Genomic DNA, 57,671 nt, shown 5'->3' on the forward strand with positions numbered 1-57,671 from the left:
TTGGGTTCATGAGGCGCTTACGATCGTCGAAACGGAAATCCAGAAACTCGGTAAGCAGACTCCAATGCTCGTCAGCCTTGCAACTGACCAGATCGGCGATGGTGATGAACGCTGGCGCGCTGGCTTTGCCGGCCACGGCGGCAGCCCGACTGGCGCGCAGACCTTGCGGATCGTCCCCGTAAAGCTCGTGATAATAGGCCTGACCGATGGTGTCGATCATCTTCAGGACGCCGCTCAGGGTCTGGTTACCCCAATGGCCGGGGTGTTGGCCAGTGCGCTGCGCCAGGCGCATGAGCCAGGTGATGTACTGCTTTTGCTCCCTGCGCGAATCACCGCTCAGCACAGCATCGACACCGCTGCCCCAGCTCAGCGCGCGCCCCAGAAACTCTGCCAGGCCCAGGTAACAGGTATTGCAGAACGTGGTGCGCGCGTCGCCGGCAGAAATATGGCCACCGAGCAGCACGTCCATGCGGTTCTGCTCGCGACCGGCGCTGGAAAAAGGCAGGTCCGGCTCGAAGGCTTGCGTGTACTGGTTGTCGATCACCAGCATCTCGACCCGCGGATCGTCGTACAGAAACAATGCCGAATAGGTGCGGTTTATATTGCCCATCACCGCCGGGGTCATGCCCGCATGACGGCGAGTGGCGACGCGCAGATTGAAGGTGCCGGGCGAGCGACAGGCAATACTCAATTGAGCAGCGCGCAAAAAAGCCAGCGTATAGGCGCTGTCCTTGCCGCCTCCGAAGGCCACCAGCACTTTGAAGCCGGATATTCGCTCGATCCCGCCAGCGGCGACAATCAACCGTTGAATCAGCAACTGTAATGCCGTGCGCTCAGCACGACTGAAATACCCCAACAAACGCTGCAGCACTTGTTGGTAGACGTAATTCATTGCCTGTTCGTGGATAGAACTCATTGTAGGTCACCTGCCCGTCGAACAAGACACGGCAACGTGCGGGCACAGCATCGAACATCAGCCTGACAATCAAATGTGTAGTCGAGCATGACTCATTCCCTGAGTAATAATTACCCAAGTATTATCAGCCCCTCCAAAATAATTACAATATACACTTTGCTTCGAAAACAGGAAAAATATCAATAAATGGCGAGCGAATTAAACAGCGTGTTTAAGCATTCCAGCCACCTGGACACTTCACGACTTATTCTGACGTCAAGTATATTCCACGCCCGACCGCTCTATGACAAGCTCGCGGAGAACACTGTTACTTTGAACAGACAATCGTGCTTTCATTCTGACCTGTAGGAAAGACAAAGTGCATAGCGCATGTTCTGACAGACTGATTAAACTTTAGTACTCATGGCGCCCGCGATGCAGTGCTTGGCAATGTCGGTGGAGTTGAGCCGGTATTTTCAATGAAACCATAAAGATAAAAGTGCCTGGTGCGGCATCGGCGAGGTAGAACACCACACAACCGACACTAAAGCACCTCGACCATCGCGAAACGTTCTAAGCATGCCTCGTCGACATCGAACTGCCTTGCCCTACGCTTGATCAATGCGCTCTGCATTAACGACGCACAAGGAGTTTTGAATCCAAAACAAGGAATGCACATCAATGGTCACGCCATCCGCCTCATTTGACGACCGTTCATCTCCTACCTACTCTAGCCTGTTTCCGGAAAACCTCGCGCATACCACCTCCTCGGGTGCACTGGATTCCAGTGACGGGCCACTCGCCTACCTGAGCGACCTGTATCAAAGAGCCATCAAGCTGGAAATCATGGCCGACAGCAAGGCCGTCAAGCTTGCTGTCCGACGTCCTGAGCTAGGCGATCTGCTGCTCGACGAAGTCAGCACCAACCAGACAGTCTCAGCGCTGAAACTGGTGATCGAAATACTTGCTCATCCCGCGCAGATGCTGGCCGGTAGTAGACCATTGCCAGAAGCCATCGCGGCATCGGGCAGTCATGCAACACTACCATTCCATCTGGCCTTCCAGCAAGTGCGGGCAGTGCTTGAGCAGAAAGACACCACGCTGTTCGATGTGCACAAGCTTGCGTCTTATGACTACCCCAACTTCTGCTACCAGAACTTTCGCCAGAAAGACCTGCGCGCGGCCATGTTGTCGGGCAGCGGTCTTGATCCAGCCCTGCAAACATTGCTGCTGGACAATGAGACTGCGGCGAAAGCCGATTTCTTCAAGACTGCCTACGGCATTGCAGGTAACGCAACCGAGGCTCTGGCGGCAATCAGCAATGTAGCCCTGTTTCGCCACCAGACCGGGCTTAGCGAACAGGACCTTTACGACCTGCTTGCCCTCAAGAGCACAGACGATGGAAAACAGACCGGCTTCATTACCACGGTAAAACGTTCCGGCCACCTCCCGGCCGCAACGCAAACAAATGTTGCGGCCAGTCAGGTGTACGGTGCCTCGTTTATCAACAACGCCAGCGGCCCGGCAATCGCCATTACAGTGCCCGCTGACAGCGCGCAAGGCCAGCAACTGACCAACGTCAGCGCCAGCCATTTCGACCGCCTGCACAAACTTATTCACTTGCAGCACTTTCTTGGCCTGCCGTTCGCCGATGTCGACACGCTGGTCATGTCTGCGTTGCGCGCCGAAGGTCAAACGTCGGCTTTCCATTTCACCGGCAACACGTTGCGAGCAATCGGCGTATTCCGCTACCTGCACCGTGAGTTCAAGGTAACCGCTGGGCAGTTTGCCACCTTGCTTGGCGCATTGCCGGTGTATTCGGTCGGTCAGTCCGTGCCCGTTCTGGATACCCTGCTGGGTGCGCAGGCTGCCAACGGCAACGACAGCAGCCAGACCCGACTGATATTCGATGACGCTGAGTTCGATCTGGATACCGACGCAGGCCACGCCACGCTGGCGCAGATGTGCTACTCACTGAAGATCGACGAACAGACCGCCAGAGACTTCATTGCAACTGCACAGCGATTCCAGCAACCCGCCGCAAAAGGCACCCCCGCAAAGCTGCCCAAACGATCACTGGCCTTGTTTTCTGCGTTGTATCGTCTGGTGTACCTGCCACGCCTGTTAAGGCTCACGCCACAGGCCGGGGCCGGCCTGATGTCGTTGCTGCTCAACGGCAACGACGACCTGCTCAAGCAACTGGCTGGCGCACCGACGCTTCTGGATAACGCAGATCAGCCGGACATCCTCGATGTGATCATGGCTGCGGTAAATCTCACCCAATGGGCGAGGCAGCAGAATATCGGTCTGGATTTATTGGCGCTGCTGTTGACACCCACGCCGAATGTCGAAGCGCAAGTGCTTCCGGCTCCGGCCGACTGGCTGGAATTGATCACGGAATCCGCAGACCGACTGGGCAAGTCATCGCTTGGCGAAGCAAGACTTGCGGCCGCTGCGCAGCAGGTTGCACTCAAGGACGACAAGAATACCTGGCTAAAGCTTTTCAACCCTTTGATTGACACAGATGGCTGGGTCAGGACGATCCCGGTAGTGCAGGGCCAGGACCGACTGGCGGCAATCAATGCTCAGGTTTCAATCTGTCTGACGGGCGCATTAGCGCAAAGTGACGCACTGGATGTAGACGCCTATTTAAAAACCGGTGAGGCCTTTGCCGCGTTGATCAATGGAGCGCTAATCGCTCAGGAAGATGTCATCAAGTCATTGAGTCTCGCGCTATCAGGCAATAGTCATCAGCCGGGGCGATCGGTATTGAGTGAACAGCACGTATTGCTGCTGTTGCGCTGGCTGGATATCAGTACCGCCACCTTGCTCAATGAAATAAAAAACAACGCAATTCAGGCGGGCAGCCAGAACACATTCAGCAAAAGTGCATTCGTCATGTGGGCAGAACTCAAGGGGCATGCCGAGCTGATCATGCGCTTCAACCTCAGCCCTGCCGGGCTGGCGCTGCTACTGGAACACCCTGAGCAAATGGCCCTGGACGAGTCAGGCTCAAGCCTTGACCTGTGCTACCAGCTTGCGTGCTACCGCGCCTGGGTCAACCGCGCTCAGGAGGCTGGTTATCAGGAATCCGATGTACTGGATTATCTGCAGGTCATCAACAGTGACGAAGACAAGTCGACCGGACTTGAAGCGGCAGAACGACTGGCAAAATTGATTGGCTGGAACGCCGAAGAAACGCTATGTGCCGTAGAGACTACATACGTCCCGGAGCCGAAGCCTGCGACAGAAGCGGCCGTCAAAGTTATCGTGAAACCGGATCGCAAGACATTTGCCGACTATCTCGCCAGCCTTGATAAGGATTCAAGAGCGCAGGTGATCGCGTATGGCGGGCTCACCTACATTGCAAGTAACTATTACTGGATTCCCGACGTCAACACGGCGTACGCCTCCCTGCAATCGATATTCATTCCGTTTCGTACGTTTTTAAAAGAAAACCCAGGGCCGCTGATCGTCAGCCCGAATGAGTTCACTGACGTCTATTTGCAAAGCAAAGAAAGAATCGAGTATCTGAAAAAAAGTGGCGACCTCTCAAAATTCAACTACCAGATTCTCGGCTTTACCGATGGCACGAGAACCGGGGACCCTCTGAACGGGCTGCACGGTCCGGCTCCCAAAGAAGAAACTGAGGCCAGACCGATTCAGAAGAGAGCCTACACTGTTGCCGATGTCGATCAGGTCTTGCGCTTACAGTTGCTTTGCCAGAAGACCGGGCTGTCATGCCTGTCGCTCATCGCATTGACTGCACTGGATGCAAAATCTTCCTACGGGCAGGTTCAGTCACTGGCCACGCTGCTGTATGCAAGTTGTAGCGAGACTGAACAGCACGATATCAATAGTCCGCTAAATGAGGCATGGCGAAATGCACTGGTGGGCTACCTCCTGGTCAACGTGCCCGGCAAGGCCGAATATAAGTTTTCTATCGCCGCCGATGCCGATGATCTTTCCAACCTGCTACTGACTGACGTGCAGGTTTCCAGTGAGGTCATGACCAGCCGGGTGGCGCATGCGACGGCCAGTTTGCAACATTACCTGAGCCGATTTTTCGCGCATCTGGAACCGGGCTATGACGCAGCGGCACGTAATGTCGTTGCTGGAGCGGACGATGAATGGCGTCGCTACTGCAATCAGTACACACGCTGGCGGAACTGGCATCAACAGGTCAACCACCCGGAAAACCTCATCCAGCCAGCCTCGCGGCCCGGCAAGAGCCAGCCATTCGTCGAGCTGGAAAATGAGCTGAATCAGGGCAAGCTGACCAACGAAATGGTTCAACTCGCGGTGGCCAATTACATCGGCAAGTTCGAGCAAGTCAGCAACCTGCAAGTGGTGAGCGGCTACCTCGATGGCTTTGACCCGGTAAGCGATACCTACCATTTCATCGGCAAGACCAACGTCGAACCGACTGAGTACTACTGGCGCTCTCTGGACATCAGCCAGCGCGATAACAAGGGGCAACTCAGCCCGTTGGCCTGGAGCGAATGGGAGAAAATCGGCTTGCCTCTCAGTGGGCAGATTGTCCAGACCTCCACAAAAGACGGGCAAACGCTGGACGTGATTCGCCCGATTATTATTGCCGGCCGCCCTTACGTGATATGGGTGGAACGTTCGACCACGCCGATACCCAGCGCGGACGAAACGAAGCAAACACCTACGAAGTTCAGAAAGGTCACTGTTCTTTACTGCTACAAGCAGATCGACGGTTTATGGAGCCCGGCTAACCAATTGATGTGCCTTGACGGCACGGAAAATGGCAAGCGACTGGCGGACAAGGACAACCCCTACCTGAAGGATGACAGCTACCTACCGGGCTTGATCGCGATTGTTGACAAGCACGGCGAGCGGGAGAATGATTCTTGGTTAATCGCATTGCTTTATGACGCAACGACAGAAGACAAAGCTGATAAAGAGAACCCTGTAACAGAGGAAAAGAAAAATACGTTAGGCACGAAAAATAAAGATTTTTTCGTCCAGGCTCGCGACTTGTTGTTGATCGATGAAAGAGCGATAGGCGAAGGGCATAAAAACGAAGATAACAACGAAAGCAAACTGCTTCCTGCACTTCATGCCGAGTATAAAGACCCTTGCAGAATTCAGCACGTGTATGCAGGCAGTATTATATCCAGTCAATCCTCCCTGCTTGCGTTTCAATTTCCTGACAGTGCTTTTACCCTGCCGTCGAGTACAGCCCCAACTAAAACAGAAAACCTCGTTTCCACAAAAAAAAAGCTAGAAACTTATTTAATAGCAAAGTTAGCCGCAAAGCAATCACCCGACATCCGAGGTGATAAACAAGCAAATGGACTGGAAAACTACATTACTGAAACACTCAACGCCGTCGGCATCTCATCACCCGCCATAGAACAGCGAAAGTTAGTTTTAGACTTACTACTCGAGCCATTTAATGGCAGTTCAAACAACGCAATCAACGAAAAGCACACATCAACATTCTCTGAGCTCTTCATACTAAACAGCACAATAAATACGCCTGAATATTTGATTAAACATATAAAGACTTTAAATTTCGACACCACAACAATCAACGGAAACCTGACTGTAAAACTAACCTTCACGCGGCAAATCCGCTTAGACAGACATTATGAATACGATATCACGTACCACCTCGTCACTTTCGTCTCCGCCAAGAAAAAACCGAGCAAGCTACTGGCCTATTTCAAAAGAACGCCTTACAACACTTTACACATTGCCTTCGAGGTTTTGCAGCAAATTCCACTGCCCGACAGTATATCGCCTGCCATGCAAAATGATGCCGCCTTTGCATCCATACAGCTAAAAGTGCTTACCAAAGCTGCGGTTGACGAGACGTTCGTAGAGCGGGTCAAAAAAAATGTGGTCGCCAATGGAAACGCTATTATCGAGGCAGACCTTGATGGGATTTCAGCTGGCACCTACCAGATCGCTTTGGTGGGGGTGGACAACTGGACAATCAATCAACTCCATGAAGTCAAAATAGTCTCCTCGCGAACATCCACTCAATGGGACTGCAAAGTCACCCGAAACCCGGAACAGGCTCTTTATCTAGAACTCAGTGGTATGCAAGACCTCCCTTTCACCACTATTCGGCTCAACACCCTGTTCGGCAAGCAATTGGTCAGTCGGGTCACTCAGTCGGTGGATCGAGTTTTTGCGTGGGACACCCAGATGCTTTTAGAGCCTGCCATCGCAACCGGAGCAGCTATCCCGGTGGACTTTCACGGGGCCAACGGACGCTACTTCCGCGAGCTATTTCTGCACCTCCCATTTCTGGTCGCCTCGCGTCTCAGCGAAGAAAAACAGTTCCAGGAAGCGTTACGCTGGTGTACTGAGCACCTGTTTGACCCGTACCGTATCGGGCAGGGCGAGCAAAACCAGCCAGCACTCTGGAGCACTCGCCCACTTGCCGAGACCAGCACAGGCACGTCGCAACTTGACGACTCTGTTGACCCGGCGACACGAGCCTTCACCTCGTCCCGTCATTATCGGCAGGCCGTGTTCCTTTTTTTGGTAGAGCATTGGCAGCGCGAGGGCGATCACTATTATCGACAACTGACGCGAGACAGCCTCACCCAGGCCTGGCTCAGCTATCAGCAGGCGCTCAAGCTGATCGGGCCGATTACTCAAACGTCGGGAGTGGACAACTGGACGGCACAGCCACTCAAAGACGTCACCGAAGGTGCATTCCGTAAACCGCTCAGCGCTCGTCTAACCGATCTGCGCAAGACGGTCGATCAACGCCTGTTCAACCTTCGTCACGGCTTGACACTTGACGGCAAAATCATGCCTACGCTGTCTCTCTATGCAACTGAGGATTCATTCGCGCAGACGTCAGGCAAAAGCAGCGGGTTACGCACCACCTTTAACATTGACGCCGCCCTGATACCGCCTTATCGCTTTCGTGCGCAGCTGTTTCAGGTACAGCAAGCTATCAACAGGCTGATTGAAATTGGCCGTCACTCCATACTGCTGATGGAAAGACAAGCAAACCTTGCGCTGGCGGTGCAATTGCAAGAGCAACAGATCAAGCTCGCCGATTTCACGGTCACACTCCAGACTGAAGCGCTGAACGCTGCACTGGCAGCCAGGCAGACACTGATCACCAGTACCCAATCGGCACAGCGAAGACATTCCTTTTATTTGAGTCAGTTCAACGAAGACCGGACCGCACTTGAATCTGCTGCCATGACGTACACGACCCTCTCGTCAACTATCAAATCCGCTGTCTCAGTACCCGAAGTCGTCGCAGGAGCACTTGGCGCGTTGCCTACCATCTTCGGTCTTGCAAATGGTGGGCACTCTTACACTGCCCCGGTGCGTGCCAGTATTGCTGTCGCTCATATCATGGGCCAGTCACTTGCCGAGCTATCAGCCAGGTTGACCACAGAAGCCGAATACGAGCGCAGATCGCGGGAATGGAACCTTGAAATCGATCTGGCTCAATATGAACAAGAGACCATCGAACATCAGATTGTCGAGCAGGACATCCTTATCAAGGCAGCAAAAACCAGCGTTGAAGAAGCCAGGGCTCAGCGTGTCGCATTGCAGGAGGCCTATTTCTCCATGACTAACGGCTTTATGATCCTTCCCACCTACAATTGGCTGGTTGCGCGACTGGCGACTGTCTACGCCCCCGCCTACGACGCGGTACTGTCAATGGCTCTTGCCCTCGAAGGTGCCTGGCGCTATGAGATGGGCGACTACGAGCGTCCGCAGTTCATTCGTACCAGCGGCTGGAATGACAACTTCCGCGGCATGCTGGCCGGAGAGTCGTTGCAACTGGATGTGCTGGAAATGGAGGCTGCCTACCTGCAGGGTTCCGAACGGCGAATGAACATTCGAAAAACGGTTTCGCTCAGATCCCAGGCAGGCATCACCGACGACAGTAAATGGCTTAAGATATTGCAGGAACTGGGCACCAAGCCTCTGATGTTTTCCTTGAAAGCAGCCGACTTTGACCGCAACTACCCAGGGCATTATCTGCGTCAGCTCAAGCATGTGTCGGTGTCATTCAAGTTGCAGTCCGGTGAACCGGACGGCTTGCAGAACCTCTGTGCCGTACTCACCCAGACAGGCAGCACCACGCTGGTCAAACCGGATATCGAAGCCGTCAGGCTTTTGTACGGGACACGCAAGTCCAACCCGTACCTCAAGACCAACCTGCGCGCGCAACAGCAGATTGCGCTGTCTTCCAGCCTCTCGGACGATGGCCGGGGTATAGGCAACGAAGGCTGGCTGTGCAATCTGATGTTCGACGATGGGCGCTATTTGCCTTTCGAAGGGACAGGCGCGATATCGAACTGGACGCTGGCATTTCCGGATGCAGACGTTGTGAAGCAGTTCATAGGCAAGGATAACAAAGCTGCGGTTACCGACATCCAGCTGCATATCGTCTACACCGTTGCGGATGGTGGCAGCCAGTTTGCTTCATCCATCAAGCAATTGTTGAAGGAGCAGGAAACACCAAAACCCTGAATGCAAAAGCCCTCCAGAACGGAGGGCTTTTTCACGACAGCAAAAATAATATCAGACCGCCTCGACTTCCAGCACTGCACGCCCACCAATCGGGCAGACATCCATGTAACGGTGCGCCTGCACCACGTGCTCGAACGGGAAGCTGCGCGTCTGCAAAGGCTTCAATACCTTATCGGCTGTCATCTGGTTGATGTCCTGCAAGGCACGCTGCAACGCCTGCTGATCCTGAGTGATGCCGAGTTCCGGCTTACCAGTGAAATTGCCCAGACAGTGCACGTAAAACTGGATGTTCTTCTGAAAGGCTGCGCAAGCCGGGAACGGCGTCTGATTGCCGCCTTGCAAGCCATACAGCACCAGGCTGCCGCGTGGCGCCAGCACGTCACCCATGATCGACATCTGCGGACCGCCCAAACCATCGAAAACCGCATCGACGCCACGGTTATCGGTGTATTTGTTGATCGCCATCAGCAAGTCCTGCTCTTCGGTGACGACCACCTTGTCGGCGCCCAGCGACAACAGATACTCACGCGCATCTTCAGTCTTGGTCGCAGCGATGACACGCACGCCCAGCGCCTTGCCCAACTGCACGAACGCAGGCCCGGAACAATGACTGGCATCGGTGACCAGAACGGTCTGCCCAGCCTTGATGCGCGCCAGATCGACGTAGGCAAAGTAGGCCACCAGGTACGGCGTGTAATGCACGCTGGCTTCGACCGGCGTCAGCACATCAGGGTAGCGGGTCAGCGCCAGACGCGGCATCACGATGGACTCGCCATAGACCGGATGCTGGTTGGCGTCGGCGGCAGGAAAGCTGGCCACCTTGTCGCCCACGTGCAGGTCATCGACCCCTTCGCCGAGCGCAGTGACCACGCCCGCCATTTCGTAACCCAGACCGGCAGGCAGACGCGCCTGGGTCGAAGCGAGATTTTGCCGCCAGAGAACGTCATACCAGCTGACACCAATGGCCTGCACGCGCACTTGCACCTCGCCGGGTGCAGGCGACGCGACGGGTTGCTCTTCAACCTTGAGCACCTCGGCCGGGCCGAACTGGTGAAAACGGATCGTGCGGGACATTTAGAACCTCGCCTGGTAAACCTTGATGCCACAAACTTTATCCGGGCATTGCCGGTAACACCATCGGTGGCTATTAATAGTCGACATGCCTGTCATCGATTGTGTCCTGTGCGCTACAGGTCACAGCCAGACAGCGTCTGGCAGCCGACAGGCAGAACGGCCGCCATTGTTCGCATGTCGACGAAACATTGCAAGCCATGTGGACATTCGACGGTGCGGTGATTAATTTTCGCTGCGCCTGATCAGCGTTTGCTCGTACTATCGCACCCTGCTCACGTCCTCAACCGACCAATGGCCCGAGATATTCTGTATGAACCGTAACGACCTGCGTCGTGTCGACCTCAATCTGCTCATCGTTTTTGAAACCCTGATGCATGAAAAAAGCGTGACGCGCGCGGCGGAAAAACTGTTCCTCGGCCAACCAGCCATCAGCGCCGCGCTCTCGCGCCTGCGCAGCCTGTTCGATGACCCTCTGTTCGTGCGCACCGGACGCAGCATGGAGCCAACCGCTCGCGCCACAGAAATCTTCGCCCTGCTCTCCCCGGCGCTGGACTCGATCTCGACCGCCGTCAGCCGTGCTTCGGAATTCGATCCGGCCACCAGCACCTCGGTATTCCGCATCGGCCTGTCCGACGATGTCGAATTCGCCCTGCTGCCTACCCTGCTCAAGCGCCTGCGCTCCGAAGCACCGGGAATTGTGCTGGTGGTCAGGCGGGTCAACTACATCCTGATGCCGCCGCTGCTGGCCTCGGGCGAGATTTCGGTCGGTGTCAGCTACACGCAAGACCTGCCCGCCAACGCCAAACGCAAAGTCTTGCGCCGCAGCAAGCCTCAACTGCTGCGCGCCGACTCGATTCCCGGCCCCTTGAGCCTCGACGACTTCTGCGCCCGCCCCCACGCACTGGTGTCATTCGCCGGCGACCTGAGCGGTTTTATCGACGAACACCTGGAAAAACTGGACCGCAAACGCCACGTCGTCCTCGCCGTGCCGCAGTTCAACGGACTGGCAACGCTGCTGACCGGCACCGACATCATCGCCACCGTGCCGGATTACGCTGCGCAGGTACTGACGGCGGCGGGAGGTGTTCGATCTGAAGACCTGCCGATTGAGACGCGCACGTTTGAATTGCACATGGCTTGGCGGGGGGCGCAGGATAATGATCCTGGGGAGCGGTGGTTGAGGTCGCGGATTCAGATGTTTTTTGGGGATCCGGATAGTCTGTAATGGAATTCCACCAATTTCCATAAAACCTCTTAATAACAACAACTAATTGGTTATTTTAGTCCTCTGCCGTCTGTCTGGACCCAATGGATTCCACGACTCATGCGGGCTAATTTCGGTTCCTTAAAAAGAATACTCCCACCGATGCCCCCAGATAATGTGGTTGTTTTCAAACGAAAACTCAGCGATGCCTTGATCCGCTCGGCTCGCTGACTGTTGTGATAGACATTTGAAACTCCTACAGCCAGCACCCTTGTCACCGAAGCAGCCTGCTGGAAAGCGCCCCGTTGAGAGGCGCTACACAGGGCGCTTGCCTCGGTGTTTAGGCACGTACCGCCATCACCCCTGCATCAACATCCCAGATAGCACCGGTCACCCAGGAAGTTTTATCGGAGAGTAAGAAGAGGATGGTATTGGCGACGTCTTCAGGAACACCGACTCGACCCAGTGGGTGGAAATCGTTTAGCGACTTCATCGCATCCGGGATCGCTTCCTTGTCCATGAAGCCTTCATAGATCGAGGTGTGAACGATGCCAGGCGAAACGGCATTGACTCGGATACCTGAGTGAGCCAATTCAATTGCCAGGTTTCGGGTGACTGCGTGTAGGCCCGCTTTAGCCATCGAATAAGCGGTTGCTGGAGAGCCGGCCAGCGCGGCTTGCGCGCCAATCGAACCGACGTTGACAATGGAGCCTTCGCGCTTGGCAGCAAGCATATTTTTGACCACTGCCTGCGTGATAAAGAATGTAGCGCGGTTCAGATCCAGGTACATGTCGTAGTCAGCCTCGTCGTGCTCGATGAAAGGCTTCGGAATGAATATGCCTGCAGAGTTCACCATGAAGCCGATGTCACTGTGGTTGGCATTGATTTCGCTGCGTACATGATTCATCCCTTCCTCGGTCATGAGGTTGGCAACGATCACTGATACGTTCCCCAGCGGACTCAGCTCGGCGCGCACAGCATCGGCTTTATCCTGTTTACTACCGGTGAGAACCACGCTGCCACCCGCCTTTAAAAACTGGCGCGCTGTTTCCAGGCCCATGCCGCTCGTGCCGCCGACGACCAACAGTTTTTTGCCTTTAAAAAAATCGTTCATTGCAGACTCCGGTATCAGATAAGTGAAAGGTGGTCAGCGGCCAGGTGCCGTGCTGACCTGTGGCCAGAACAGTTAGCCTTCGATGACTTCGAGCTTAGGGAGCATGCGGATGACTTTAGAGAAGTTGGCGTAGTTGCCCGAAGTCTTGAGCACCACGTTGTGCAGCTCCTCGACACACTCACGAGAAGCATCTGTGTGCAGGCGAATCACGACACTCACCTCGTCGTAGCCTGGGTTAACGCTTTCGTCGATCCCCAGGAAGCCACGCAGGTCGAGAGTGCCGTCGGTCTCAATTTCCAGGCTGTGAATCTTGATGCCCATCATTGCGGCATTGGCGGCATAGCCGACCGACATGCAGGAGTTTAGAGCAGCCATCAGCAGCTCCTGAGGGTTGGGCGCGGTGTTCTCGCCCAGTAATTCATTCGGCTCATCGGCTGCAATTTCAAAATCGCGGGAATAGGTCTCACCGGCCAAGCTGTAACGGCTGACTTTGGCTACAGAACGGGTCTGACCCTTCCAAGCGGTTTTAACGTTGAAGCTTGCGTGGCGCTTGGTCGCATCACCAGCAACGCCTTCGGCGAAATTCTGGAGTGCGGCGACATCGATACCATTCAGGTTGCTGCTCATGTGGACGTTCCTCTTCAGATAAGCCGGACGATTCGACCGGAAGAGAAACAAGACTACCAAGTAGTAGGTTGCCTTACAAGAAAGATGACGCTACCAATAGCTTTGAAAATCTAGACTGCATAGAGAAATTGGGAATATTGATGACAGCATAGTGGGAGTCGTGACCGACAGAATCACTCCGAGAGTGACGCCAGCACAAGACATCTCATAGGTCTATGCATCAGGTTGGTTTTATGCAATTGTACGAATTGACGGCACAAGGCCGTCATCACGTAGATATAAAATCAAGGAGGTGTTATGGCTGTTTATGCCCCAGGCCACGTGCTGGGACAAGATGGAGGTAGGTCACTTTGAACGCAGCCAAGAGCGCGGTTGCCGCTCGCCATGGGCGGTACTGTACGATTCGCGATCACGAAAAAGCGCCGCCTACAAGCAAGCCTTCGCGTCATTGGCTGCAAATCTACTGCACACCAGATAATACCGAGTGATCTATCCGGTGGATTTTAGTCTGCACTAATTAATACAAGCGTAGATCGGCTCGCGGCCCTGAATCAACTGACTCAAGGCCGCCTGCTCTTGGCAGGCGATCAAATCGAGAAGCTATTGGAAGATGTACCAAAGATACAGCGATGAAAGATGCCCCCTGAAAAGGGAATGCAGCGGTAGAGTCAATAAATGTGCTTGCTAGAGTTTTCAGTGACGAAGGGTAGATAAAATCAAATCAAATCCCGAAGATTTCTCGTAATCATCGCTCATCGCCCAAGAAACAAAGCTCGCACCTTCCAAAGTATTCAATATGAGCCTTGAAACCCTGATTACATCCAGGTCGGCTTTGAGCTCTCCTCGATCTTGACCTTGTTTAATATTCGCTTGGAGCCAAGTGAGATGGATCTCAAAGAAATCCTTTGTCATTTCTTTGAGGCTTTCAGGCAGCGCCAGAAGCTCTGCGGCCAGAGCTCCACAAAGTGGAAGCATCCCATTTAGACTGCTATGTGCGAACATCAAGGCGAATGCCTTCAGCCGGTCGACAACACTGACGTGTTCACCATTGATAGCGTCCAGCTGCTTCTTGAACCGGAACAGGTAGCTTTCGACGATGGCAATCGCCAAGCCTTCCTTGGTGGGAAAATGATGATGAATACTCGCCTTTTTAATGCCGATGTCGTCCGCTAGGTCTGCGTAGCTGAAGGCCGCATAGCCTTTCGTGCGCAGCAGAACCTCGGCGCTGGTCAAAAGGTCTGAACGTGTGCTCATGATCGTGTATCCAAATTTATCATCTAGACATCATAAATTAGTCACACCTCATAAGACAGCGTTCGCCTTGCGAAGTACTGAGCTGCCTATACTTTGTGCCTCCTGCGGAATGCTTCTTCCATCTTGATGGCCTGTACGGAAACGCTGCATAGGACAAACGTCCGCGGCGCGTTTCAAACGATCGGTGAGAACGCCGGACACATCAAGCAGGGCTTGTCCAGGCTGAGGCCTCAAGGCCCACACGAATCAAACGGCCCTCAACGCCCCGCCTGCTACATCCTTTGAACTCTGTGCGCATGCAGTCCGGAGCCAGCACGCGCTGTTCGGCGCGAAGGATGACCCCGCACGACACAGTTCGTCAGATACAAGTCCCAAACTATGTGCTGGCAGGTAAAATGGCATAATATGCCAATAGTCGAAAGGACCTGTATGTCCAGAGCTGGAGCTAATCATGGCGACGCGAAACGTTGTACTCACCCCTCACCAGGAACAGGTTATCCATGACCTGGTGCAGTCCGGCCGTTATCAGAATGCCAGCGAAGTGGTGCGAGAAGGTTTGCGGCTATTGGAACAGCGCGTCGCCGAAGACACCGCCAAAATTGAGGCCCTGCGTCAGGCGACCTCTATCGGCGCCATGGACCTTGAGCAAGGGCGCTTTACTAAGTTGAACGAAGGGGATTTGGAGCACTACCTCGAGGGCTTGAGCCTGGAGGCAACCCTCCACGCGCGCGAGAAACACTGAGCATGTCGCAGTATCGGATTTCCAACGCGGCGCGCGCCGACATTGTCGACATCCTCAGTCTCTCCCAGACGCAGTTCGGCGATCAAGCACGCCAGCGGTATCAGGCGCTAATCCTCGCCGCGCTGCAAGCGATTGCCGACACGCCTTATCGCATTGGCAGCTACGAACGCGGTGAGCTGGCACCGGGCCTTCGCAGCTATCACCTCATCTATTCACGCCAGCAGGCCAAACAGCCCCATGGGGCGGTCAAAAGCCCACGCCATATCGTGTTTTATCGTGTAGCAAGCGACGACGTGATCGAGGTCGTCCGACTCCTTCATGACGCCATGGAAGTGCAATTGCACTTGCCTAATGACTGATCCAGGCCCAAAGGCTTAGCTGTCCATGAACAGCGAAGGTAAGGCGCCCGCCTCAACATGCAACCTGAGCGCCTTCGCTGCCCGCCGACTCAGTGGCCAATTGAAGCGGGAGGTTATGGGCCCGACCGGATTATCGAGACCCACCACAAGCACGATGCGCAACGTTGCCTGCCACTATCAATACCGAACAACCGCTTCTTAAGCGCTTTCCGTGGCCAGGCGCCTGGCATTACGCTCCGGTTGTCGATGGACACGCGGATTGATCTCCCTGGCGACCGGCGCCATTGCAGCATCTCGCAGAGCATGAGCATTTCACGATGCCAATTTCAGGACAGATGCTGGAAGACAGCCCGGACAACTCCGCTTCAGGATATCGACTCATCTACGGCCAAGGGTTTGCCAGATTCGGGTTGGTCATCCAGTATGCGGGAGCACACTGAATACCAGCCACGGCCACCCAGGTCCGTGTCAGACATCGTCATTCGCGATCGCTCGAACACCCTGTGCAATTGGGGGCAAAACTGGGGGGGGGAATTGGTTTTTTTCAGGCTGTAAATACCGATCTAGAGCCTAGTCAAAATGTTTTTTGGGGATCCGGATAGTCTGTAATGGAATTCCACCATTTTCCATAAAACCGTTTAATAATAACAGCTAATTGGTTATTTTAGTCCTCNTTCGGTTCCTTAAAAAGAATACCCCACCGATGCCCCCAGATAATGCGGTTGTTTTCAAACGAAAACTCAGCGATGCCTTGATCCGCTCCCTGACCGAACCTGGCAAACACGCCGATGGCGAAGTCCCTGGCCTCTACTTGGAGGTCAGGGCGTCGAGCAAGGTCGGCAAATCCCCTTCCAAGGTTTGGCGATTGAAGTATCGGCTGCGTGGCAAGGAAAACCGCTTCTCCATCGGAGCTTACCCCGACATTAGCCTCAAGGAGGCGCGCGACATTGCCCGTGGCGCACGCCGCGACGTGGCTAACCACACCGCACCGCTCAAGGCCAAGAACGCCAAGATCGAAGCACACCTGCTCAACGAGGTCCGCACCTTCGAATATGTAGCCAAGCAATGGTTGGCATTCAAGTCTGCCGAACTGGTGACCAAATCCATCTCGGGCTTTACCGGAGCGCTGAACAACCACATCTTGCCTGCCATTGGCAAAAAACCGATCAGCGACATCAAGTTGGAGCACATCACTACGACCATCACTAAGTTGCGACGCCAGCGCACCATAGCCATGGCCCGGCTACTCGAACTGTCGTTATCTCACAGAATGCCAAGTGCGTTAGGGGCCGTGTATGCGCGTGCGCGGCTGCAGGCGCAACGTCGGGAAGCGGCTCAAAAACGGGTTGATTATTTAGATCATCTGCGGCAAAACGCTGCGCGAGCGACAACAGATTATTGAATACGAAATAAGCAGATTGGAGCAGGAAACGAATCTTGCACATGGCCCACCGCAGGCTCGATAACAAAAGAACGGCCGTCTTGGGAAATAACCACTGAATCACGGGCTCGTGCACGGATCCGATAATAAACAAATGTTGCAGATCAAGGATTACTCGCCACTTGCCTTTGCACGCACTTCACTGGGAGTGCACCCATAGTGAGCCTTGAAGGCTCTGGCGAAATGCGCCTGGCTGGTGAACCCTTGACGATAGGCAACTTCGGCAATGTCCAGACCGCGACTGTCCGCTTGGCTCAACAGACGGAATGCTCCCTGTAAGCGCTTTTCCAAAATGAAGCGATGGGGTTGTGTGTCTTCCAGGGCAAACAGCCTGGCAAGGTGTCGCGTGGAGACACCGGTTTGATGAGCCACCCGCTCACAACTCAATGCAGGGTCGGACAGTTGCTCGAGGATGCATTGCTTGGCGGCCAGCAAGTAAGACGCACTGAGTGCGTTGATCCGGCGATTGCCCATCTGCCCGGCAATGATAGTACCCAGCAGTTCAAGGGCATCCTCTTGATAGCTGTCCGCCCCTTGGCTGAGCGGCTGCTCGAAAAAGCCATCGGTGCGCTCACTCAATGTCCTTAACAGCAAACGCTGTGTGCCGGTATGTGCGCTGATCTTCACTGCATTATCAAAGCGGCGTAGACAGCGGGAGGCGAACACGTCCTGAGGGATATCGAAGATAAACTTGTGCATCGAAGCGGAGAAGCCGAACAGGTAGGGCTTGTCGGTTCGATACACCATCATTTCGCCCGGTTCCAGCAGATGGCAGTTGCCGTTCTGAAAGAAAAACGACGCACTGCCCATAACCAGCGAGACGAATACCGACTCTTTGGGCGCGCTGCGAATCATTGAACCATCACGCTCGATGACGTGTTGGGTACCGGCAATATGGGCGACCCGCAGCCGGTCCAGACGCAGATTGTCCTCCCGAGCGCTGAAGCCGGTTTCGCTGAAGGAAGAGCACTTCAGACCGACCAGTGTCGATGCGTTGTACCGCTCCCAAAAGGCTACGCGCTGATCCACGGGAAGGTCATCGGTACTGGCACATTGGGTATCAAGCAAGGCGGTTCGGGTCATTTTTATTATTCTCGTTTTTATTAACTACTCGGCCCCGCACAAGGCGAATTACCGGGCCTGCAACGCCCCATTAACCGCCGACCCAGGCACGCTGTCAATCGGTAGCCGGTACAAAAACCACGGCAACCGATGAACTGAAAATATCCGTCCGATTCAGACAAAAATGACGTCAGTTTCGATCAAACCGTAGTGCCCCGTTCCTCCTAGAGTGGCCTCTGTATTCCAACAATCAGAGGCCCGACATGCCCGAATTAGCCCGCAACGAATTCTGGAAAGACCTGCAGCCCATCGCGAACTGCTTCAAGCCCGACGCCAAGCCTGAGGTTTACCTGCCTGATGCCGCCAGTGATGATCTGCGGCTCTACGTGCCCTTCACCGAAACCGTCTCTTCCCGCCCCCTGTGGATCTCCCCCAGCGAAAACCGCTGGTGCGACATCTTGATGTCGAGCGAGGCTGGCCTGGTCAATCGCCACTACCACCCGCACGAAGTATTCGCCTACACCCTGTCGGGCAAGTGGGGCTACCTGGAACACGAGTGGACCGCCACCGCTGGCGACTTCGTCTACGAGACGCCCGGTGAAGGTCACACCCTGGTGGCTTATGAGCACGACGAACCGATGCGCGTGTTTTTCATCGTCAAGGGGCCGCTGATCTGGCTCGACGAACAAGGCGAATCCACTGGTTACTTCGATGTGCACTCCTACATTGCCCTATGCCGCGAACATTACGAAAAGGTCGGCCTGGGCGCTGACGCAGTGGACCGTCTGTTCCGTTAAACCCTGTACTACGGAGAACCGTAATGGCTCACAACAACAATAAAGCCAGTTATGAAAATGTCCTGCTCTGCGTGTTGTTCCTGACGTTCGGTTTTGTGTTTTTCGACCGTCTGGCCCTGTCCTTCCTGTTTCCGTTCATGGCGCAAGAGCTGCAACTGAGCAACAGCCACCTCGGCATGTTGTCTTCGGTGCTGGCCTTGGCCTGGGCGATTTCCGGCACGCTGGTCGGCGCCTGGTCGGATCGCCGAGGGGTGCGCAAGCCGCTGCTGATTGCCGCAGTCATCCTGTTTTCGCTGTGCTCAGCCCTCTCGGGGCTGGTCGCGGGGTTCCTCAGCCTGTTGCTGTTTCGCGCCATCATGGGGTTGGCCGAGGGGCCCATCCTGCCCTTGTCCCAGTCGATGATGGTCGAAGCCTCATCGCCGCACCGGCGGGGCCTGAACATGGGCTTGCTGCAAGGTTCGGCAGCGGGTCTGTTGGGCGCGGTGATCGGCCCTCCGGTGTTGATTGCCCTGGCGCAGGCCTATGGCTGGCGCCATGCGTTCATTGTGTCGCTGCTGCCGGGGCTGCTGATCGCCTGGCTTATCTGGCGTTACGTGCGTCAGGATGAGCCTCGTCAGGCTCCGGTGAGTAACGTCAAGCTCACCGGGCATCGCCTGGCACTGCTTAAAAGTCGCAACATCGTGCTGTGCACATTGATCAGTTGCGTGTTTCTGACCTGGTTCGTGATCCTGATCTCCTTTACCCCGACGTTTCTGGTCAGCGTCCGCGGTTACAGCGCGCCGAGCATGGGCACGATCATGAGTTGCCTGGGTGCCGCCTGGGTTGTATGGGGGTTTGCGGTGCCCAGCATTTCCGACCGCATCGGCCGCCGTCCGACGCTGGTGCTGTTCTCGCTGATTGCGGCCTGCTGCCCGATAGCCCTGCTATTCGCGCCTTCGCCAATGATACTCGGCGTGCTGATGGTGCTCACCTTCACCGGGCTTGGCTGCTTCACGCTGTTCATGTCCACCATTCCAGCCGAAACCGTCCCGCGTGAAGTCATGGCCACGGCATTGGGCATGATCATGGGCGTTGGCGAACTGGTGGGAGGCTTCGTGGCGCCGACCATTGCAGGGTTTGCCGCCGATCAGTTCGGGTTGTCGATTGTGATGTGGATCTCCTGCTGCGGCGCCTTGCTGGCAGCAGGACTGTCCCTGCTGCTCAAGGAAACCGCACCGGGTGTGCTGCAACGCCGATCAGTGCAGGCCTGCACGCAGCGTGCGTGATCCGGGAGCACCACGCTGCTCTATTTACTCATCACAACAACAATAAAATGAGTCCCAGACCATGCACCCTACTCTTCGTTTGTGCGCGTTTTTGTTCATGGTGTTCACCCACCCTCAAGCTTGGGCGCAGGACCGTGAAGGCCCACTGGCCGGCCTGGGCGAACAATTGGCCGGCTACGGCATCCAGCCCCATGTGCAATTCACCAGCCTGTCGATGAAAAACCTCGACACCGGCCCGCGCCCCTACAGCTTCGGCAACAGCGGCGACCTGTACATCGGTGCAGACGTTAACCTCGCCACGCTCAGCGGCCTGGACGGCGGCGCCCTGCATTTCGAGCAAACCGTCTTTATCCTCGATAACGGCACCGGCCAGCCGACCGGGGACGAATGGCAAGGCGCCGTCGGCAGCTATTTTGGCGGTGCGCCTTTGCACAATGACATCGCCAGCAATCAGTTGAGCCTGTTGACCTACGAGCAAAAATGGCTCGATGGGCAGCTCGACCTGCACGTGGGACGGACCAATGGCCGACGCTATTTCTACATTTATAACTGCGAAACGGGAGTTACCTGCAACGACCCGATCCTGGACGCGTCAAGCGGCATGTTGCCGCCCCCCTTCGGCGCTTGGGGTGGCTACCTTAAGTATCAAGTGACCCCCAGTTTCTATGTGCACGCAGGTGCGTTTGAATCCAACCCGGTGGACTACCTGAAAAAGCGCAAAGGTCTGGATTTCAGCACCGACGATGCCAGTGGCACCAGCTTCCTGGTGGGCATTGGCAGCAAGCCTGTCGATAACACCACCCAGTACGAACTGAATGCGTACTTCAACTCGTCCAATCAGGTCGACCCCTTGACGGGTGCCAGCGACCACGGCACGGCTGGCGGCTTCTTCAAATTTCGCCAGACGCTATGGCGCGGCGGGCAGCAAGGCATGCAGGTATTCGGCTCGCTGTCGGCGGCGGCCGACGATAAACAACCCTTCAGCCACTTCGCCGAAGCCGGGCTGACCTACCTTGCGCCTTTTGATCGGGCGCAGGACAAGCTCAATCTCAAAGCCAGCTACCTCCAAGTCAACGACCATCAGTTGCAGTTCCAGCAACGCTTGCGCACGGCGGCCGGTGGCGATCCCGAACTGGGCAAACGCCATGTCTACGCCGTGGAAGCCAACGGCCACTTTGCCTTGACCCGCAACGTGGCGATCGAACCAAGCATTCAGTACATCATCAATCCGGACAATTTCTACAACCCCGGCGCGACGCAATTGAGCAACAACGGTTTCGTGGTTGGCCTGCTGCTGGTGCTGGACGTGGGTTCGGTACTGGGTCTGTAAGCCCGTGCCTTGAAAAAAGCGTTTAACTGACTCCATGAGGTAACAATGACTATGTTCAGCAGCACGCTATTTGAAGGCAAGGTCGCGCTCGTCAGCGGCGGGACCTCGGGGATTGGCCAAGCGACCGCCGAGTACCTGGCCCGGCATGGCGCCAGGGTGGTGGCTATCGGCTTGGGCGCCGACGCGACAATCATCGCCGAGGGGGTTGAGCTCGATCTTCACGAGATTAACGTCACCGACGATGATGCGCTCAAAGGCGTGATCCAAAGCCTGGACCGCCTGGATATTCTGGTGCCGGCGGCAGGTGGAACCCTGGGCGAAAAGGAGATGGAGTGGAAGGCCTTCAACCAGGTGTTGTCGGTTCAACTCAATGCCGTTTACCGTCTCATCAACCTGGCGCATCCGCTGCTGGCCAGGCAAGGTGGGTCGATCATTAACATCGCGTCGATGTTCTCCTACTTTGGCGGGGGTAAACTCGTGGCTTACTCGGCAGCCAAAGGGGCGATTGTCCAGATCACGAAGTCCCTGGCGGAGGCCTACGCTCCTGACAATATTCGCGTCAATGCCGTGGCGCCGGGGTGGATCACCACCCCCCTGCTGGCGAAAATCGATGATCAGCCGAGGATCGACCGTTTGCTGTCTCGCACCCCAATGAAGCGCTTCGGAAGTGCCGAGGAAGTCGCCAAGGTCATTGCGTTTTTGGCATCGGATGCGGCGTCATTTGTGACCGGTGTGGTGCTGCCGGTCGACGGTGGCTACCTGACCACCGCTATCTGACCCTGGCAGACGCGCCTGCATCGCCAGGCGCGCTTGAAGTGCTCCGTCCCCCCAGCCTACGGTTCACTCGCTGGCGATATCGGTAAGGAAGCCGATATCCGAGCGTGACAAACCTCGAGTATTTCATCGGTAAGCGGCGAGTCATCCGAGCACGCGCGTGACAATATGATCGCGTCCACAGCCCATTCGGCGTGCCCCCCAACAATGAATGGAGGCCACCTTGTAGCAAGGCGTACTTGAGGTTCATTTCTGAACCACCATTCATGACGTCGGATCAGGGCTGACGGTACAACAGAGCCACATTCTGATCAATGCAGCCTTGAACCGTACGCAAAGTGTCTTGAGTAATCGCCTCCGGGCGAAGATTCTCGGCAATGGCTGAAAACCGGCTCGCCACATCACAAATGCCGTCAATCACTCTCCGGGCAACGTCCGGGGGCACTTCGGCTTTCTCGGCAAGGCGAAGCATCTGTGTGCGGGAAATGGACAGGGCTTCGTTCATCACATCCATCTGGTGGTGCCCACTGACCTGGCCCCTCACTTAACGGGCTTGAACGGCTCAAGTTAGACCCCTCAGCTAATGGTCCGTGACATCCTCGCGTCGCTCCACTAAATTACGCCCCCCCGAAACGCTCTGAGCCTTTCGCGCCTCAAATCTGAAATGCCTCAAATCTGAATAGTGAAATTCAATGCCTGATTCCCAGATCAACGAAGCCCTGACCTCCTCCAAGCTGGAATACGAAAGCGCCATTGGTCTTTCGCAGCATGTGCCGCAGGCCAAGACCATCAGTGAGATGGTGCTTGATGCATTCCAGACCGCCAAGGAAAGCGAAGAAATCCGCGAGCTGCGTGCCGCCATTCGCCTGGCGCAGGATGAGCACGATGACGACAAAGCCTACGAATTGATGGGCCAACTGAAGCGCCTCAAGGATGCCGAAGCGGCAGACAGCGCGGCACTGGCCGATCTTGGCGCGCAGTTCCCGATCAGTCGGATTCTGTCCAGCTACAAGGACGACCCGGCGTTTCAGGAGTTGGTCTACAGCCTGGCGCTCAAAGTGCTGAACCAGACGCATCAAGCGATCAGCAACCCGTATACCGCCAAGAGCAAGACGGCGCGTGCCAAGAAGGAAGCCGAGGTCTTCACCATCAGCAAGGACGGCCAGAGCGTCAGCCTGCCGCTACGCACCCCGCGCTCCAACCTGAATGTCGACCGCGAAGCCCTTGAATTCCTCGGTTTCACCTTTGTCGGTGAAGGCGATGCAGCCGAACTGCAGGAAACCAGCTTCGTCGACAATGAAGGCAGCGAACTGCCGGTGACCCGTAAAAACATCGTCACCGCCTTGCAACAGGGCAAGGCCTTCAACGCTTACAGCATTGCCTGATGACTGATCGGCCGGCGACGCGATCACGCCATCGCGGTCGCCTCGCCGACGGCCGTGTATTGCGCGAAGCGCAGGCCAAGAGGCGTTTCCATCGGTTTACTTTGTAAGCCGGTTGCCTCTCGCAAAGCCATGAACGCGTGCGCGAAATGCAATAACCAGACTCAGCAGTAACAACACAAGCAAGACCCAAGGGAATACAGCCACGCCCCAATGCCCAAGCAACACACCCCCTAACAAACCACCGCCTGCAATTGCGCCGTTCCAGACAACGACGTTCATCGAAAGCGCCACATCAGCGCCCCCGCCTGCCGAGTCGGCCAGCGCGGTTTGCAGAAGCGTGGCAGCGCCGCCAAACGTCAGCCCCCAGATAAACGCCCCCACGTAGACAGCCGGTGCAGAGCCTGAGAACACACCCAGAAAAACCGAAACCGCTGCGAAGGTTGCCAGGCTGGCCAACACGGTCTTGCGCAGATGACGATCAACCAGCCGCCCCGTTACCCAGATACCCGCCAGCGCGGCGATACCAAATGTCAGCAACACCCAATCAACGTCACTCGCCAGTCCGGCCCCGGAAACAAAGGGCGCGACGTAGGTATAAAGAATGTTGTGAGCCAGCATCCAGGTGAAGACCACGCCCAGTACCGAGCGTACGCCAGGAGTGAAGAACACCTGACGCAATGCCATGCGCTGTGACGAGGACTGGCCAGGGTAGTCCGGCACCTTGACCAGCACCCAGACGATCAACAACAGGGTCATCCCGGACATCAATCCGAATGCCATGCGCCAGCCCATGAACCCGCCCAGCCAGGTGCCCAGAGGCACGCCCAGCGACAACGCGATGGGCGTTCCCACCATGGCTATCGCCAGGGCGCGGCCCTGCAATTGCGGCACCACCATGCGCCGTGCATAACCCGCGATAAGGCTCCAGGCGAGGCCCGCAGAGACGCCGGCGAAAAACCTCGCGACCAGCGTCAGCCAGTAATCGGACGACAGCGCCGTGACGGAATTGAACACCAGAAAGCCGATGATCGTCAGCAGCAACACCGTCCTGCGGCGCCAGCTTTGCGTGGCGATGGTCAGCGGAATGGCGGCCAGCAGCGACCCTAGCGCGTAAACGGTCACCATCTGCCCGGCAAACGACGCCGATACCCCAAGGCCCGTGCCGATCTCGGGCAGCAAACCCGCAGGCAGCGTCTCGGTCACGATGCAAATAAACCCGGTCATCGCCAGTGCCAGCAATGCCCCGAGCGGGAGTTTTTCGCCCTGCTCTTTACCCATAGCCATTCGATTTCACTCACTAATATACTGATCGGTACAAATATAGGGAGGCGCAACCCGGTAGTCAATGACTTATGTATCGATTAGTATTTAAGTGATTACCCGTATTCAAGTTCCTGGAGGAGATCCGACATGGCACAAATGGGACGTCCGCGCACGTTTGACCGTGACGTGGCAATTACTCAGGCGCTGCACCTGTTCTGGGAGCATGGATATGATGCGACCTCCCTCAGCCAGCTCAAGACCAACATCGGAGGAGGCATCACCGCACCCAGCTTTTACGCCGCTTTCGGCTCAAAGCAGGCCCTTTTCAACGAGGTCATGGAGCGCTATCTCACTACCCACGGCCGAGTCACCGACAGTCTGTTTGATGCGACACTGCCACCCAGAGAAGCGATTGAACTTACCCTTCGTCGGTCAGCGAAAATGCAATGTGAGCCCGATCATCCCAAAGGATGTCTGGTGTCGTTGGGCCTGATGAGCGCTTGCACGGATGAGAGCAAAGCCATCTCTGCGCCTCTCGCACGTGCGCGGGACCTGAACCGTGCGGGTTTGATTGCGTGTATCGAACGCGCCATTGCTGCAGGCGAATTGCCTGCTACGGTGATACCGGAGACGCTAGCCGCCGTGTTCGACAGCTTTATGCTGGGCATGTCGACACTGGCGCGCGACGGCATTGCACATGCCACGCTGGATGCCGCAGTGACACAGGTAATGGCACTGTGGGACAGCCTGCGCAGGGTTTCCGACGATCACTGACCCGCAAGTTCAGCCCCAAGTGCACGGGCAAGCATCACCTCGACAGGTTGCCCCCCGGCTTTTAATACCCGAATCTTCACGGGTTCATTTTGGAGATCATCATGCTTCGCGCATTTGAAAAATGGCTCGACCCCTTCCCGCCTGACGAAGTACCGCCACCGCCTGATGGCCTGGCGCGGTTTCTCTGGGCCTGTACGCGGGGCGCTCGTGGCTACATCCTTGCACTGGCGCTGCTCAGTGCTGGCGTATCGCTTTACGAGGCCTGGCTGTTTTCTTTCCTCGGGCAGGTCGTGGACCTGCTTTCGACCTGGCAGGCCGGCGGCGATGGGGCTTTGCAGGAAAGTCGTGTGCTGTGGAGCATCAGTATCATATTGCTGGCCAGTATTGCGCTGGTGGCGTTGCGCACGATGGTTCAGCATCAGGTGTTGGCGATCAACCTGCCACTGCGGCTGCGCTGGGATTTTCATCGCCTGATGCTGCGGCAAAGTCTTTCGTTCTTTTCCGATGAATTTTCCGGCAGGGTCACGACCAAGGTGATGCAGACTGCGCTGTCGGTGCGCGATGTGCTGTTCACCCTCATCGAGATCGCACCGGGGATCGGCGTTTATTTCGTCGCGATCATCGCACTGGCCGGCGCGTTCGACCTGAAACTGATGCTGCCTTTCATTGCATGGATCGTCTTGTTCGGGCTGGCCATGCTGTACTTCGTGCCGCGTCTGGGCAAGGTCGGGCAGGAGCAGGCCAATGCGCGCTCCTCGATGACCGGGCGAATTTCGGATGCCTACACCAACATCACCACGGTGAAGCTGTTCTCCCACTCGAAGCGTGAAGCGCATTTCGCACGCGCAGCGATGGAGGATTTCAAGCGGACCGGCTTACGCCAGATGCGCCTGGTCAGCCAGTTCGAGATCGTCAATCAGGCATTGGTAGTCGCGCTGATCATGGCCGCTGGCGGTTATGCGCTGTGGCTGTGGCATCAAGGTCAGATCGGTACAGGTGCCGTGGCGGCAATAACTGCCATGGCGTTGCGCATCAACGGCATGTCGCACTGGATCATGTGGCAGATGACCTCTTTGTTCGAGAACATCGGCACCGTGCAGGACGGCATGGCCACTCTGACTCGCGGCCCCAAGGTGCAGGATGCGCCCGACGCGACCGTTCTGAAGACGTTGGGTGGCGCGGTGAGCTTCGACAATGTGGGCTTCAACTACAACGGCGAGCGTCAGGTGCTCGATGGCCTGAGTCTGAATATTCGTGCGGGCGAGAAAATCGGTCTGGTAGGCCGCTCGGGCGCCGGGAAATCCACGCTGATCAACCTGCTGCTACGCTTCTACGACGTGGATGAAGGCGAGATTCGCATCGACGGGCAAAACATCGCGCATGTCACTCAGGACAGCTTGCGCAGCGCCATCGGCATGGTCACTCAGGACACGTCTCTGCTGCACCGGTCCATTCGCGACAACATCGCCTACGGCCGACCCGATGCGACCGACGAACAGATCCGCCGCGCCGCTGCCGATGCGCAGGCTGATGGCTTCATCAGCCAGTTGAGCGACAAGCAAGGTCATAGTGGCTACGACACCCTGGTAGGTGAGCGCGGCATCAAGCTTTCGGGCGGCCAGCGTCAACGTGTCGCGATTGCCAGGGTGATGCTGAAAAACGCTCCGATCCTGCTGCTTGACGAGGCCACCAGCGCCCTCGACTCGGAAGTCGAAGTGGCCATTCAGGAAAGCCTGGATGAAATGATGCAGGGCAAGACCGTGATCGCCATCGCCCACCGCTTGTCGACAATTGCGGCCATGGACCGGCTCATTGTCATGGATGACGGGCGCATCATCGAGCAAGGCACGCATGCCGAACTGCTCGCGAAGAATGGTGTTTATGCGCGGCTGTGGCATCACCAGAGCGGCGGATTCCTGGGCGAGGATCAAGGCGTGGCCGAGTCGGCGGACCAGGCATGAGCAGAGGCGGCCATTTACGCCCTTGTTGGCGTGCCGATCGCCTGCCGTATCTCACGCACGTCGCGGGCAGGTGATCATTCCGGATGCGCGTTCGCCGGAGCAGATAGTGTCCAATGTACAAGCGATGAAGGTGGGTATTCCGTCAGCCTTTTGGCCGGAGTTGAAGTGCCAGAGCCTGATCGATGCGCAAGCGCCGGTTTCCTCTTGATCATTCCCTTGATCAGTCTGAAAAACCACAGCGAGCCTCTACTCGACAAGATCCGCTAGACGACCGGTCGGTTCGTGAGTAGGATGCTCGCCATTATGAAGAAACCAGTCCACGATATGCGCCAGCACATCATCGATGTTGCCAGGTCACTGATGACGAACAAAGGCTACACCGCTGTCGGTCTCGCAGAAGTATTGAGCACCGCGGGCGTACCCAAAGGTTCGTTTTACTATTATTTCAAATCGAAGGAAGAATTCGGTCAGGCGCTGCTGGAAGAGTATTTTTCCGAGTATCTGCGCCGGGTCGACGCCCTTATGGCACGCCCCGGAACAGGCGCTGAACGGTTACTGGCCTATTTCATGTACTGGACAGAAACCCAAGGCACCGAACTTCCCGAAGGCAAGTGCCTGGTGGTCAAACTGGGTGCTGAAGTGTGCGATCTGTCCGAGGACATGCGTCGCGTGCTGGAAGTGGGCACTGCACAAATCGTCCAGCGCATCACCGCCTGTGTAGAAATGGGTGCATCCGACGGCAGCATTCATCCCGAAGGCGATCATCAGGATTTCGCAGAATCGCTTTATCAACTCTGGCTTGGCGCCTCCCTGCTGGTGAAAGTCAACAAGTCCACCGAGTCTTTCGATAAAGCGTTGAACATGACCAAGCGCCTGCTCAAGTAGCGGGTGCTTTTTTTAACCATTTTTAGTAGACGACCGGTCCACTAAGAGGTATTTCCCTTGAACGATTTCAGTAAAACCACCGATCTTTTCTCGCCCGTGCGAATGGGTTCGCTTGAGCTGGCGAACCGAATCGTGATGGCGCCTGTGACACGCAGCCGCTACGCCGAGGACGGTGTGCCAAACGACCTGCACGCCACCTACTATGCGCAACGTGCGACGGCAGGAATGATCGTGGCCGAGGCAACGAACATTTCCGCTCAAGGTCGAGGCTACGCCGCAACGCCCGGGATCTGGAATGAAGAGCAAGTGACAGGCTGGCGGAAAGTGACCGACGCGGTGCATGCCGCCGGTGGCAAGATCGTCAGCCAGCTCTGGCACGTAGGCCGGTTCTCCAGTGTCGACCTGCAACCCGGTGGTGAAGCCCCGGTAGCGCCCTCCGCCCTCCAGGCTGAAGGCAACACCTATACCGTCGACGGTTTTGTGCCTGTTTCCATGCCGCGCGCGCTGGAAACCGATGAAATCCCCGGCATCATCGCGCAGTACAGGCACGCAGCCGAGAACGCCAAACGGGCCGGTTTTGATGGCGTTGAAGTACACTCGGCCAACAGCTATCTGCTCGACCAGTTTCTGCGCGACTCCACCAATCAGCGCACTGACCCATACGGTGGTTCGATAGAAAACCGCGCTCGCCTGACGCTGGAAGTGACTCAGGCCATCGTGGACATCTGGGGCAATGACCGGGTCGGCATTCGCTTGTCACCGGTGACGCCTGATGCCGGTAACACCTCTCCCGACAGCAACGTAATGGGCCTGCACGGTTACCTGATTCAGCAACTGAACATGCTCAATCTTGCGTATCTGCACTTTGTCGAAGGCGCAACGGCCACGTCCCGCGATGTCCCGGAAGGGGTCGATATGGACGCCTTGAGCGCTCAGTTCAATGGCCCGTTCATTGGCAACAATAACTATGACCTTGAGATGGCGGTCGAACGTCGGGCGCAGGGCAAGATCGACGCCGTCGCATTCGGCCGCCTGTTCATCTCCAACCCCGACCTCGTCGCTCGCCTGTTTCATGGGGCCGAACTGACCATTGCCCCACGTGAGTCGTACTACGGCGGCGGTGCCAAAGGCTACACCGACTGGCCGCTCGGGACGTATTGAAGGTGGCGTGAGCCCCTGCCCGTCTAGCTGTTCCCAACCCAGGAGTACCACCTTATGAGCAAGAACATCAAAGCCGTACCCACCAGTGATTACAACGCTATCATCGCCACCGCCAGCAAATACGTAGAAGGCTTGCGTATCGGTAGCGTCGCCACTATCGAAGAGGCTTTCCATAAGGATGCAGTGATGTATGGTTTCACCAACGGTCAGCTGTTGGGCGGACCGATCAGCAACCTGTACACGTTTGTCGAAACCAACGGCACTGCGCCTGATATCAACACGCGCCTGGACATACTCGCTATCACCCCAACCACCGCCGTGGTACGCATTGACATGGAAAAAGATGCGATCGGCGCTGACTACAATGACTACCTGACACTGATCAAAATCGATGGCTCGTGGAAAGTGATTGCCAAGGTTTACCACCAGTTCGAAGGTTGATTCGACAAGAGCGTGCCGACACCAAAGAGTGCCGGCACCCCGTCAACAGAGGAATATCTGATGTCCAGAATTTTTGTCATCGGGGCCGCAGGCAAGGTTGGCTTGCGCCTCATAAAAAACCTTGGTGACAACGGTCATGAAGTAATCGCCTTGCACCGCAAGGAACAACAGTCGGCGCTGATCAGAGCGACCGGCGGCCTGCCCTTGCTCGGAAACCTCGTCGAGATGGATGCACCTGCGTTAGCCAGCGCAATGGTGAACAGCGACGTGGTGATTTTCACCGCCGGAGCCGGTGGTGCAGGCATTGAGCTGACCAACGCCATCGACGGCGCAGGGCTGAAAACTTCAGTTGCAGCAGCTGAGCTCGCCGGCGTGCGGCGTTTTCTGTTGGTGTCGGCATTTCCCGAAGCTGCACGCGGTAAAGACACCTCCGCGGGCTTCGAGAATTACATGCGGGTCAAGAAAGACGCCGATGTATGCCTGGCATCGTCCGCACTGGACTGGGTGATTCTCAGGCCGGGCACCCTGGTCGATAGAGCGGGTTCGGGCAAGGTTCGCGCAGGCCTGGCCATTCCTTACGGCGACATCGCGCGCGATGACGTAGCGGCTTTTCTGGCGGCGCTGGTCGATCAGCCTGAAGTATCCCGACAGATCATCGAGCTTACCGAAGGCACCACGCCTGTCGAAGAGGCTGTAAAAGCACTCGGCCAGCGCTGATACGGATCAGCAATGGCTAGGGTCTGTTCCCGTTTCNTCGTGTCTCCTGCCTTGCCCCGCGGCAAAACAGACTCCGACGCGGCCGCGATGAAACGGGAACAGACCCTAGAAGATAAAAGACTTTTACAGCCTCAAATCACAAGAATATGTTCTTAAAACCAGCTGGAGCGCTGCGTTCGATTTGAAGAGGATTTTTCCATTTGCACTCGCCGTGGCGTTGGTGGACTTTGCGCTACTGGCCGCACTGGCCCCCACCCTACTGACCAGCTATGCGCCTTACGCAACCTCGCCCACCGACAAACTCACTCCGCCGAACGCCGCGCACTGGTTCGGCACCGACGAACTGGGCCGTGACCTTTTATACCCGCGTCGTGCACGGCTCCAGTCTGTCGGTACAAGCGGCGCTGCTGGCGGTCGGTATCGCCATGGCCGGTAGACTGAGTCTGGGGGTGATATCCGGCTTCGGCACCATTCCGGTGGCCATCGCATTCGGCGTGGGGATCATCCCCGGCTTCGCCCGCACCACCCGCGCTGAAGTGCTGAAGTGCTGAAGGTCAAGACTCTGCCCTACGTCGAAGCGGCTCGGCTGGGTGGTTCTCGGCTTCGACGCAGAACCGCCCGCCGCCGAATGGCGGCACGTTGATCGCCAACGGCCGACACTTTCTGATGACTGCACCCCGGGTTTCGCTATTGCCCGGCCTGTTCGTGGTCGCCGTGGTGTTCAGCTTCAACCACATCGCCCGTACGCTGGAAGAGGCGCAACGATGACTGACGCTCCGCAACTGATCGACATCCGGCATCTGGGCGTCGCGTATCGTTTCTACGGGCAGATCAATCAGGCCGTGCGCAACGTTTCGTTTCAGGTTGCGCAAGGCGAAACCGTGACAATTGTCGGCGAGTCCGGTTCTATCTGCCTCAAAAAATCACCGAAAAGCAGTCGTGCGAAACTGACCGCTGCGAGCATTGCGATTTAAAGCAGGGCGACGTCCTTGTGCGCAGTGAGCCCGGACTGCGGAAGCATTTGGTAACGCATATGCATATTCCCTATCGATATTTAAAATTATTTTTTAATAGCTATAGAGTTGCGCCCTATGCAAAAACGCATTGCCACGCAGGAAGCAGGCAAGACGCCTGCGAGCGTGGGCGCTTGATTGACACGATCAGGCCGCCTCAGCGAGACGCCCCTTTTCCCTTACTTCGAGCACACGCAATGAAAGGTCTCAACCCCCTGTCCTTCCCCGTCCTGTTCGGTTCGGCGGTGCTGTTGAACGCCGTCATGGCTTTCCCGGCGCTGGCCGGGCTGCTGGAAAAAGGTCGCAGCGATGGCCTGACCGCAGGCATTGCCAACGAGCAGCCGTATGCCTACATCGGCACAGATGGCAAAGCTACTGGCGCCAATGTCGAGATACTGCGGGCTATTCTCGAACCGCTGGGCATCACGCAGATCGAGACGCCTATCACTGACTTCGGTTCGCTGGTGCCAGGCCTTGCCGCAGGGCGTTTCGATCTGATCGGCGCCGGTCTGTTCATCAACCCTAACCGCTGCAAAGTCATCTCGTTCTCCAGCCCGGTAACGCGCTCCGGCGGTGCGTTCATCGTCAAAGCCGGTAACCCGCTGAACCTGCATAGCCTCAAAGACGTTGCCACCCACGGCAAAGCGCGGCTGGCCACGCAACCGGGCAGCAATCAGGTTCAGGAAGCCAGGGACAGCGGTATCGCCAACAGCAATGTGGTGCTGTTCGACAAGGACACCGAGGCGCTGGCCGCCTTGCAGGCCGGTCGGGTCGACGTGGTGTATTTCCCCGATGCAGAAGTCATCAGCCTGATCAAGAAAGCCAACAGTGCAGATATCGAGCGGGCTTTGCCGTTTGAGCAGATCCCGGACGCCAATGGCAAACCGAGCTGGAATTACCACGCCTACGGCCTGCCGAAAAACGATCCGGCCTTCGAGCAAGCGTTCAACGAGAAACTGTCCAGACTCCGGGCGTCAGGCGAACTGCTGAAGATTCTTGAAAAGTACGGCTACACCGAAAACGAACTGGCTGAGCCGACCGTTACCGCAGCACAACGCTGCAACCCATGACCTGCGCGGTCCGCGAGGTCGTGCAGTAAACGGCCCTGACCCACACGAGTACGGCCATGCCTGTCGACCCTGCCACATTGGAAACCGCCGGTTTCATCGCCAGACAACTGGCGCACGGCGCACTGGTTACGCTGCAGATCACCTTTCTCGCCGAGTTGCTGGTGTTGGTGCTGTCCTTCGTCATCGCCCTGATGCGCCTGTCGCCGTTCCGGGCGCTGCGCTGGTTTGCCACCTTGTACGTCGAAGTATTGCGTGGCATTTCAGCGTTGGTGCTGCTGTTTTACCTGTTCTTCATCCTGCCGCTGTTCGGTATTCGCCTGTCGCCAATGACCACCGGAGTACTGGGGCTGGGGCTGACGTTTTCAGCCTACGGTTCGGAGATCATCCGTTCGGCGCTGATCAACGTCAGCCAGGGGCAGCGCGATGCGGTGCGGGCATTGGATTTCGGGTCGGTCAGCGCGTTTCGCCGCATCATCCTGCCGCAGGCCTTGCCGTTCATGATTCCGCCGATGGGCAATCAACTGGTCGAGCTGCTGAAAACCACCTCGCTGGTCTCGCTGATCACCCTCACCGACCTGACCTTCAGTGGCAGCCAGTTGGTGACCACGCTGGGCCAGCAGACACTGATCTGGAGCATCGTGCTGATCTGCTATTTCGTGATGGCCTGGCCGCTCAGTTGGCTGGTCAGGCGTTATGAACGACACGCGACAGCGTGGCGTCGGGCGAGGAATTGACCATGGAATTCGACGTTGCATTCGCCTGGCCGATCATGCCCGAGCTGTTTCAGGGCTTGCTGGTCACCGTTCAGGTCGTGGTGCTGGGGTTTCTGCTGGCGGTGCTGCTGGGCCTGATTCTGGCGCTGGCATTACGCTCACAGGTCAGGCTCGTGCATTACCTGAGCAAGGCTTACCTGAGCTTTTTCCGCAACACGCCGCTGATGGTTCAGCTGTATGTGCTGTTCTTTGCGTTGCCGCTGGCAGGCGTCACCTTCCCGGCGATCACCACCGGCGTGATCGGCTTGGGGTGCTATTACGCGGCCTATATTGCCGAGGCCTGCCGTGGCGCAATCGATGATATTCCTGCCGGGCAATGGGAAGCAGCATGTGCGCTGGACTTCAACCGGGGCGACACCTGGCGACGCATCATTCTGCCGCAGGCGTTGAAACCGATGCTGCCGGTGCTGGGCAATTACCTGATCGGCATGTTCAAGGAGACACCGCTGCTGGCGGTCATCACCATCCCCGAACTGTTTCAGGCCGCCAAGCAGATCGCGGGCATGACCTATCGCTACAACGAGCCGTCCACGGTGATGGCGCTGATGTTCCTGGCGATCAGCGTGCCGACCTCGTTGTTGTTCAAATACCTGGAAAGGCGCAATCATGTCTGATCTCGCACACAACGCCGCCCTGCCCGCCACTGAGGTGCAGATACAGCTCAGGCAAGTGGTCAAGGACTTTGGTCGCAACCGGGTCATAGACCATCTGGATCTGAGCATCCCGCAAGGCCAGAAAGTCGCCTTGATCGGCCCGAGCGGTTCAGGCAAATCGACGGTGCTGCGTCTGATCAAAGGGCTGGAAGACTACCAGCAAGGCAGCATTGAAGTGGCCGGCGAAGCGGTTCCGGCACAGGCCTCACGCTGGCGCTGGCCCGGCTCGCGCAAGGCCCCGGTGATTCATCGGGTCGGCATGGTGTTTCAGCAATTCAATCTGTTCCCACATCTCACGGTGCAGGAAAACGTTACCGAAGCACCATTGCGTGTGCTCAGGCTGTCCCGCGAGGAGGCCCTGGAGCGTGCTCATCAATACCTCGGACTGGTCGGGCTCGCGCACAAGGCTGACGCCTACCCGAGCCAGCTTTCTGGCGGTCAGCAACAACGTGTGGCGATTGCCAGAGCCCTGGCCATGCGGCCGCAGATCATGCTTTTCGACGAGGTCACGTCAGCGCTGGACCCTGAGCTGGTCGGTGAAGTGCTGGCGGTGATTCGCTCGATTGCCCATGAGTTTCAGATGACCATGCTGCTGGTGACCCACGAAATGAAATTCGCGCAGGACATCGCTGACCGGGTTTTATTCATGGAGGGCGGGCGGATTGTGGCGGACGGTTCAGCCAGCGAAATCCTGCTGAACCCGGAGAATGAACGAACGCGACGCTTTCTGCAGTTGGTGGAGCAGCGCTGACGTTCAGCGCTGCTTTTTGCTACACGGCCTTATTGCCACAGAGCATGACCATCAGATACGGAAGCGCGCGACCATGCCTTGCAGGTTGCTGCCCAAGCGCGCCAGCTCAACCGTGGACGCCGCGCTTTGCTCGGTGGCCGTGGCGGACTGATCGGCAATGTCGCGCACGCTGATCACGCTGCGGTTGATTTCATCGGTGACCGCACTTTGCTCTTCAGCGGCGGCGGAAATCTGCTGACTCATTTGCTCGATGGTGCCGATTGAGTGAGTGATCTCCACCAATGCCTGTTCGGCCTGACGCGCCAGTTCCACGGTGCCTTCGGTTCGTTGCCGGCTGGCGTCCATCAGATCCGAAGCCGCGCCGGTGCCGTGCTGCAAGGCCTGAATCAGCGCTTCGATTTCCGTGGTGGACTTTTGCGTGCGCTGGGCCAGCGAGCGCACCTCATCGGCGACCACAGCGAAGCCACGTCCCTGCTCACCCGCCCGTGCGGCTTCGATGGCCGCATTGAGCGCCAGCAGATTGGTTTGTTCGGCGACCGCTTTGATCACATCGATCACCCCGCCAATCTTGTCGCTGTCCTGAATAAGGCGCTGCATGGCCTGGCCCAGTTGTCCGACTTCACCGGCCAGCTGGCTGATTTCGCGAGTGGCGTGTTGCACAACGCTGCTGCCATGGGCTGCACGCTCGCTGGCCTGCCGGGCAGCCTGTGAAGCGTCTTCGGTGTTTTGAGCCACTTCCTGCACGGTCGATGCCATCTGGTTCATGGCGGTCGCCACCTGATCGACTTCCATTTTCTGCTGGGTGACACCCGCGCTGGTCTGTTCACTGACGGCCGACAGCTCTTCAGCTGCCGTGGCGATTTGTGTCACACCATTGCTGATACCGCCGATCAAGGTACGCAGCGACACGGTCATGTTTTGCATGGTGTTTTGCAGCAGGCCCAACTCGTCCTGACGCGTGGTGCTGATGTCGTTGGTCAGGTCGCCGTCGGCAATACGCCGGGCTGCGATGACCGTCGCATCGAGCGGACGCGTGATCTGACGGGTGATCAGGATGGCGGCGAAGATACCCAGCAACAGTACGATCAGGGCCACCGTGAGCAACTGGGTCACTGCACTGTCTTTTTCGTTGTTCGCACTGACCACCTGACCCGCCATCAACCCGTCGGAGCTTTTGACTATGTCCAGCGACTGCTGGCGCAGTGCGTCGCGGATCTGGTCGTTCTGTTGCATCAGCTGGGAAATGGAAACCATCAGCGACTTGTACTGCTGCAAGGCTGCAAGGGCAGCATCCACCGCCGGACCGGCCTTGCTCGGCAACTGGCCGCGCGCGCTGCCCACCTGGGTAATCAGAGAGTCTGCTGCGTCGAAGGTGATCTGCTTGTTTTCGGCGGTAGGAATACTGATATAGCGACGGAACACCAGACGAAAGTTGGTCATGCCGTTGCGCAAGTCACCGGCAACTTTCACCTGATCGATAGCGTTCTGTTCAAGCGAGCGTGAGGCATCTTCAAAGGTCTTTTGCAGAAGCGTTTCGAAACTGCCGCTCACCTGCTCGGAAATAGTAATCAACGGTTGCATGGCCTGGTCGATTTTCTGGTTGTTGTCCACCATCTGGCTGAACGTCTGCCTAAGGCCACCCGCCTGATCGCGGATACCTCGGAGCTTATCGGCGTTGACCGGCACAGTCAGAATCTTCAGGCCGTTCTCGATAGTCTTGCCCAGATCGTCGAGGGCAGCGACATAACCCAGCTGAGTGCTCGCGTCAGGTTTTGCCGTGTAGGCCTGCGCAGCGATCCTCAGGCTCAGCGCATCTGCTTTTACTTCAGCTACCTTGGATGCTTTGCCCAGTCGCTCGATCAGCAGGTTGGTGCTGAGGTAGCCAATAGTGGTCACCGTCAGTACACCCAGCAGAATGAGGCCGAAGCCCACACTCAATTTTTTGCTGACGTTCAAATTGTCCAGCCATGTCGATTTCATCAAATTTCGCCTTGGTATTAATCGTGATACCCAAAGATCGACGCCGGACCGGACAACTTGATAGCCGTAGCGATTGCAAGAATTGATCGCAAAGATAGCAATATGACATGAGCTTTTTTTCGGCCAGTGAGGTGCCATTCAGACACGGCGCGAGCTCGCGTTGTACATGTCATGCGCGGGGGTAGCCCGCATGAGCCTGCTTATCGGGGTCGCCGATTGACTGCCCTGTGACCATGCATCATTGCGGGTGATAGTAACCTTCGATTTATTCGATTCGTTAATAACACCCACGGCCAACAGAATCCGCCCATTCACTATTCTCGGCGGAACTTCCTATGCCCAAGACAATCAGCCATCTGCGCTTCCCCCTCACTGCGATCGCGCTCATCGTGATCAGTGCGTGCGGCAAGACGTCAGAAGCCCCAGCAGCGCCCGGCGCAGCCAAAGTCACCGTCGCCAAGGTCTTGGAGCAGCCGGTCAACGAGTGGGATGAGTTCACGGGTCGTCTCGAGGCTCCGGAAACCGTCGAAGTTCGCCCTCGTGTGTCAGGCCAGATCGATCAGGTCGCCTTTACCGACGGTTCGCTGGTCAAGAAAGGCGATTTGCTGTTCCAGATCGATCCCCGCCCGTTCCAGTCCGAAGTCCGCCGTCTCGAAGCCCAGTTGCAGCAGGCGCGTGCCGTGGCTTCTCGCAGTGAAAGCGAGGCCCAGCGCGGTGAACGCCTGCGCAGCAACAATGCGATTTCCGCCGAGCTGGCCGACTCGCGCAGCACCTCGGCGCAAGAAGCCAAGGCCGGTGTTGCGGCGATCCAGGCCCAACTGGACCTGGCCCGACTGAACCTCAGCTTCACCCGCGTGACAGCACCGATTGCCGGTCGCGTCAGTCGTGCCGAGATCACCGCCGGGAACATTGTCACCGCCGATGTCACTGCGCTGACCAGCGTGGTCTCCACCGACAAGGTCTACGCCTACTTCGATGCAGATGAGCGCGTGTTCCTCAAATACACCGAACTCGCTCGCCAAGGTCAGCGCGGCCAGACCACCCCGGTTTACCTGGGGCTTTCCAATGAAACCGGCAACCCGCACCTGGGCCAGATGAACTTCGTCGATAACCAGGTCAACCCGAGGACCGGCACCATTCGCGGTCGCGCCGTGTTCGATAACGCGGATGGCAGCTTCACGCCTGGCCTGTACGCACGCCTGAAACTGGTCGGCAGCGGCACTTATTCGGCGGTCCTGATCAACGACGAAGCGGTTGGCACCGACCTGGGCAAGAAGTTCGTGCTGGTGATGGACAAGGACAACAAGCCCGCCTACCGCGCCGTTGAGCTGGGCCCGAAAATCGAAGGCTTGCGCATCGTGCGCAACGGGCTGGGCAAGGACGACACCATTGTCGTCAAAGGCCTGCAACGTGTGCGCCCCGGTACGCCTGTGGACCCTGAAATGACACCGATGGCCAGCGCCGAGACGCTCGCTGCACTGCTCAAACAACGCCAGGCCCTCGACGCCAGCAACCAGCCAAACGTGACGCCCAAACCGGCCGTCAATATCGCCAGCGCTTCTGCGCCACGCGGCTAAGGGACTCGTCCGATGAACTTCTCCAAATTCTTTATCTCACGGCCGATCTTCGCCGCCGTGCTGTCGCTGCTGATCCTCATCGCCGGTTCCATCTCGTTGTTCCAGCTGCCGATCAGCGAATACCCGGAAGTTGTCCCGCCGACCGTGGTGGTCCGCGCCAACTTCCCCGGCGCCAACCCGAAGGTGATCGGCGAAACCGTCGCTTCGCCGCTGGAACAGGCGATTACCGGCGTCGAAGGCATGCTTTACATGTCCTCGCAGGCTACCGCCGACGGCAAGCTGACGCTGACCATCACCTTCGCGCTGGGCACTGATCTGGACAACGCGCAGGTGCAGGTGCAAAACCGCGTGACCCGCAGCGAACCCAAACTGCCCGAAGAAGTGACGCGCATCGGTATCACCGTGGACAAGGCCTCCCCTGACCTGACCATGGTTGTGCACTTGACCTCGCCGGACAAGCGTTACGACATGCTGTACCTGTCCAACTACGCGGTGCTCAACATCAAGGACGAACTGGCGCGCCTCGGCGGCGTCGGCGACGTGCAGCTGTTCGGCATGGGCGTTTACTCGCTGCGCGTCTGGCTCGATCCGAACAAGACCGCCTCACGCAACCTGACCGCCACCGACGTGGTCAACGCGATTCGCGAGCAGAACCGCCAGGTCGCTGCTGGCCAGCTGGGTTCTCCGCCCTCGCCGAATGCCACCAGTTTCCAGATGTCGATCAACACTCAGGGCCGTCTGGTCAGTGAGGAAGAGTTTGAAAACGTGGTGGTGCGTGCCGGTGCCGATGGCGAAATCACTCGCCTGAAGGATATTGCGCGCATCGAGCTGGGTTCCAGCCAATACGCATTGCGCTCGCTGCTTAACAACCAGCCTGCGGTGGCAATCCCGATCTTCCAGCGTCCCGGCTCCAACGCTATCGACATTTCCAACGATGTGCGGGCGCGCATGGCCGAACTGAAGCAAAGCTTCCCGGAAGGGATGGATTACAGCATCGTCTATGACCCGACCATTTTCGTTCGCGGTTCCATCGAAGCGGTGATTCACACGCTGTTCGAAGCTCTGATTCTGGTCGTGCTGGTGGTGATTCTGTTCCTGCAAACCTGGCGCGCCTCGATCATTCCACTGGTTGCCGTACCGGTTTCGCTGATCGGCACCTTCGCCGTGATGCACATGTTCGGCTTCTCGCTGAATGCACTGTCATTATTCGGGCTGGTGCTGGCGATCGGGATCGTGGTGGACGATGCCATCGTGGTGGTGGAGAACGTCGAACGTAATATCGAACTGGGGCTTGAACCGGTCGCCGCCACGCACAAGGCCATGGCCGAAGTGACTGGCCCGATCATCGCGACGGCATTGGTGCTGTGCGCGGTGTTTGTACCCGCGGCGTTCATTTCCGGGCTCAGCGGACAGTTCTATAAACAGTTTGCGCTGACCATTGCCATCTCGACGGTCATCTCGGCGTTCAACTCGCTGACCCTGTCACCGGCACTGGCCGCGGTATTGCTCAAAGCTCATGACGCGCCCAAAGACGGCTTCTCGCGCTTTCTCGACAAGCTGCTCGGCGGCTGGTTGTTCCGTCCGTTCAACCGCTTTTTCGAAAAAGCCAGTCATGGCTATGTCGGCACCGTTGCCAGGGTCATTCGCAGCAGCGGTATCGCCTTGCTGGTTTACGCGGGCCTGATGGTCCTGACCTGGATGGGCTTTGCCAGCACACCGACCGGCTTCGTACCGAGCCAGGACAAGCAATACCTGGTTGCATTCGCCCAGTTGCCGGACGCCGCGAGCCTGGATCGCACCGAAGACGTCATCAAACGCATGTCCGAGCTGGCCCTCAAGCAGCCCGGCGTGCAGGACGCGATTGCCTTCCCCGGCCTGTCGATCAACGGCTTCACCAACAGCCCCAACAACGGCGTGGTGTTCGTGACCCTCAAACCGTTCGATGAGCGCAAGGACGCCAGTCTGTCGGCCAACGCGATCGCCGGCGCGCTGAACGGCCAGTTCGCCTCGATTCAGGAAGCCTATATGGCGATCTTCCCGCCACCGCCGGTTCAGGGTCTGGGCACCATTGGCGGCTTCCGCCTGCAAATCGAAGACCGTGGCAACCTGGGCTATGACGAGCTGTACAAGGAAACCCAGAACATCATTGCGAAAAGCCGCAGCGTGCCGGAACTGGCCGGGCTGTTTACCAGCTACACGGTGAACGTGCCGCAGGTCGACGCCGCAATCGACCGCGAAAAAGCCAAGACCCACGGCGTGGCGGTCAGCGATATCTTCGACACCCTGCAGGTGTACCTGGGCTCGCTGTATGCCAACGACTTCAACCGGTTTGGTCGCACTTATCAGGTCAACGTTCAGGCTGAACAGCAGTTCCGTCAGGACGCCGATCAGATCGCCCAGCTCAAGGTGCGTAACAACCTCGGCGAAATGATCCCGCTGGCCACCTTCGTCAAAGTCAGTGACACCGCAGGTCCCGACCGGGTCATGCACTACAACGGTTTCATCACCGCCGAAATCAACGGTGCTGCGGCACCAGGGTTCAGCTCTGGCCAGGCTCAGGCGGCGGTGGAAAAACTGCTTCGTGAAGAACTGCCCAGCGGCATGATCTACGAATGGACCGACCTGACCTATCAGCAGATCCTGTCGGGCAATACCGCACTGTTCGTGTTCCCGCTCTGCGTACTGCTGGCGTTTCTGGTACTGGCGGCTCAGTACGAAAGCTGGAGCCTGCCGCTGGCCGTCATCCTGATCGTACCGATGACACTGCTTTCGGCCATTGCCGGGGTGATGATTGCGGGTAGTGACAACAACATCTTCACCCAGATCGGCCTGATCGTACTGGTAGGCCTGGCCTGCAAGAACGCGATTCTGATTGTCGAATTCGCCAAGGATAAACAGACTGAAGGCATGAGCCCGCTGGACGCGGTGCTGGAAGCTTGCCGGCTGCGGCTGCGTCCGATTCTGATGACCTCGTTCGCGTTCATCATGGGCGTGGTGCCGCTGGTGCTGTCCAGCGGTGCCGGTGCCGAAATGCGTCACGCGATGGGTGTCGCGGTGTTCTCCGGCATGCTCGGGGTCACCTTCTTCGGCCTGCTGCTGACACCGGTGTTCTACGTGCTGATCCGTAACTATGTCGAGCGCAAGGAGGCCCGCAAAGCCGCCCGTGCGCAGCCACTGCAAAAACTGCCTGCGGAGCTGCATTGATGAGCGCGTTTAAACTTTTCGTCCCGAGCCTGCTGGTCCTGGCGCTGGTAGCCTGCGCCGTCGGGCCGGACTACAAAGCGCCGCAGACGGCGCCGGCAAAGCTGGAGTCAGCGGCCCAGGGCAACTATGACCGCAGCAAGATGAACACCCTGTGGTGGCAGCAATTCGAAGACCCTACCCTCAATAAGCTGGTCGCCAGATCGCTGGACGGCAATCGCGATCTGCGCGTCGCATTTGCCCGCCTCAAGTCGGCACGGGCCATCCGTGATGACGTCGCCAACGACATCATGCCGGTTGTGACCAGCCGCGCCAGCAGTGACATAGGCAAGGGTCAACAGCCCGGCATCACCGAGCGCCGGGTCAACAGCGAGCGCTATGACCTGGGCCTCGACATGGCGTGGGAAGTCGATCTGTTCGGGCGTATCCAGCGCCAGCTGGAGGCCAGCGATGCCGATCAGGACGCGGCCGAAGCCAATCTGTATCAGCTTCAGGTCACACTGATTGCAGAAGTGGTGGACGCCTACGGCCAACTGCGCGGAGCACAATTGCGTGAAGCCATTGCCCGCGACAACCTTACCAACCAGCAGAAGTCTCAGGACATCACCACTCAACTGCGCGATGCCGGGGTCGGCAACGAGCTGGACGTGGTGCGTTCCGACGCGCGGCTTGCTGCGGTCGAAGCCACGGTTCCGCAATTGCAGGCCGAACAGGCTCGCCAGCGCAACCGCATCGCAACACTGTTGGGCGAACGCCCGGACACCCTCAGCGTCGACCTGAGCCCGAGCAAGCTGCCCGCCATTGCCAAGGCCCTGCCGATCGGCGATGCAACGCAGGTGCTGCGCAATCGTCCCGACATACGCGCTGCCGAGCGTCAGCTTGCCGCGTCAACTGCGCGGATCGGCGTAGCGACCGCCGATCTGTTCCCACGCGTCAGCCTGAGCGGTTTTCTGGGCTTTACCGCCGGGCGTGGCTCGCAGATAGGCTCGTCCGCCGCCAGAGCCTGGTCGCTGGGCCCGAGCATCACGTGGGCAGCCTTCGATCTGGGCAGTGTCCGCGCGCAGATTCGCAGCGCCGATGCTGACGCCGAGGGTGCGCTGGCCAACTATGAACAGCAGGTATTGCTGGCACTCGAGGAGTCGGAAAACGCGTTCAGTGACTACAACAAGCGCCAGCAACGCCTGGTGGCGCTGATGCGCCAGAGCGAGTCGAGCCGCGCCGCCGCCAGGCTGGCTTCGGTGCAATACCGCGAGGGCACCGCGGACTTCCTGGTGCTGCTGGACGCCGAGCGCGAGCGTCTGGCCGCCGAGGATTCCCAGGCTCAAGCGGAAATCGAGCTGTATCGTGGCATCGTAGCGATCTACAAGGCATTGGGCGGCGGCTGGCAGCCCCAGGCCTGATCTGACCGACGGCCGACACAGCCCCGCGCTCCTTTCAAGAGGCGGGGCTTTTTTGTCGCTGATCCGTTCGCCATACGATTGGCGTTTGACAGCTGCGACCTGCTATCCGAAGCTGCACCCCGTCAAGCACTGGAAACCGCTATGCCCAGAATGCCATTCAAGGGATTGTCGCCTCTCCCCGTTACTCGACGTCGCTGGTTGATCGGCGCAGCGGCCGCAGCGCTGCTGGTGCTGGCATTCTGGTGGTGGCGCACGCCGGTACAGACAGCGCCCGCCAAACTCAGCCATACCTACGAGCAGGCACTGGAGCAGGCTCACGATGGCAAGCCCGGCGCGGCGCGCGTGCTCTATCAGCAGCTGGCGCGCACCGACCTGTCCGAGACGCAACGCATCAACCTGCTTGCCGAACTGAGCGACTACCCGAGCCCGCAGGCCCTCAAACTGCTGGATGCAGGGCTGGGTGATTCATCGCCGCAAATACGCGAAGCCGCCATCGACGTCAGCGTCAAGCTGGTTTCCAACAGCCAGCGCAGCCTGCTGCTCGGCCCGCTGCTGGATGACGATGACCAATCCGTCAGGTTTCACGCCACCGACGCCCTGCTGGGCCTCTCACCCGATGAGTTGGGGCTGTATTTTGCCGTTCTGCAACAAAGTGCCGAGGTTTATCAGGAGGTACTCAAAAGTCGGCCGCCGAGTGCACAGAATCAACTGCAACTGGCAAAGCTGTATCTGCAGACCGGCGATCTCGAACCCGCGCTGAGCGCACTGCAACAAGCCACGGCACTTGATCCGGGTAACACTGAAGCAGCGCTGGCACACATTGAACTGCTGGACCGCAAAGGCCAGGCAGAACAGGCAAGAGCCCTGTTCGCCCGGTTGCTGGAGCACAATCCCGGCTCATCGATGCTCCAGCACGCCCTGGGTATCTGGCTGCTGAACCACGGACAGGCTGAATTCGCCGTGCTCAGTCTGGCGAAGGCTGCCGAGCTCGCCCCTGAAAACAACGACTACCGTTACGACCTCGCCACCGCCTTGCATTCGCTGAACGAGCTGGAAGCTGCGCAAAAGCAGTTGACCCAGATTGTTCAGAACGACCCGGCGAATCGCAAGGCCCGGGTGCTGCTTGTCCAGTACTGGAAGGAAACCGGCCAGTTGCAGAACGTCCAGGTTCTGCTGGCCGAACTGGAACAGCAGAACCCTGACGATCCGGCGTTGCAGCAAGGATTGTAGGGCCGGACGAGGCCAGAAAAACTGGCTCGATGCCATCTTCAAAGGTCGCCAAGAACCGCTTATCGAGCGGTCTGCAGACATTTCTGATAGGTCGATTTCTGATGGACTTCATGCCTGTCAGATGTTTCTGACGTTGCACTGCGCCGAACCGATGCGGCACGTTTTCCATCACCGGCTAATATCGGAAATAACTTACAAGCCATCGCGCCGGATAACACAACAAACGTCCTGTATATCCAACAGCCACGCCTCACCTCATTTAATGATTTTGAAGAAGACTGTTTTCTAACTGAAAAAAAAGGTGCATCATTTGCGGGCTAGTGAGTTATAAAGACCCCGTATCTGCACATCCCCCCGCCGGGAAGGCCATGTTTGATCATTGAAGCCGCAGGTATCGGTCAAAACCGAGTGAGCAAATCGGCCAGACAGTTTTGTCTCATCGCTTTATTGGGCTGACAACAGCCATTACATTGTTGGAGTGTATTACTTGTCCAGACTTGCCGAGTTTCGAGCTGCAGAGAAAGCCCTTCAGGAACAGCTTGCACAGCTGGAATCGTTGAAGAATGACGCCGGATTGAAAAAGGAGATCGAGTTCGAGCAAAAGCTCAAAGAGCTGATGGGCGCCTATGGCAAAAGCCTGCGTGACATCATTGCAATCATGGACCCTGCGGGCGCTACGTCGCTGGTTGCACCGGCTGGCCCGAAACGTCGCCGCGCACGCGTCGTCAAGGTTTATCAAAACCCGCACACGGGCGAACTGATCGAGACCAAAGGCGGTAATCATCGCGGACTCAAAGCCTGGAAAGAACAATACGGTGTGGACACTGTTGATTCGTGGCTGCGTGCCTGATTCGAACTACGTCACCTGAAGCCCTGCACTTGCGGGGCTTTTTTCTGCCCACGGCCCGGATGATGTCTTCCTGCACAGCTGCTCGGCCTGATAGCCCGACATGATAGACGGCGTGTTTGCAGTCCAGCGCGACGCATACCTTTCAGCCTTGCGCTGGAGCAAGTGAACTGGTTGGTACATATAACTTTGCGTCACAGCCCTATTGGGTACCGCGAAAATAATGACGCCAATAAACATTCTCGGGTTAAGCGATTCAGTGCACAGTTACAAATCTGAACATTTGCTGAATACGGTAGAGTAAATATTCAGTTTTTCAATTGTTACACGAGATTAAATCATTCTTTAACGCGGGCGCGTGAGGCATTTGCCCTGGCTCAGGCGGAGCGGCAGGGCTTCACACTTTTTTCACATGAACTCTAAGATGATGAAGACCGCTAAAGGAATAGCGCCCCATGCCCGCCTCGGCGGGCTTCTTTTTGCCTGCAGTAAAGTGGCCTCATTGCACTGCGTCCAGGCGCAGGCTTTCGCGAATGTGCAGCGCCTCGTCCTTGTTGGCCGCATACCCCTGCGCCGACCCTGCATAGGACAACGACCAGGCCAGCTCTTTACTGGCCGCCGCAACCAGCGTCTGGGTCAGTACGTGTACGCCATTCTGGGTGATGGTGCAGGTTGTCTCCAGTGCAGGCACCACACTGAGTCGAGCTTCACGCACATGCGTACAAGCGCTCTGCAAACCGCCACGGGCGAAGTTGACCTGAATGGCTTTGCGCATTTCCAGCAATACACCGGACACATTGACCTCATGCCCAGGCGTCAGACGAGTCTGCGTCAGCTCCATGACCATCAGCGGGTTTCCATTCTGATCGTTTTTGACAGCGCGCTGTCTGACTTGCACGGAGGGCTGGGCGGGTGCATCCGATTCGGTCGCCAGTGACTCGACCTCCCAGCCCGCAGGCCAGACGATCATTGCGTCGGCGGCATGAGCACAGGCAGTGCCGAGCAGCAAAAAAAGGCCCAGGCCTGGCAAGAAACGTCGGTAGTGCGAAAGCATCATGGTCGGCTCGCCGGTACGGTGGACCACAAATTCTGAGCCTGTTGCCGCCGCCGAGCAAGGGCGCAACGGTTTTATCCGCTGCCAACGGTTTGGCACTGACCACCCTGCCCCGTATCATTTGTCACTAATTTGTACATGTGTTGGAGAAATATCGATGAGCTTGCACGAACTCAATACACTTCCAGGCGTGACTGCCGAGCCTGAAGCGGCTACCCGGCAATTTGTGTTCAACCACACCATGCTGCGCGTCAAGGACATCACAAAATCGCTGGATTTCTACACCCGCGTACTGGGTTTCAGTCTGGTTGAGAAGCGCGACTTCCCGGAAGCTGAATTCAGCCTGTATTTTCTTGCGCTGGTCGACAAGGCGCAGATTCCGCAGGACGACGCCGCGCGCAATGAATGGATGAAATCGATTCCGGGCATTCTGGAGCTGACTCACAACCACGGCACCGAGAACGATGCGACGGCGTCGTATCACAATGGCAATAGCGACCCGCGCGGCTTCGGTCACATCTGCGTGTCAGTGCCTGACGTGAAGGTTGCCTGCGAGCGCTTTGAGGCGCTGGGTGTGGACTTTCAGAAGCGCCTCTCCGACGGCCGCATGAACAGCCTGGCGTTCATCAAGGACCCGGATGGTTACTGGGTGGAAATCATCCAGCCGACGCCGCTTTGAGATTGTCGCAGCGCTCATGACTGCGGAGTTCTCACGCTTCGAGCGTGAGCCATTCGGCGTTGCGGACTGATCGACAGATCAGCAGTGACGAAAAAGCCCCACCTGTTTGCACAGGTGGGGCTTTTTGTTTTGCGCCTTTTATCAGGCTGGCGCGGAAGTGCGGATCAGATGGTCGAAGGCGCTCAGAGAGGCCTTGGCACCCTCGCCCAGGGCGATGATGATCTGCTTGTACGGTGCAACGGTGACGTCGCCGGCCGCGAAAATGCCAGGAACAGAGGTTTCACCGCGAGAATCCACCACGATCTCGCCACGTGGCGACAGTTCGATGGCGCCTCTGAGCCATTCGCTGTTTGGCAGCAGGCCGATCTGCACGAAAATACCTTCCAGTGGAACGGTGATTTCCTCGCCAGTGGTGCGGTTCTTGTAGCGCAGACCATTGACCTTCTGCTCGTCACCGGTCACTTCAGTAGTTTGCGCACTGGTGATCACCGTGACGTTCGGCAAGCTGTGCAGTTTGCGCTGCAGAACAGCATCGGCGCGCAGTTGCACATCGAATTCCAGCAGGGTCACGTGCGACACGATCCCCGCCAGGTCGATTGCAGCCTCAACACCTGAGTTACCGCCACCAATCACGGCAACGCGTTTGCCTTTGAACAGCGGACCGTCGCAATGCGGGCAGTAGGCCACGCCCTTGTTACGATACTGCTGCTCGCCCGGAACGTTCATCTCCCTCCAGCGTGCGCCAGTGGCAAGGATGACGGTCTTGGCCTTGAGGCTCGCACCGCTGGCGAATTTCACTTCGTGCAACTGGCCGGCCGCACCAGGAATCAGCTTGTCGGCGCGTTGCAGGTTCATGATGTCGACTTCGTACTGCTTGACGTGTTCTTCAAGCGCCACAGCCAGCTTCGGCCCTTCGGTGTGTTGTACCGAGATGAAGTTTTCGATGGCCATGGTGTCCAGCACCTGACCACCGAAACGCTCAGCCGCCACACCGGTACGAATGCCTTTGCGAGCCGCATAGACCGCGGCCGCCGAGCCAGCAGGACCGCCGCCAACCACCAGCACATCGAACGCTTCTTTGGCATTGAGTTTCTCGGCCTGACGCGCACCGGCACCGGTGTCGATCTTGGCCAGAATCTCTTCCAGGCCCATACGGCCCTGGCCGAACAGCTCGCCATTCAGGTAGATGCTGGGCACCGACATGATTTTGCGCTCGGTCACTTCGTCCTGGAACAGCGCGCCGTCGATGGCGACGTGCTTGATGCCAGGATTGAGCACGGCCATAAGGTTCAACGCCTGAACGACGTCAGGGCAGTTCTGACAGGACTGGGAGAAATAGGTTTCGAAATGGAACTCGCCTTGCAGAGCGCGAACCTGTTCGATGGTTTCCGCACTGACCTTGGGTGGATAGCCGCCTACTTGCAGCAGCGCCAGGACCAGCGAGGTGAATTCGTGACCCATGGGGATACCGGCGAAACGCAGGCTGATATCGTGTCCAGGGCTGCTCAGCGAGAACGACGGCGTACGCGCATCGGTGCCGCTGTCATTCAGGGTGACGTCTTTGGAAACACTGATCACGTCATTGAGCAGTGCAAGCATTTCCTGAGACTTCGCGCCGTCATCAAGGGACGCGACGATCTCGATGGGGCGAGTGACCCGCTCCAGGTAGGATTTCAACTGGGCTTTAAGATTGGCGTCCAACATGTGGCGACTTCCTGTTTTACGAAGGGTAGAAATAACAACGCCCAGGCGATTACCGCCCGGGCGTTTTTTGGGGCGATGCGGTTTACTTGCTCAAGAGCTCAACGCCCCCAACCGATTCATGCGAATCAGATCTTGCCGACCAGGTCCAGAGACGGAGCCAGGGTAGCCTCGCCTTCTTTCCACTTGGCTGGGCAGACTTCGCCCGGGTGAGCAGCGACGTACTGAGCAGCCTTGATCTTGCGCAGCAGCTCGGAAGCGTCACGGCCCACACCACCGTCGTTCAGTTCGACGATTTTGATCTGGCCTTCAGGGTTGATCACGAACGTACCGCGATCCGCCAGACCGGCTTCTTCGATCAGCACGTCGAAGTTGCGCGAGATAGTCAGCGTCGGGTCACCGATCATGGTGTACTGGATCTTGCCGATTGCTGGCGAGGTGTTGTGCCATGCAGCGTGGGCAAAGTGGGTGTCAGTCGAGACGCTGTAGATTTCAACGCCCAGCTTCTTGAACTCGTCGTAGTTGTCAGCCAGGTCTTCCAGCTCGGTCGGGCACACAAAGGTGAAGTCAGCCGGGTAGAAGAATACGACAGACCATTTGCCTTTGAAGTCAGCGTCCGAAACGTCAACGAAAGCGCCGTTCTTGAACGCAGTAGCCTTGAACGGTTTAACGTGGCTGTTGATGATAGGCATCGGTATATCTCCTGATGGGTTAGATGGGTTGTGAATTCGATGGAGTGAAGCTTACGCATCATCGATGACAATCGCTCATTGGCAAACCTCATGTCACCAATTGCTTTTCGCTATGAAGGTAGCTTATCAATAGAAGAAACCTTCAGGCCGCTCCCTGCCTCGGAGTAGCCCGGGAACGGCGCGGCGTCAATGTAACGCATTGCGGACTTGATGTCCCTCCAGCCCACGTAGGCCATCAGCGACTTGAGGTCCCAGCCGTTGCTGTGCGCCCAGCTCGCAAAACCCCGCCGCAATGAGTGGCTGGTGTACTGCGACGCTTCGACCCCGCGCGTGCGAACGCCTGGCGCAGCAAGGGAATGACGCTGTTGGCGTGCAGCCCCTCCTCGCCCATATTGCCCCAGCGGTCGACCGCTCGAAACACCGGACCGCGCACCAGCGCGGCGCAGTTGATCCATTCGATGTACGCCTGCACCGGGCACAACCGCTGCAGGGCCGGTGTCTGGTAGGTCCTGCCGATGTTTTCGCGATCACCCTTGCTGCGCGGCAGGTACAGGCTGATGCCTGACCCGGCAATCGCCTTGACGTCCTGCACCTGCAGGCGGCACAGCTCATCACTGCGAAAGCCCCGCCAGAAGCCCAGCAATATCAGCGCCGTATCACGACGACAGCGCAGCAACCGCGGTTGATCATGGTGCGCGCCAGCATCGCGGGCTTCCAGGTCCAGTGCAGCGATGACCCTTTCCAGGTCTTGTAACTGCAAGGGTTCGGCCTGCTTTTCCTGCGCCGGGTGCAGGGCGCGAATGCCCTTGAGCACCTTGCGCACCATCGGCGCCTTGGTCGGATCGACAAAACCCTGGCTGACATGCCACTGCGCCAGCGCAGAAAGCCGCAGTTTCAGGGTGTTGACCGACAGCGTCCCTGCATAACTGGCCAGATAACGCGCAATGCTTTCGCTAGTCGCTGGCAGAAAGCCGCCCCACGACACTTCGAAATGCTCGACGGCGGCCCGGTAACTGCGCCGCGTGTTGTCACGGGTCGCGGCATCGATGTAGCGATCAATGTCATTCATGGCTCAAGCCTGCAAATCGTACGGGATCAGGCGCAAAAAACCGCTCAGATCCGCCTGACACGGGATAATACGCCAATATCCCGTGTTATTTAATTCTAAAAATGACGAATTTAACGCGCTCGTATAGTATGTAATTACAGAGTACATACCACAGTACGAAATCGTAGGAGTAATCATGGCTCGGGGCGGCGTAAACAAAGCGTTGGTGCAGAAAGCGAGGGGCGCCCTGCTGGCCAGAGGCGAAAACCCCAGTATCGATGCGGTACGCATTGAAATGGGCAACACCGGCTCGAAGACCACCATCCATCGCTACCTCAAAGAGCTGGAGGCGACGCACACACCTACACCCGACATCAGTGAGGAACTCACCGAACTGGTGGCGCGCCTTGCACAACGGCTTGAGGAACAGGCTCAGGAGCGTATCGATCAGGCACGCGAGGAGTACGACGCCAGCTGTAGTGATTTGCGACAGCAACTTGCAATGGCTCAGCAGCAGATCGACGAACTGCAAAAACACCTGCAGCAACGGGATGAGACGCTTGAACAGCAAGCCGCCGCCCTGCTCCACACTCAACAGACACTTCAAAGCACCCAGACCGAGCAGGCCCGACTGCTCCAGGCCAGGCTCGACCTGGAGGCGCGCCTGCAAGACAAGGATGGGCAGATTGGTTCGCTGGAAGAGAAACATCAGCATGCTCGCGAAGCGCTTGAGCACTATCGCAACTCGATCAAGGACCAGCGCGAACACGAGCAGCAACGCCACGAAGGCCAGGTTCAGCAGTTGCAGATGGAGTTGCGGCAGGCACAACAAAGTCTGGCCATGCGCCAGGAAGACATCACACAGCTGAATCGCGACAACGAAAGATTGCTGGCCGAGAACCGCACTGCACAGCGCGAACTGCACCGCCAGCAAGACCTGCTGAGCAAGACAACCCTTCAGGCGACCGCTTCTGCCGAGCAGCAGCAACAAGCGCGCACCCACTGCGCACTGCTGGAGGACAGACTAGGCGGCCTGCAAGAGGAAGCGGCCGGACTCAGGCAGAACCTGACAGACGCTCTGCAGCAAAACCGGGTTCTAGAGTTACTGCTGACCAAAAAGGAAGCTGCCCTGGAAAACCTGCAGCACCAGACCCGCCAGGCTGCAAAACCCAAAGCCAGCACAAACAAGCCGCCAGCCAGCACGTGAGGCATGAGCTCGCTAGGTGGCAGGACAAGGCAGATAAAGATGGACTTCGGTGCCTTGCCCTTCGACGCTGTCAATCTGCACATGCCCGCCGGCCTGCTTGATGAAACCGTAGACCATCGACAAGCCCAGCCCGGTGCCTTGACCGACAGGTTTGGTGGTGAAAAACGGATCGAATACCCGATCGATAACGCTTTGAGCAATTCCGCACCCCGTATCCTCGACACTGAGCCGGACGTAATCGCCCGCAGGCAGGCCCCCCTGCTGCGCCGCACGCTTTACCGACTGGCTGCGAACCCGGACTTGCCCACCTTCAGGTACAGCATCGCGAGCGTTTATCACCAGATTCAACAAGGCATTTTCCAGTTGATGTTCGTCGGTATGGATAACGCTCAACCCCTCTTCAAGCTCGATGCGCAGCGCCGCGCGACTATCAAGGGTACCTCGCAACAACGCCTCCATCGACCACACCATGCGATTGACATCCACCGCACCGACATCCAGCGACTGACGTCGTGCAAAAGTCAGCAACCTCTGGGTCAGCACTGCCGCGCGATTGGCCGACGCTGTTGCCGCGTCTATATAGTGCTCCATTTCATCGACACGCCCGGCTGCCAGGCGACGCTTGACCAGTTCCAGCGCCCCAAGCACCCCGGAAAGCATATTGTTGAAATCATGGGCGATGCCGCCAGTCAGTTGGCCGATAGCGTCCATTTTTTGTGCATGACGCAGCACCTCTTCAGCCTGAGCACGCTCGGCACTCTCGACCTGCAATAACTCATAGGCCTTGGCCAGCTCACGAGTTCGCTCTTCGACGCGCATCTCCAGACTTTCATTGAGATCGCGCAAGGCCTCTTCGGCCTTGACCTGAGCAGTGACGTCAGTGTGAGTGCCCAACCAATGGGTGATATGGCCCTGCACGTCGCGAATGGGCTGTGCACGTGACAGAAACCAGTTGAAGGTGCCATCTTTGCCACGCAATGGAAACGTGTCTTCCCAGACAGAGCCGGTCGCAAAGCAGTATTGCAGCTTCGCCACCACACGCTCTCGATGCTCGGAGTGCAGAACCGATCGCCAGCCCAGCGCCTTCATGGCTTCGAACGAAGCGCCGGTGTAGGAATACCAGCGCTGGTTGTACCAGTTGACCTGGCCGCGCGGGTCGGCGGTCCAGGCAAGCTGGCTCATGTTGTCGGCCAGCGCCCTGAACTGCTGCTCGCTTTCGCGCAACACGTCGATGTGTTGCCGGGCCTCAGAGCTGCGCCCCTCCGTATGCAGGGGCATGCAGATCGACGGTTTGCTTTTATTCACTATAGGGTTCCGTCCTGTTCAAACCTTTACCTTGGAGAATCATCCTGACCTCCGGGCGTTGCGACTTAACGTTTTACCGGGGTGCGCATGGTGACAAATTCTTCCGCAGCGGTCGGGTGCACGCCAATCGTATCGTCGAACACCTGCTTGGTCGCGCCAGCCTTGATGGCAATCGCCAGGCTTTGCACGATTTCGCCAGCGTCCGGCCCCACCATATGGCAACCCAGCACCCGATCAGTTTTGGCATCCACCACCAACTTCATCAAAGTGCGCTCCTGGTCGTCTGTCAGGGTCAACTTCATCGGCCGAAAACGACTTTCGAAAACCTCGACATCATGACCGGCTTTAATCGCATCTTCTTCGGTCAAACCCACAGTGCCAATGTTCGGCAGGCTGAAAACCGCTGTCGGAATGTGATTGTAGTCCACAGGACGGTATTGCTCAGGCTTGAACAGACGTCGCGCCAGCGCCATGCCTTCTGCCAGCGCAACCGGGGTCAGTTGCACGCCACCAATAACGTCGCCGATCGCCAGAATAGAGGGCTCGCTACTCTGATAATTCTCGTCGACCTTGATGTAGCCATGCTCGTCAAGCTTGACGTCGACGCTGTCCAGACCGAGGTTGTCGAGCATCGGTCGACGCCCCGTCGCGTAAAACACGCAGTCCGTTTCCAGCGTGCCACCATCCCTCATCGTCAACAGCAGGCTGCCGTCGGACTGCTTGTCGATACGCGCGATGTCGCTGTTGAAGCGGATGTTCATGTGGCGTTTGAGCAGCTCCTCGTGAAGATGGGCGCGTACACTGCCATCGAAGCCGCGCAGGAACAGTTCACCGCGGTAGACCAGCGTGGTGTCGGCACCCAGCCCGTTGAAAATCGATGCAAACTCCACGGCAATGTAGCCGCCGCCGACGACCACAATGCGTTTTGGCAGCGTCTTGAGGTAGAACGCTTCGTTAGACGTAATCGCGTGCTCGCGCCCTGGCACATCGGGCACTTGTGGCCAGCCACCGGTGGCGATCAGAATGCGCTCGGCGCTGTACGTCCGACCGTTGATCTCGACCTGCTGGGTACCGACGATCTTCGCATGACCTTCCAGCAGCGTGACACCGCTGTCGACCAGCAGCTTTCGGTAGATCCCGTTCAGGCGATTGATTTCGCGGTCCTTATTGGCGATCAGCGTTGACCAGTCGAATTCAGCCTCGCCCAATGACCAGCCAAAACCCTTGGCATGCTCGAAGTCTTCCGAGAAATGCGCTCCATACACCAGCAGTTTCTTGGGCACACACCCCACATTCACGCAGGTTCCACCCAGATAGCGGCTTTCAGCCACCGCTACCCGCGCACCGAAACCGGCAGCAAAACGCGCCGCTCTGACGCCACCCGAACCGGCACCAATTACAAACAGATCAAAATCAAAGGCCATTGATATCTCCTAGGCAGAGGGACAGCATAACCGCTTGGCGGTCTGCCAGAAATGACAAAGCCACCCGAAGGTGGCTTTGCCCAGAACGTCATCAATCAAAAATCAATGCGCTTTGCCTGTTTTGTAGAAATGCTCGAAGCAGAAGTTGGTGGCCTGAATGTAGCCTTCAGCACCACCGCAGTCGAAGCGCTCACCCTTGAACTTGTAAGCGAGCACATTGCCTTCTGCAGCCTGCTTCATCAGGGCGTCGGTGATCTGGATCTCGCCGCCTTTGCCTGGCTCGGTCTGCTCGATTTTCTCGAAGATGTCCGGCGTCAGAATGTAGCGGCCGATGATGGCCAGATTGGACGGCGCATCTTCAGGCTTTGGCTTCTCAACCATGTTGGTCACGCGGAACAGGCCAGGCTTGATCTCTTCACCCGCGATCACGCCGTACTTGTTGGTTTCCTGCGGGTCAACTTCCTGAATGGCGATAATCGAGCAACCATAATGCTTGTGCAGTTTGACCATCTGCGCCAGCACGCCGTCACCGTCAGGATTGACGCACAAGTCATCCGCCAGAACTACGGCGAACGCCTCATTACCGATCAGCGGACGACCGCTGAGGATCGCGTGGCCCAGGCCCTTCATTTCAGTCTGACGGGTGTAGGAGAAGCTGCACTCGTCGATCAGTTTGCGGATACCGACCAGATATTTCTCTTTGTCAGTGCCCTTGATCTGATGCTCAAGCTCGTAGCTGATATCAAAGTGATCTTCCAGAGCGCGTTTGCCACGGCCGGTCACGATGGAGATTTCAGTCAGGCCAGCCGCGAGTGCTTCTTCAACACCGTATTGGATCAGCGGCTTGTTGACCACCGGCAGCATTTCCTTGGGCATGGCCTTGGTCGCTGGCAAAAAGCGAGTGCCGTAACCGGCTGCTGGGAACAAGCATTTCTTGATCATAAAAGTCCTTGATAAGGGCTGTTGGTGTTAACGGCGCAGTCTAATCAGGCGGCGGTCACGTTACAATGCCCCGCCTTTGGCCGTCCGATGCCTTCATAGAGGAATCCACGGGCAGATAGTTCCGCACTATTATTGATTTGCAACCAATCCCGCAAGCCGCCGGTATCCCGAATCACACACCTGAACGACGTCCTGTCGCTCAGCGCACGGCTACAAACCAGCTGACGGGAATGCAAAACATGGCGGAACGATGGCACTGTACATCAGTCCAAACCTGCAATTGCTGATTTCCGGCCTTATCTTCATCTTCTCGAAGCGAAAAACATGATCAGATTCCTGTCCATTATTGCTGTGCTGGCCCTCACAGGCTGCGCAACCGCCTCTAATACCTACCTGAAAAACGGCAAACAGGGCTTGAGCATCGACTGCTCAGGTGAAGCGATGTCCTGGGCAAGCTGCTATGAAAAGGCAGACGCCTCCTGCGCGGGCACAGGGTATGAAATCGTCGGCACTGACGGCACGCCGCAACCGGCTGAAAGCGAAAAAACACTGGGCGTGGACGTCGGCAACTACAAGAGCCGCAGCGTACTGGTCGTTTGCAAATAAGTGACCTGCCAAAAGCAATAAGAAGCATCAGGTAGCGCCCGCACCATGACCCGACCCAATCCACTGGTCGGGCGCCTCTGACTGTTTGACTGTCAGCCGGAAATGCAGGCTTCGGCGGCGTTTTGCACATCCCTGAAGCGAATGGGCACATTGGAAAGACGCTCATACACCTTGATCGTACTACCACCCGAGCGGCTCTCGACATCCAGCACGGCTGCCGGCGACTTGCTGAGCTTTTGCGGAACAATGATGCGCAGACCGTCATGACGGGACTCGATCAGGGACGGCTTGCGGCTGCTGCTGATCTTGCTGACGAAACAGTCAGTGTATTCCTTGGGGTTCTTGCCCGACATGACGTTCATGGTCGGGGGGGTATGTTCGATATCGCTTACCGTTGCACAGCCGGTCATCGCCAGAGCCAGGACTACTACAGCCAGTTTCATACAAAGTCTCCCGAATAAAGGAGCTACGACAAGGCTGGTGACAATTAAATCCCCACACCGGCATTTTTTACCTGAAAGACTGCAAATTAATGATGCCCGGCGGCAAATCACGGGCACAGCATGCTATCGTTTTGATTTTTCAGAAAAAGCCCTGCTTTGGAGCACCGGTCATGAAATTCGTACACCAGCGTGAGCATTTGAACGAGGACGATCTGGTCGTCATCACATGCTCGCAGACCTGCAATATTCGCCTCATGAACGATGCGAACTTTCGCAGCTTCAAGAACGGTGGCCGTCATACTTACCACGGCGGCGCATTCGATACTTTTCCGGCCAAGATCGCAGCGCCCAGCACCGGCTTCTGGAACATTACCATTGACACTGCCGGACGCAAGGTCGACACCAACGCCGGTCGCAAGCCGCCGTTTACCCACGCCATCAAGATCGTCCGCCGCTCGACCTCTCAGTTGAGATGATGCAAGGAGTCACTGTGAACAATCCCGCCACACGTACGACCAAATACGCGGTCAGCTATAAACTCAACGGTGAACGCCGTTTCGAATTCGCGCAGTTACAGTCCGCCTCGGTCGAAGAAGCCGAAGCCGCACTGAAAAAAATGCACGGCCAGAATGACGACCGGATTACCGACGTCAAGGTCAGCAAGGCGCTTTAATGACTCCTTGAAGGTGCTCGATCCATCATGCAGCGCAAAGGTGCAACACCTGCCAATCTCGATCTGTTTGCCGAGCAGACGCCTCAACCCCGGCGTAACGAGCAGATAGGGCCGGGATCATGGTTGCTCAGTGGTTTTGCGCTGGAGGTGATGGTGCCACTGCTGGCTGCTCTGGAAGAAACCGTTGCGCAATCCCCGTTCCGCCACATGCAAACGCCCAGTGGCCTGAACATGTCGGCCGCGCTCAGCAGTTGCGGGCAACTGGGCTGGATCACTGATCGCCACGGCTACCGTTACAGCGCAACAGACCCGCAAAACGGCAGGCCTTGGCCGGCGATGCCAGATGTTTTCATGCAGTTGGCGCAAAACGCCGCGCGCGCTGCGGGC

47 protein-coding genes and 6 pseudogenes (1 of these 53 running past the window's edge) are annotated in these 57,671 nt (G+C 57.3%); 34 read left to right on the plus strand and 19 right to left on the minus strand.

From position 1 onward, the window contains the following. Positions 1 to 916 (minus strand): annotated as a pseudogene (locus tag ABJ99_RS05505) (hypothetical protein); the annotation flags it as partial. A 660-nt stretch (positions 917 to 1,576) separates the two neighbouring features. Between ABJ99_RS05505 and ABJ99_RS05510 the strand changes: the two are divergent. Then, entirely contained in the window at positions 1,577 to 9,385 is a 7,809-nt protein-coding gene (locus tag ABJ99_RS05510; protein WP_054084943.1) for a Tc toxin subunit A-related protein, read from the plus strand. 51 nt (positions 9,386 to 9,436) lie between these two features. On the opposite strand, the gene ABJ99_RS05515 is transcribed toward ABJ99_RS05510, so the two are convergent. After that, on the minus strand, positions 9,437 to 10,459 hold the full coding sequence (locus tag ABJ99_RS05515; RefSeq protein WP_054084944.1) for a zinc-dependent alcohol dehydrogenase family protein: 1,023 nt from the start codon (positions 10,457 to 10,459) through the stop codon (positions 9,437 to 9,439). Between the two features lie 310 nt (positions 10,460 to 10,769). On the opposite strand from ABJ99_RS05515, the gene ABJ99_RS05520 reads away from it, so the two are divergent. Then, on the plus strand, positions 10,770 to 11,684 hold the full coding sequence (locus ABJ99_RS05520; RefSeq protein WP_054084945.1) for a LysR family transcriptional regulator: 915 nt from the start codon (positions 10,770 to 10,772) through the stop codon (positions 11,682 to 11,684). Between the two features lie 319 nt (positions 11,685 to 12,003). On the opposite strand, the gene ABJ99_RS05525 is transcribed toward ABJ99_RS05520, so the two are convergent. The 3 genes from ABJ99_RS05525 to ABJ99_RS05535 all read right to left on the minus strand — a co-directional run bounded on the left by ABJ99_RS05525 (position 12,004) and on the right by ABJ99_RS05535 (position 14,658). Further along, positions 12,004 to 12,777 carry an SDR family NAD(P)-dependent oxidoreductase gene (locus ABJ99_RS05525; RefSeq protein WP_054084946.1) on the minus strand — a complete coding sequence of 258 codons (774 nt, stop codon included), beginning with the start codon at positions 12,775 to 12,777 and terminating at the stop codon, positions 12,004 to 12,006. A gap of 72 nt (positions 12,778 to 12,849) precedes the next feature. Then, a complete protein-coding gene (locus tag ABJ99_RS05530) occupies positions 12,850 to 13,404 on the minus strand; it encodes an OsmC family protein (protein ID WP_054084947.1) in 555 nt (184 codons plus the stop codon). Between the two features lie 693 nt (positions 13,405 to 14,097). Continuing rightward, positions 14,098 to 14,658: a TetR/AcrR family transcriptional regulator gene (locus tag ABJ99_RS05535; protein WP_054084948.1), complete on the minus strand. Its 561-nt coding sequence runs from the start codon at positions 14,656 to 14,658 to the stop codon at positions 14,098 to 14,100. Between the two features lie 451 nt (positions 14,659 to 15,109). On the opposite strand from ABJ99_RS05535, the gene ABJ99_RS05540 reads away from it, so the two are divergent. From ABJ99_RS05540 to ABJ99_RS26675, 3 genes and pseudogenes are all read left to right on the plus strand, one after another. Next, a complete protein-coding gene (locus tag ABJ99_RS05540) occupies positions 15,110 to 15,400 on the plus strand; it encodes a type II toxin-antitoxin system ParD family antitoxin (protein WP_054084949.1) in 291 nt (96 codons plus the stop codon). 2 nt (positions 15,401 to 15,402) lie between these two features. Beyond that, positions 15,403 to 15,759, plus strand: coding sequence for a type II toxin-antitoxin system RelE/ParE family toxin (locus ABJ99_RS05545; RefSeq protein WP_054084950.1), 357 nt, complete (start codon positions 15,403 to 15,405; stop codon positions 15,757 to 15,759). 703 nt (positions 15,760 to 16,462) lie between these two features. After that, positions 16,463 to 17,002, plus strand: a pseudogene (locus tag ABJ99_RS26675) (tyrosine-type recombinase/integrase); the annotation flags it as partial. Between the two features lie 309 nt (positions 17,003 to 17,311). On the opposite strand, the gene ABJ99_RS05555 reads toward ABJ99_RS26675, so the two are convergent. Continuing rightward, positions 17,312 to 18,283: a helix-turn-helix domain-containing protein gene (locus ABJ99_RS05555; protein ID WP_054084951.1), complete on the minus strand. Its 972-nt coding sequence runs from the start codon at positions 18,281 to 18,283 to the stop codon at positions 17,312 to 17,314. Positions 18,284 to 18,525: 242 nt separating this feature from the next. On the opposite strand from ABJ99_RS05555, the gene ABJ99_RS05560 reads away from it, so the two are divergent. The 4 genes from ABJ99_RS05560 to ABJ99_RS05575 all read left to right on the plus strand — a co-directional run bounded on the left by ABJ99_RS05560 (position 18,526) and on the right by ABJ99_RS05575 (position 22,431). Continuing rightward, positions 18,526 to 19,059, plus strand: coding sequence for a 2,4'-dihydroxyacetophenone dioxygenase family protein (locus ABJ99_RS05560; protein ID WP_054084952.1), 534 nt, complete (start codon positions 18,526 to 18,528; stop codon positions 19,057 to 19,059). A gap of 23 nt (positions 19,060 to 19,082) precedes the next feature. Beyond that, positions 19,083 to 20,324 carry an MFS transporter gene (locus ABJ99_RS05565; protein ID WP_054084953.1) on the plus strand — a complete coding sequence of 414 codons (1,242 nt, stop codon included), beginning with the start codon at positions 19,083 to 19,085 and terminating at the stop codon, positions 20,322 to 20,324. A 61-nt stretch (positions 20,325 to 20,385) separates the two neighbouring features. Beyond that, positions 20,386 to 21,654 (plus strand): carbohydrate porin, encoded by a 1,269-nt coding sequence (locus ABJ99_RS05570; protein ID WP_080378028.1) that lies wholly within the window; start codon positions 20,386 to 20,388, stop codon positions 21,652 to 21,654. A gap of 45 nt (positions 21,655 to 21,699) precedes the next feature. After that, entirely contained in the window at positions 21,700 to 22,431 is a 732-nt protein-coding gene (locus tag ABJ99_RS05575) for an SDR family NAD(P)-dependent oxidoreductase (protein ID WP_054084954.1), read from the plus strand. Between the two features lie 274 nt (positions 22,432 to 22,705). Here ABJ99_RS05575 and ABJ99_RS05580 read toward each other — a convergent pair. Next, positions 22,706 to 22,954 (minus strand): annotated as a pseudogene (locus tag ABJ99_RS05580) (type II toxin-antitoxin system HipA family toxin); the annotation flags it as partial. A 166-nt stretch (positions 22,955 to 23,120) separates the two neighbouring features. On the opposite strand from ABJ99_RS05580, the gene ABJ99_RS05585 reads away from it, so the two are divergent. Beyond that, entirely contained in the window at positions 23,121 to 23,813 is a 693-nt protein-coding gene (locus ABJ99_RS05585) for a hypothetical protein (RefSeq protein ID WP_054084956.1), read from the plus strand. A gap of 96 nt (positions 23,814 to 23,909) precedes the next feature. Here the strand turns inward: ABJ99_RS05585 and ABJ99_RS05590 are convergent, their stop codons facing one another. After that, positions 23,910 to 25,097: an MFS transporter gene (locus ABJ99_RS05590; RefSeq protein ID WP_054084957.1), complete on the minus strand. Its 1,188-nt coding sequence runs from the start codon at positions 25,095 to 25,097 to the stop codon at positions 23,910 to 23,912. A gap of 126 nt (positions 25,098 to 25,223) precedes the next feature. Between ABJ99_RS05590 and ABJ99_RS05595 the strand changes: the two genes are divergently transcribed. The 13 genes and pseudogenes from ABJ99_RS05595 to ABJ99_RS05650 all read left to right on the plus strand — a co-directional run bounded on the left by ABJ99_RS05595 (position 25,224) and on the right by ABJ99_RS05650 (position 35,275). Then, positions 25,224 to 25,850, plus strand: coding sequence for a TetR/AcrR family transcriptional regulator (locus ABJ99_RS05595; RefSeq protein WP_054084958.1), 627 nt, complete (start codon positions 25,224 to 25,226; stop codon positions 25,848 to 25,850). Between the two features lie 101 nt (positions 25,851 to 25,951). Further along, positions 25,952 to 27,811 carry an ABC transporter ATP-binding protein gene (locus ABJ99_RS05600; protein ID WP_054084959.1) on the plus strand — a complete coding sequence of 620 codons (1,860 nt, stop codon included), beginning with the start codon at positions 25,952 to 25,954 and terminating at the stop codon, positions 27,809 to 27,811. A gap of 73 nt (positions 27,812 to 27,884) precedes the next feature. Then, a pseudogene (locus ABJ99_RS26685) lies at positions 27,885 to 28,019 on the plus strand (aldo/keto reductase); the annotation flags it as partial. Between the two features lie 95 nt (positions 28,020 to 28,114). Continuing rightward, complete coding sequence (locus tag ABJ99_RS05605) at positions 28,115 to 28,696, plus strand: TetR/AcrR family transcriptional regulator (protein WP_054085194.1); 582 nt, start codon at positions 28,115 to 28,117, stop codon at positions 28,694 to 28,696. A gap of 57 nt (positions 28,697 to 28,753) precedes the next feature. Then, a complete protein-coding gene (locus ABJ99_RS05610) occupies positions 28,754 to 29,857 on the plus strand; it encodes an alkene reductase (protein WP_054084960.1) in 1,104 nt (367 codons plus the stop codon). Between the two features lie 54 nt (positions 29,858 to 29,911). Continuing rightward, positions 29,912 to 30,298 (plus strand): nuclear transport factor 2 family protein, encoded by a 387-nt coding sequence (locus ABJ99_RS05615; protein ID WP_054084961.1) that lies wholly within the window; start codon positions 29,912 to 29,914, stop codon positions 30,296 to 30,298. 60 nt (positions 30,299 to 30,358) lie between these two features. Continuing rightward, positions 30,359 to 31,015 carry an NAD(P)H-binding protein gene (locus tag ABJ99_RS05620; protein WP_054084962.1) on the plus strand — a complete coding sequence of 219 codons (657 nt, stop codon included), beginning with the start codon at positions 30,359 to 30,361 and terminating at the stop codon, positions 31,013 to 31,015. Between the two features lie 112 nt (positions 31,016 to 31,127). After that, positions 31,128 to 31,783, plus strand: a pseudogene (locus ABJ99_RS26690) (ABC transporter permease). Beyond that, entirely contained in the window at positions 31,780 to 31,989 is a 210-nt protein-coding gene (locus ABJ99_RS05630; RefSeq protein ID WP_054084964.1) for a hypothetical protein, read from the plus strand. The pseudogene ABJ99_RS26690 and the gene ABJ99_RS05630 overlap by 4 nt, the downstream one beginning before the upstream one ends. Before the next feature lie 236 nt (positions 31,990 to 32,225). Then, on the plus strand, positions 32,226 to 33,098 hold the full coding sequence (ehuB, locus tag ABJ99_RS05635; protein WP_054084965.1) for an ectoine/hydroxyectoine ABC transporter substrate-binding protein EhuB: 873 nt from the start codon (positions 32,226 to 32,228) through the stop codon (positions 33,096 to 33,098). Positions 33,099 to 33,154: 56 nt separating this feature from the next. Next, positions 33,155 to 33,832 carry an ectoine/hydroxyectoine ABC transporter permease subunit EhuC gene (gene ehuC, locus ABJ99_RS05640; RefSeq protein WP_054084966.1) on the plus strand — a complete coding sequence of 226 codons (678 nt, stop codon included), beginning with the start codon at positions 33,155 to 33,157 and terminating at the stop codon, positions 33,830 to 33,832. Between the two features lie 2 nt (positions 33,833 to 33,834). Next, positions 33,835 to 34,485 carry an ectoine/hydroxyectoine ABC transporter permease subunit EhuD gene (ehuD, locus tag ABJ99_RS05645; RefSeq protein WP_054084967.1) on the plus strand — a complete coding sequence of 217 codons (651 nt, stop codon included), beginning with the start codon at positions 33,835 to 33,837 and terminating at the stop codon, positions 34,483 to 34,485. Further along, positions 34,478 to 35,275, plus strand: coding sequence for an amino acid ABC transporter ATP-binding protein (locus tag ABJ99_RS05650; RefSeq protein WP_054084968.1), 798 nt, complete (start codon positions 34,478 to 34,480; stop codon positions 35,273 to 35,275). Before ehuD ends, ABJ99_RS05650 begins: the two co-directional genes overlap by 8 nt. A gap of 51 nt (positions 35,276 to 35,326) precedes the next feature. Here the strand turns inward: ABJ99_RS05650 and ABJ99_RS29715 are convergent, their stop codons facing one another. After that, positions 35,327 to 36,199, minus strand: coding sequence for a methyl-accepting chemotaxis protein (locus ABJ99_RS29715; RefSeq protein ID WP_375232659.1), 873 nt, complete (start codon positions 36,197 to 36,199; stop codon positions 35,327 to 35,329). Between the two features lie 33 nt (positions 36,200 to 36,232). Beyond that, a pseudogene (locus tag ABJ99_RS29720) lies at positions 36,233 to 37,393 on the minus strand (methyl-accepting chemotaxis protein); the annotation flags it as partial. Between the two features lie 197 nt (positions 37,394 to 37,590). On the opposite strand from ABJ99_RS29720, the gene mexE reads away from it, so the two are divergent. From mexE to ABJ99_RS05680, 5 genes are all read left to right on the plus strand, one after another. Then, entirely contained in the window at positions 37,591 to 38,832 is a 1,242-nt protein-coding gene (gene mexE, locus ABJ99_RS05660) for a multidrug efflux RND transporter periplasmic adaptor subunit MexE (RefSeq protein WP_054084970.1), read from the plus strand. A 12-nt stretch (positions 38,833 to 38,844) separates the two neighbouring features. Next, the gene (locus tag ABJ99_RS05665; RefSeq protein ID WP_054084971.1) at positions 38,845 to 42,036 is read left to right on the plus strand and encodes an efflux RND transporter permease subunit; all 3,192 of its coding nucleotides are present in this window, start codon (positions 38,845 to 38,847) and stop codon (positions 42,034 to 42,036) included. Continuing rightward, the gene (locus ABJ99_RS05670; RefSeq protein WP_054084972.1) at positions 42,036 to 43,433 is read left to right on the plus strand and encodes an efflux transporter outer membrane subunit; all 1,398 of its coding nucleotides are present in this window, start codon (positions 42,036 to 42,038) and stop codon (positions 43,431 to 43,433) included. The genes ABJ99_RS05665 and ABJ99_RS05670 overlap by 1 nt, the downstream gene beginning before the upstream one ends. A gap of 141 nt (positions 43,434 to 43,574) precedes the next feature. After that, complete coding sequence (locus tag ABJ99_RS05675; protein WP_054084973.1) at positions 43,575 to 44,663, plus strand: tetratricopeptide repeat protein; 1,089 nt, start codon at positions 43,575 to 43,577, stop codon at positions 44,661 to 44,663. A 487-nt stretch (positions 44,664 to 45,150) separates the two neighbouring features. Further along, entirely contained in the window at positions 45,151 to 45,513 is a 363-nt protein-coding gene (locus ABJ99_RS05680) for a histone-like nucleoid-structuring protein, MvaT/MvaU family (RefSeq protein WP_007249379.1), read from the plus strand. A 496-nt stretch (positions 45,514 to 46,009) separates the two neighbouring features. On the opposite strand, the gene ABJ99_RS05685 is transcribed toward ABJ99_RS05680, so the two are convergent. Next, positions 46,010 to 46,567: a DUF4946 domain-containing protein gene (locus tag ABJ99_RS05685; protein WP_054085195.1), complete on the minus strand. Its 558-nt coding sequence runs from the start codon at positions 46,565 to 46,567 to the stop codon at positions 46,010 to 46,012. A gap of 154 nt (positions 46,568 to 46,721) precedes the next feature. Between ABJ99_RS05685 and gloA the strand changes: the two genes are divergently transcribed. Continuing rightward, entirely contained in the window at positions 46,722 to 47,243 is a 522-nt protein-coding gene (gene gloA / locus ABJ99_RS05690; protein WP_054084974.1) for a lactoylglutathione lyase, read from the plus strand. 141 nt (positions 47,244 to 47,384) lie between these two features. On the opposite strand, the gene ahpF is transcribed toward gloA, so the two are convergent. From ahpF to ABJ99_RS28090, 4 genes are all read right to left on the minus strand, one after another. After that, positions 47,385 to 48,947, minus strand: a complete 1,563-nt coding sequence (gene ahpF / locus ABJ99_RS05695) for an alkyl hydroperoxide reductase subunit F (RefSeq protein ID WP_054084975.1) — start codon at positions 48,945 to 48,947, stop codon at positions 47,385 to 47,387. Positions 48,948 to 49,072: 125 nt separating this feature from the next. Continuing rightward, a complete protein-coding gene (gene ahpC, locus ABJ99_RS05700; protein WP_054084976.1) occupies positions 49,073 to 49,636 on the minus strand; it encodes an alkyl hydroperoxide reductase subunit C in 564 nt (187 codons plus the stop codon). A 110-nt stretch (positions 49,637 to 49,746) separates the two neighbouring features. Beyond that, positions 49,747 to 49,929: a site-specific integrase gene (locus ABJ99_RS29725; protein ID WP_412032775.1), complete on the minus strand. Its 183-nt coding sequence runs from the start codon at positions 49,927 to 49,929 to the stop codon at positions 49,747 to 49,749. Next, a complete protein-coding gene (locus ABJ99_RS28090) occupies positions 49,872 to 50,705 on the minus strand; it encodes a site-specific integrase (RefSeq protein WP_230080986.1) in 834 nt (277 codons plus the stop codon). The genes ABJ99_RS29725 and ABJ99_RS28090 overlap by 58 nt, the downstream gene beginning before the upstream one ends. A gap of 175 nt (positions 50,706 to 50,880) precedes the next feature. Here ABJ99_RS28090 and ABJ99_RS05710 point away from each other — a divergent pair, with 175 nt between their 5' ends. Next, entirely contained in the window at positions 50,881 to 51,891 is a 1,011-nt protein-coding gene (locus ABJ99_RS05710) for a DNA-binding protein (protein ID WP_054084977.1), read from the plus strand. A 12-nt stretch (positions 51,892 to 51,903) separates the two neighbouring features. Here ABJ99_RS05710 and ABJ99_RS05715 read toward each other — a convergent pair whose 3' ends face one another. The 3 genes from ABJ99_RS05715 to galU form a co-directional block, all read right to left on the minus strand. Then, positions 51,904 to 53,169 carry a hybrid sensor histidine kinase/response regulator gene (locus ABJ99_RS05715; protein WP_080378051.1) on the minus strand — a complete coding sequence of 422 codons (1,266 nt, stop codon included), beginning with the start codon at positions 53,167 to 53,169 and terminating at the stop codon, positions 51,904 to 51,906. 92 nt (positions 53,170 to 53,261) lie between these two features. After that, positions 53,262 to 54,620, minus strand: coding sequence for a glutathione-disulfide reductase (gorA, locus tag ABJ99_RS05720; protein WP_054084979.1), 1,359 nt, complete (start codon positions 54,618 to 54,620; stop codon positions 53,262 to 53,264). A 102-nt stretch (positions 54,621 to 54,722) separates the two neighbouring features. Continuing rightward, positions 54,723 to 55,562: a UTP--glucose-1-phosphate uridylyltransferase GalU gene (gene galU / locus ABJ99_RS05725; RefSeq protein ID WP_002553293.1), complete on the minus strand. Its 840-nt coding sequence runs from the start codon at positions 55,560 to 55,562 to the stop codon at positions 54,723 to 54,725. 324 nt (positions 55,563 to 55,886) lie between these two features. On the opposite strand from galU, the gene ABJ99_RS05730 reads away from it, so the two are divergent. Further along, complete coding sequence (locus ABJ99_RS05730; RefSeq protein ID WP_054084980.1) at positions 55,887 to 56,168, plus strand: hypothetical protein; 282 nt, start codon at positions 55,887 to 55,889, stop codon at positions 56,166 to 56,168. Between the two features lie 92 nt (positions 56,169 to 56,260). Here ABJ99_RS05730 and ABJ99_RS05735 read toward each other — a convergent pair whose 3' ends face one another. Then, positions 56,261 to 56,611, minus strand: coding sequence for a hypothetical protein (locus tag ABJ99_RS05735; RefSeq protein WP_054084981.1), 351 nt, complete (start codon positions 56,609 to 56,611; stop codon positions 56,261 to 56,263). A 170-nt stretch (positions 56,612 to 56,781) separates the two neighbouring features. Between ABJ99_RS05735 and ABJ99_RS05740 the strand changes: the two genes are divergently transcribed. The 3 genes in view from ABJ99_RS05740 to alkB are tightly spaced (at most 27 nt apart) and all read left to right on the plus strand, a layout consistent with a single transcriptional unit that may run on beyond the window. Further along, the gene (locus ABJ99_RS05740; RefSeq protein ID WP_007249367.1) at positions 56,782 to 57,087 is read left to right on the plus strand and encodes a DUF1883 domain-containing protein; all 306 of its coding nucleotides are present in this window, start codon (positions 56,782 to 56,784) and stop codon (positions 57,085 to 57,087) included. Between the two features lie 14 nt (positions 57,088 to 57,101). Continuing rightward, the gene (locus tag ABJ99_RS05745; protein WP_080378031.1) at positions 57,102 to 57,284 is read left to right on the plus strand and encodes a hypothetical protein; all 183 of its coding nucleotides are present in this window, start codon (positions 57,102 to 57,104) and stop codon (positions 57,282 to 57,284) included. A 27-nt stretch (positions 57,285 to 57,311) separates the two neighbouring features. Then, positions 57,312 to 57,671, plus strand: the 5' portion of a protein-coding gene (gene alkB / locus ABJ99_RS05750; protein ID WP_054084983.1) for a DNA oxidative demethylase AlkB. It continues 327 nt past the right edge of the window; 360 of the gene's 687 nt are visible here — the first part of the coding sequence; it begins with the start codon at positions 57,312 to 57,314; the stop codon falls past the right edge of the window.

This window comes from Pseudomonas syringae pv. cilantro (assembly GCF_001293775.1).
GTDB classification, from domain to species: Bacteria; Pseudomonadota; Gammaproteobacteria; order Pseudomonadales; family Pseudomonadaceae; genus Aquipseudomonas; species Aquipseudomonas syringae_P.

Excerpts from the sequence above, each read along its gene's own strand:
- ABJ99_RS05510 (WP_054084943.1), top strand. The coding sequence starts at position 1,577 with ATGGTCACGCCATCCGCCTCATTTGACGACCGTTCATCTCCTACCTAC.
- ABJ99_RS05515 (WP_054084944.1), bottom strand. The coding sequence starts at position 10,459 with ATGTCCCGCACGATCCGTTTTCACCAGTTCGGCCCGGCCGAGGTGCTC.
- ABJ99_RS05520 (WP_054084945.1), top strand. The coding sequence starts at position 10,770 with ATGAACCGTAACGACCTGCGTCGTGTCGACCTCAATCTGCTCATCGTT.
- ABJ99_RS05525 (WP_054084946.1), bottom strand. The coding sequence starts at position 12,777 with ATGAACGATTTTTTTAAAGGCAAAAAACTGTTGGTCGTCGGCGGCACG.
- ABJ99_RS05530 (WP_054084947.1), bottom strand. The coding sequence starts at position 13,404 with ATGAGCAGCAACCTGAATGGTATCGATGTCGCCGCACTCCAGAATTTC.
- ABJ99_RS05535 (WP_054084948.1), bottom strand. The coding sequence starts at position 14,658 with ATGAGCACACGTTCAGACCTTTTGACCAGCGCCGAGGTTCTGCTGCGC.
- ABJ99_RS05540 (WP_054084949.1), top strand. The coding sequence starts at position 15,110 with ATGGCGACGCGAAACGTTGTACTCACCCCTCACCAGGAACAGGTTATC.
- ABJ99_RS05545 (WP_054084950.1), top strand. The coding sequence starts at position 15,403 with ATGTCGCAGTATCGGATTTCCAACGCGGCGCGCGCCGACATTGTCGAC.
- ABJ99_RS05555 (WP_054084951.1), bottom strand. The coding sequence starts at position 18,283 with ATGACCCGAACCGCCTTGCTTGATACCCAATGTGCCAGTACCGATGAC.
- ABJ99_RS05560 (WP_054084952.1), top strand. The coding sequence starts at position 18,526 with ATGCCCGAATTAGCCCGCAACGAATTCTGGAAAGACCTGCAGCCCATC.
- ABJ99_RS05565 (WP_054084953.1), top strand. The coding sequence starts at position 19,083 with ATGGCTCACAACAACAATAAAGCCAGTTATGAAAATGTCCTGCTCTGC.
- ABJ99_RS05570 (WP_080378028.1), top strand. The coding sequence starts at position 20,386 with ATGCACCCTACTCTTCGTTTGTGCGCGTTTTTGTTCATGGTGTTCACC.
- ABJ99_RS05575 (WP_054084954.1), top strand. The coding sequence starts at position 21,700 with ATGACTATGTTCAGCAGCACGCTATTTGAAGGCAAGGTCGCGCTCGTC.
- ABJ99_RS05585 (WP_054084956.1), top strand. The coding sequence starts at position 23,121 with ATGCCTGATTCCCAGATCAACGAAGCCCTGACCTCCTCCAAGCTGGAA.
- ABJ99_RS05590 (WP_054084957.1), bottom strand. The coding sequence starts at position 25,097 with ATGGCTATGGGTAAAGAGCAGGGCGAAAAACTCCCGCTCGGGGCATTG.
- ABJ99_RS05595 (WP_054084958.1), top strand. The coding sequence starts at position 25,224 with ATGGCACAAATGGGACGTCCGCGCACGTTTGACCGTGACGTGGCAATT.
- ABJ99_RS05600 (WP_054084959.1), top strand. The coding sequence starts at position 25,952 with ATGCTTCGCGCATTTGAAAAATGGCTCGACCCCTTCCCGCCTGACGAA.
- ABJ99_RS05605 (WP_054085194.1), top strand. The coding sequence starts at position 28,115 with ATGAAGAAACCAGTCCACGATATGCGCCAGCACATCATCGATGTTGCC.
- ABJ99_RS05615 (WP_054084961.1), top strand. The coding sequence starts at position 29,912 with ATGAGCAAGAACATCAAAGCCGTACCCACCAGTGATTACAACGCTATC.
- ABJ99_RS05620 (WP_054084962.1), top strand. The coding sequence starts at position 30,359 with ATGTCCAGAATTTTTGTCATCGGGGCCGCAGGCAAGGTTGGCTTGCGC.
- ABJ99_RS05630 (WP_054084964.1), top strand. The coding sequence starts at position 31,780 with ATGACTGACGCTCCGCAACTGATCGACATCCGGCATCTGGGCGTCGCG.
- ehuB (WP_054084965.1), top strand. The coding sequence starts at position 32,226 with ATGAAAGGTCTCAACCCCCTGTCCTTCCCCGTCCTGTTCGGTTCGGCG.
- ehuC (WP_054084966.1), top strand. The coding sequence starts at position 33,155 with ATGCCTGTCGACCCTGCCACATTGGAAACCGCCGGTTTCATCGCCAGA.
- ehuD (WP_054084967.1), top strand. The coding sequence starts at position 33,835 with ATGGAATTCGACGTTGCATTCGCCTGGCCGATCATGCCCGAGCTGTTT.
- ABJ99_RS05650 (WP_054084968.1), top strand. The coding sequence starts at position 34,478 with ATGTCTGATCTCGCACACAACGCCGCCCTGCCCGCCACTGAGGTGCAG.
- ABJ99_RS29715 (WP_375232659.1), bottom strand. The coding sequence starts at position 36,199 with ATGCAAAACATGACCGTGTCGCTGCGTACCTTGATCGGCGGTATCAGC.
- mexE (WP_054084970.1), top strand. The coding sequence starts at position 37,591 with ATGCCCAAGACAATCAGCCATCTGCGCTTCCCCCTCACTGCGATCGCG.
- ABJ99_RS05665 (WP_054084971.1), top strand. The coding sequence starts at position 38,845 with ATGAACTTCTCCAAATTCTTTATCTCACGGCCGATCTTCGCCGCCGTG.
- ABJ99_RS05670 (WP_054084972.1), top strand. The coding sequence starts at position 42,036 with ATGAGCGCGTTTAAACTTTTCGTCCCGAGCCTGCTGGTCCTGGCGCTG.
- ABJ99_RS05675 (WP_054084973.1), top strand. The coding sequence starts at position 43,575 with ATGCCCAGAATGCCATTCAAGGGATTGTCGCCTCTCCCCGTTACTCGA.
- ABJ99_RS05685 (WP_054085195.1), bottom strand. The coding sequence starts at position 46,567 with ATGATGCTTTCGCACTACCGACGTTTCTTGCCAGGCCTGGGCCTTTTT.
- gloA (WP_054084974.1), top strand. The coding sequence starts at position 46,722 with ATGAGCTTGCACGAACTCAATACACTTCCAGGCGTGACTGCCGAGCCT.
- ahpF (WP_054084975.1), bottom strand. The coding sequence starts at position 48,947 with ATGTTGGACGCCAATCTTAAAGCCCAGTTGAAATCCTACCTGGAGCGG.
- ahpC (WP_054084976.1), bottom strand. The coding sequence starts at position 49,636 with ATGCCTATCATCAACAGCCACGTTAAACCGTTCAAGGCTACTGCGTTC.
- ABJ99_RS28090 (WP_230080986.1), bottom strand. The coding sequence starts at position 50,705 with ATGAATGACATTGATCGCTACATCGATGCCGCGACCCGTGACAACACG.
- ABJ99_RS05710 (WP_054084977.1), top strand. The coding sequence starts at position 50,881 with ATGGCTCGGGGCGGCGTAAACAAAGCGTTGGTGCAGAAAGCGAGGGGC.
- ABJ99_RS05715 (WP_080378051.1), bottom strand. The coding sequence starts at position 53,169 with ATGCCCCTGCATACGGAGGGGCGCAGCTCTGAGGCCCGGCAACACATC.
- gorA (WP_054084979.1), bottom strand. The coding sequence starts at position 54,620 with ATGGCCTTTGATTTTGATCTGTTTGTAATTGGTGCCGGTTCGGGTGGC.
- galU (WP_002553293.1), bottom strand. The coding sequence starts at position 55,562 with ATGATCAAGAAATGCTTGTTCCCAGCAGCCGGTTACGGCACTCGCTTT.
- ABJ99_RS05730 (WP_054084980.1), top strand. The coding sequence starts at position 55,887 with ATGATCAGATTCCTGTCCATTATTGCTGTGCTGGCCCTCACAGGCTGC.
- ABJ99_RS05735 (WP_054084981.1), bottom strand. The coding sequence starts at position 56,611 with ATGAAACTGGCTGTAGTAGTCCTGGCTCTGGCGATGACCGGCTGTGCA.
- ABJ99_RS05740 (WP_007249367.1), top strand. The coding sequence starts at position 56,782 with ATGAAATTCGTACACCAGCGTGAGCATTTGAACGAGGACGATCTGGTC.